The 57671-nt window shown below is 55.4% G+C and carries 48 protein-coding genes (1 of these 48 only partly in view); 25 read left to right on the top strand and 23 right to left on the bottom strand.

The features are described 5' to 3' along the window. Positions 1-48 precede the first annotated feature (48 nt). From cdaR to dgt, 3 genes are all read right to left on the bottom strand, one after another. Complete coding sequence (gene cdaR / locus SP99_RS03865; protein ID WP_025756814.1) at positions 49-1206, bottom strand: DNA-binding transcriptional regulator CdaR; 1158 nt, start codon at positions 1204-1206, stop codon at positions 49-51. A gap of 146 nt (positions 1207-1352) precedes the next feature. After that, positions 1353-2789 (bottom strand): serine endoprotease DegP, encoded by a 1437-nt coding sequence (gene degP, locus SP99_RS03860; protein ID WP_025756813.1) that lies wholly within the window; start codon positions 2787-2789, stop codon positions 1353-1355. Positions 2790-2920: 131 nt separating this feature from the next. Next, the gene (gene dgt / locus SP99_RS03855) at positions 2921-4435 is read right to left on the bottom strand and encodes a dGTPase (protein WP_047957782.1); all 1515 of its coding nucleotides are present in this window, start codon (positions 4433-4435) and stop codon (positions 2921-2923) included. 82 nt (positions 4436-4517) lie between these two features. Between dgt and mtnN the strand changes: the two genes are divergently transcribed. The 3 genes from mtnN to SP99_RS03840 are packed head-to-tail and all read left to right on the top strand — an operon-like array spanning position 4518 to position 6648. After that, entirely contained in the window at positions 4518-5216 is a 699-nt protein-coding gene (mtnN, locus tag SP99_RS03850; RefSeq protein ID WP_025756811.1) for a 5'-methylthioadenosine/S-adenosylhomocysteine nucleosidase, read from the top strand. Continuing rightward, a complete protein-coding gene (gene btuF, locus SP99_RS03845; protein ID WP_047957781.1) occupies positions 5209-6009 on the top strand; it encodes a vitamin B12 ABC transporter substrate-binding protein BtuF in 801 nt (266 codons plus the stop codon). Before mtnN ends, btuF begins: the two co-directional genes overlap by 8 nt. Positions 6010-6030: 21 nt before the next feature. Continuing rightward, positions 6031-6648: a TRIC cation channel family protein gene (locus SP99_RS03840; protein WP_025756809.1), complete on the top strand. Its 618-nt coding sequence runs from the start codon at positions 6031-6033 to the stop codon at positions 6646-6648. Between the two features lie 93 nt (positions 6649-6741). Here the strand turns inward: SP99_RS03840 and erpA are convergent, their stop codons facing one another. After that, positions 6742-7086: an iron-sulfur cluster insertion protein ErpA gene (gene erpA / locus SP99_RS03835; RefSeq protein ID WP_008501923.1), complete on the bottom strand. Its 345-nt coding sequence runs from the start codon at positions 7084-7086 to the stop codon at positions 6742-6744. An 85-nt stretch (positions 7087-7171) separates the two neighbouring features. Then, positions 7172-8572 (bottom strand): H(+)/Cl(-) exchange transporter ClcA, encoded by a 1401-nt coding sequence (gene clcA, locus SP99_RS03830; RefSeq protein WP_047957780.1) that lies wholly within the window; start codon positions 8570-8572, stop codon positions 7172-7174. Positions 8573-8750: 178 nt separating this feature from the next. Between clcA and hemL the strand changes: the two genes are divergently transcribed. Beyond that, entirely contained in the window at positions 8751-10031 is a 1281-nt protein-coding gene (gene hemL, locus SP99_RS03825; protein ID WP_047957779.1) for a glutamate-1-semialdehyde 2,1-aminomutase, read from the top strand. 93 nt (positions 10032-10124) lie between these two features. Here hemL and fhuB read toward each other — a convergent pair whose 3' ends face one another. The 6 genes from fhuB to hrpB form a co-directional block, all read right to left on the bottom strand. Next, positions 10125-12107 carry a Fe(3+)-hydroxamate ABC transporter permease FhuB gene (gene fhuB, locus SP99_RS03820; RefSeq protein ID WP_047957778.1) on the bottom strand — a complete coding sequence of 661 codons (1983 nt, stop codon included), beginning with the start codon at positions 12105-12107 and terminating at the stop codon, positions 10125-10127. Beyond that, positions 12104-12994, bottom strand: a complete 891-nt coding sequence (gene fhuD, locus SP99_RS03815) for a Fe(3+)-hydroxamate ABC transporter substrate-binding protein FhuD (protein ID WP_047957777.1) — start codon at positions 12992-12994, stop codon at positions 12104-12106. The genes fhuB and fhuD overlap by 4 nt, the downstream gene beginning before the upstream one ends. Continuing rightward, positions 12994-13791 carry a Fe3+-hydroxamate ABC transporter ATP-binding protein FhuC gene (gene fhuC, locus SP99_RS03810; protein WP_047957776.1) on the bottom strand — a complete coding sequence of 266 codons (798 nt, stop codon included), beginning with the start codon at positions 13789-13791 and terminating at the stop codon, positions 12994-12996. The genes fhuD and fhuC overlap by 1 nt, the downstream gene beginning before the upstream one ends. Before the next feature lie 50 nt (positions 13792-13841). Then, complete coding sequence (fhuA, locus tag SP99_RS03805) at positions 13842-16091, bottom strand: ferrichrome porin FhuA (RefSeq protein ID WP_025756803.1); 2250 nt, start codon at positions 16089-16091, stop codon at positions 13842-13844. Positions 16092-16322: 231 nt separating this feature from the next. Further along, the gene (mrcB, locus tag SP99_RS03800) at positions 16323-18848 is read right to left on the bottom strand and encodes a bifunctional glycosyl transferase/transpeptidase (RefSeq protein ID WP_025756802.1); all 2526 of its coding nucleotides are present in this window, start codon (positions 18846-18848) and stop codon (positions 16323-16325) included. 203 nt (positions 18849-19051) lie between these two features. Further along, positions 19052-21481, bottom strand: coding sequence for an ATP-dependent helicase HrpB (hrpB, locus tag SP99_RS03795; protein WP_047957775.1), 2430 nt, complete (start codon positions 21479-21481; stop codon positions 19052-19054). A gap of 73 nt (positions 21482-21554) precedes the next feature. On the opposite strand from hrpB, the gene thpR reads away from it, so the two are divergent. From thpR to panD, 9 genes are all read left to right on the top strand, one after another. Beyond that, a complete protein-coding gene (thpR, locus tag SP99_RS03790; RefSeq protein WP_047957774.1) occupies positions 21555-22109 on the top strand; it encodes an RNA 2',3'-cyclic phosphodiesterase in 555 nt (184 codons plus the stop codon). Then, positions 22099-22803 carry a DNA/RNA nuclease SfsA gene (gene sfsA / locus SP99_RS03785; RefSeq protein WP_025756800.1) on the top strand — a complete coding sequence of 235 codons (705 nt, stop codon included), beginning with the start codon at positions 22099-22101 and terminating at the stop codon, positions 22801-22803. Before thpR ends, sfsA begins: the two co-directional genes overlap by 11 nt. Before the next feature lie 176 nt (positions 22804-22979). Beyond that, on the top strand, positions 22980-23435 hold the full coding sequence (dksA, locus tag SP99_RS03780) for an RNA polymerase-binding protein DksA (protein WP_001155232.1): 456 nt from the start codon (positions 22980-22982) through the stop codon (positions 23433-23435). Between the two features lie 59 nt (positions 23436-23494). Continuing rightward, positions 23495-24385, top strand: a complete 891-nt coding sequence (gene gluQRS, locus SP99_RS03775) for a tRNA glutamyl-Q(34) synthetase GluQRS (RefSeq protein WP_047957773.1) — start codon at positions 23495-23497, stop codon at positions 24383-24385. A gap of 42 nt (positions 24386-24427) precedes the next feature. Continuing rightward, the gene (gene pcnB, locus SP99_RS03770) at positions 24428-25825 is read left to right on the top strand and encodes a polynucleotide adenylyltransferase PcnB (RefSeq protein WP_195759419.1); all 1398 of its coding nucleotides are present in this window, start codon (positions 24428-24430) and stop codon (positions 25823-25825) included. Then, positions 25822-26301: a 2-amino-4-hydroxy-6-hydroxymethyldihydropteridine diphosphokinase gene (folK, locus tag SP99_RS03765; RefSeq protein WP_025756797.1), complete on the top strand. Its 480-nt coding sequence runs from the start codon at positions 25822-25824 to the stop codon at positions 26299-26301. The genes pcnB and folK overlap by 4 nt, the downstream gene beginning before the upstream one ends. Before the next feature lie 110 nt (positions 26302-26411). Then, positions 26412-27203 carry a 3-methyl-2-oxobutanoate hydroxymethyltransferase gene (gene panB, locus SP99_RS03760; RefSeq protein WP_025756796.1) on the top strand — a complete coding sequence of 264 codons (792 nt, stop codon included), beginning with the start codon at positions 26412-26414 and terminating at the stop codon, positions 27201-27203. 11 nt (positions 27204-27214) lie between these two features. Then, positions 27215-28066: a pantoate--beta-alanine ligase gene (panC, locus tag SP99_RS03755; RefSeq protein WP_025756795.1), complete on the top strand. Its 852-nt coding sequence runs from the start codon at positions 27215-27217 to the stop codon at positions 28064-28066. A gap of 32 nt (positions 28067-28098) precedes the next feature. Further along, a complete protein-coding gene (gene panD / locus SP99_RS03750) occupies positions 28099-28479 on the top strand; it encodes an aspartate 1-decarboxylase (protein ID WP_003856284.1) in 381 nt (126 codons plus the stop codon). Position 28480: 1 nt separating this feature from the next. Here the strand turns inward: panD and SP99_RS03745 are convergent, their stop codons facing one another. Next, complete coding sequence (locus SP99_RS03745) at positions 28481-29725, bottom strand: polysaccharide deacetylase family protein (RefSeq protein ID WP_047957771.1); 1245 nt, start codon at positions 29723-29725, stop codon at positions 28481-28483. 323 nt (positions 29726-30048) lie between these two features. On the opposite strand from SP99_RS03745, the gene SP99_RS03740 reads away from it, so the two are divergent. The 5 genes from SP99_RS03740 to SP99_RS03720 all read left to right on the top strand — a co-directional run bounded on the left by SP99_RS03740 (position 30049) and on the right by SP99_RS03720 (position 35748). After that, the gene (locus SP99_RS03740; protein WP_047957770.1) at positions 30049-30786 is read left to right on the top strand and encodes a fimbrial chaperone; all 738 of its coding nucleotides are present in this window, start codon (positions 30049-30051) and stop codon (positions 30784-30786) included. A 35-nt stretch (positions 30787-30821) separates the two neighbouring features. Further along, entirely contained in the window at positions 30822-33398 is a 2577-nt protein-coding gene (locus SP99_RS03735) for an outer membrane usher protein (RefSeq protein ID WP_047957769.1), read from the top strand. Between the two features lie 2 nt (positions 33399-33400). After that, on the top strand, positions 33401-33997 hold the full coding sequence (locus SP99_RS03730) for a fimbrial protein (protein WP_053060136.1): 597 nt from the start codon (positions 33401-33403) through the stop codon (positions 33995-33997). 23 nt (positions 33998-34020) lie between these two features. Next, positions 34021-34575, top strand: a complete 555-nt coding sequence (locus SP99_RS03725; RefSeq protein ID WP_047957768.1) for a fimbrial protein — start codon at positions 34021-34023, stop codon at positions 34573-34575. A gap of 66 nt (positions 34576-34641) precedes the next feature. Next, a complete protein-coding gene (locus SP99_RS03720; protein WP_053060135.1) occupies positions 34642-35748 on the top strand; it encodes a fimbrial protein in 1107 nt (368 codons plus the stop codon). An 8-nt stretch (positions 35749-35756) separates the two neighbouring features. On the opposite strand, the gene SP99_RS03715 is transcribed toward SP99_RS03720, so the two are convergent. The 3 genes from SP99_RS03715 to SP99_RS03705 all read right to left on the bottom strand — a co-directional run bounded on the left by SP99_RS03715 (position 35757) and on the right by SP99_RS03705 (position 37996). Next, positions 35757-36197: a PTS sugar transporter subunit IIA gene (locus SP99_RS03715; RefSeq protein ID WP_025756789.1), complete on the bottom strand. Its 441-nt coding sequence runs from the start codon at positions 36195-36197 to the stop codon at positions 35757-35759. A 105-nt stretch (positions 36198-36302) separates the two neighbouring features. Beyond that, entirely contained in the window at positions 36303-37073 is a 771-nt protein-coding gene (locus SP99_RS03710; RefSeq protein WP_047957767.1) for an ABC transporter permease, read from the bottom strand. After that, entirely contained in the window at positions 37070-37996 is a 927-nt protein-coding gene (locus SP99_RS03705; RefSeq protein WP_045285856.1) for an ABC transporter ATP-binding protein, read from the bottom strand. Before SP99_RS03705 ends, SP99_RS03710 begins: the two co-directional genes overlap by 4 nt. Positions 37997-38103: 107 nt before the next feature. Here SP99_RS03705 and can point away from each other — a divergent pair, with 107 nt between their 5' ends. After that, a complete protein-coding gene (gene can / locus SP99_RS03700) occupies positions 38104-38766 on the top strand; it encodes a carbonate dehydratase (protein WP_013095615.1) in 663 nt (220 codons plus the stop codon). A gap of 50 nt (positions 38767-38816) precedes the next feature. On the opposite strand, the gene hpt is transcribed toward can, so the two are convergent. Next, complete coding sequence (gene hpt, locus SP99_RS03695) at positions 38817-39353, bottom strand: hypoxanthine phosphoribosyltransferase (RefSeq protein ID WP_025756787.1); 537 nt, start codon at positions 39351-39353, stop codon at positions 38817-38819. A gap of 208 nt (positions 39354-39561) precedes the next feature. On the opposite strand from hpt, the gene SP99_RS03690 reads away from it, so the two are divergent. Then, the gene (locus SP99_RS03690) at positions 39562-41952 is read left to right on the top strand and encodes a glucose/quinate/shikimate family membrane-bound PQQ-dependent dehydrogenase (protein WP_047957766.1); all 2391 of its coding nucleotides are present in this window, start codon (positions 39562-39564) and stop codon (positions 41950-41952) included. Positions 41953-42042: 90 nt separating this feature from the next. On the opposite strand, the gene cueO is transcribed toward SP99_RS03690, so the two are convergent. Then, positions 42043-43611 (bottom strand): multicopper oxidase CueO, encoded by a 1569-nt coding sequence (cueO, locus tag SP99_RS03685; protein WP_047957765.1) that lies wholly within the window; start codon positions 43609-43611, stop codon positions 42043-42045. 145 nt (positions 43612-43756) lie between these two features. Between cueO and SP99_RS03680 the strand changes: the two genes are divergently transcribed. From SP99_RS03680 to speD, 3 genes are all read left to right on the top strand, one after another. Then, entirely contained in the window at positions 43757-44104 is a 348-nt protein-coding gene (locus SP99_RS03680; protein ID WP_025756784.1) for a YacC family pilotin-like protein, read from the top strand. 115 nt (positions 44105-44219) lie between these two features. Beyond that, the gene (gene speE / locus SP99_RS03675; protein ID WP_025756783.1) at positions 44220-45089 is read left to right on the top strand and encodes a polyamine aminopropyltransferase; all 870 of its coding nucleotides are present in this window, start codon (positions 44220-44222) and stop codon (positions 45087-45089) included. Beyond that, positions 45090-45884: an adenosylmethionine decarboxylase gene (speD, locus tag SP99_RS03670; protein ID WP_025756782.1), complete on the top strand. Its 795-nt coding sequence runs from the start codon at positions 45090-45092 to the stop codon at positions 45882-45884. Positions 45885-45915: 31 nt separating this feature from the next. Here the strand turns inward: speD and yacL are convergent, their stop codons facing one another. Together yacL and acnB are read right to left on the bottom strand one after the other, a co-directional pair. Beyond that, complete coding sequence (gene yacL / locus SP99_RS03665; RefSeq protein WP_014830673.1) at positions 45916-46278, bottom strand: protein YacL; 363 nt, start codon at positions 46276-46278, stop codon at positions 45916-45918. Positions 46279-46468: 190 nt separating this feature from the next. Further along, positions 46469-49066, bottom strand: coding sequence for a bifunctional aconitate hydratase 2/2-methylisocitrate dehydratase (acnB, locus tag SP99_RS03660; RefSeq protein ID WP_053060134.1), 2598 nt, complete (start codon positions 49064-49066; stop codon positions 46469-46471). An 818-nt stretch (positions 49067-49884) separates the two neighbouring features. Here acnB and SP99_RS03655 point away from each other — a divergent pair. Both SP99_RS03655 and SP99_RS03650 read left to right on the top strand, forming a co-directional pair. Further along, entirely contained in the window at positions 49885-51444 is a 1560-nt protein-coding gene (locus tag SP99_RS03655) for a DUF3300 domain-containing protein (RefSeq protein WP_047957763.1), read from the top strand. 10 nt (positions 51445-51454) lie between these two features. Continuing rightward, on the top strand, positions 51455-52246 hold the full coding sequence (locus tag SP99_RS03650) for a DUF2950 domain-containing protein (RefSeq protein ID WP_047957762.1): 792 nt from the start codon (positions 51455-51457) through the stop codon (positions 52244-52246). Between the two features lie 63 nt (positions 52247-52309). On the opposite strand, the gene traT is transcribed toward SP99_RS03650, so the two are convergent. The 4 genes from traT to aceE all read right to left on the bottom strand — a co-directional run. Continuing rightward, a complete protein-coding gene (gene traT / locus SP99_RS03645) occupies positions 52310-53041 on the bottom strand; it encodes a conjugal transfer complement resistance protein TraT (RefSeq protein WP_025756777.1) in 732 nt (243 codons plus the stop codon). 195 nt (positions 53042-53236) lie between these two features. After that, complete coding sequence (gene lpdA, locus SP99_RS03640; protein WP_003856313.1) at positions 53237-54661, bottom strand: dihydrolipoyl dehydrogenase; 1425 nt, start codon at positions 54659-54661, stop codon at positions 53237-53239. Positions 54662-54836: 175 nt separating this feature from the next. Beyond that, positions 54837-56732 (bottom strand): pyruvate dehydrogenase complex dihydrolipoyllysine-residue acetyltransferase, encoded by a 1896-nt coding sequence (aceF, locus tag SP99_RS03635; RefSeq protein WP_025756776.1) that lies wholly within the window; start codon positions 56730-56732, stop codon positions 54837-54839. 14 nt (positions 56733-56746) lie between these two features. Beyond that, positions 56747-57671: the end of a pyruvate dehydrogenase (acetyl-transferring), homodimeric type gene (gene aceE / locus SP99_RS03630; RefSeq protein WP_025756775.1), read on the bottom strand. The gene runs 1739 nt beyond the window's last position; only the last 925 of its 2664 coding nucleotides appear in the window; its start codon lies off the right edge, out of view — the gene reads right to left on this strand; its stop codon occupies positions 56747-56749.

Below are 57671 nucleotides of genomic sequence, written 5' to 3'. Positions count from 1 at the left end.
ACCATCATGAAGGCCGGGTAAGGCGAAGCCGCCACCCGGCAAAAAGCATCATCGCTGTTCATCCAGCTGCAACGCCACATACAACAGCAACCTGTCGTCGAAATTCCCCAGATCTAACCCCGTCAGTTCCGAAATCCGGTTGAGCCGATACTCCAGGGTATTGCGGTGAATAAACAGCGCCTTCGACGTTGCCAGCGGCTGCACGTTATGGCGAAACCACGCCTGTAGCGTCCGGCGCAGCAGACCGTTATTGTCCATCGCTTTCAGGCGTGCCAACGGGCGCGCCAGCTCGTTGGCCTGCCAGCCGCCACGCAGGCTGTCGAGCAACACCGGCAACATCAAATCCTGATAGAAGTAACTACGGCTTTCCGGCATTCGCTGTTTGCCCACCATCATGGTGGTGCGTGCAGTCCGCCACGAGCGGGCGATACTGCCCGGCCCGGTAAAGTAATTTCCCAGTGCAACGCGAAAACGCAGGTGACCATTCTCCTGCATACGCGCAATCAGCTGCTCCACACGACGGCGATGATCTTCCGCATCCCAGCGACCAAACTGATTAAGCGCCGGTTTGAGCACCACCATTTCCGTCAGAGAAACAATCGCCACCAGATTATTGCGTTCCGGCGTCGCCAGCGCATTTTGCAGCTGCTGCAGCTCCGCCATCGCGCTATCCACGCCAAGCTGGCCGCTATCCACCTCAATCACCGCCACCACGCGTGGCTGGTTCAGATCGATCCCCAGACGCTGCGCCCACTCACTGAGTGCAGGCGTATGCTCTTCCGCCTGAATTAGATTCATCACCAGCTCTTCGCGCAGGCGGCTGTCCTGCGCCAGCAGGTGCATCAGGCGCGACTGCTCCAGCATCATTTCAGCCGTCATACAGACCAGCTCGCCATATTTTCGCAGAGACTCCGGTTCCCCGGTCAGGCCAATAACGCCAACAATTTCCCCTTCCAGGCGCAGCGGTAAATTAATACCCTGACGAACACCGTGAAGATGTTTCGCTACCGCATCGTCGATATCCACGACCCGCCCCTGGGAAAGCACCAGCAGCGCACCTTCGTGCAATTCCCCAATCCGTTCACGATCGCCGCTACCTATAATGCGCCCACGGGCATCCATTACGTTGATATTGGTATCGATGATGCGCATGGTGCGCGCCACAATATCCTGCGCCATTTTGGTATCAAGATGCCAGCCAGCCATGTAACCCTCCTGTGAGCAGAGCTCAAGCATAGGGGAGTTCCGTTACGGTCGCATTGTGCAGATGCACAAAGCCGGGGAGAGAAGTATGGACTTGTGGAAAGGGTCACAGAAAAGAGAAAGCCCCTGCGTACAGGGGCTTAAGAGGATTACTGCATCAGCAGGTAAATAGAGGTGTCACCACGCTGGATATTGAGCGCCAGCACGGAAGGCTTGCTGTCGAGAATTTTGCGCAGTTCCGCGATGTTTTTCACCGGCTGCTGGTTAGCGCCCATGATCACATCTCCTTTCTTCAGGCCGATACGGGCTGCAGGTGAATTCGCTTTTACGTTATTCACTACCACGCCTTTATCTGCCCCTTTGTTGCTCATCTCTGCGCCTTCAATACCGCTGAAGATGGTGCTTGAATCAACCTGATTCTGGCTGCTCTGCTGCAGCTCCAGGCTCACGTTAACCGCCTTGCCGTCGCGCAACAGGCCGAGGGTGACTTTACTGCCAATTGGCATGGAACCCACTTCCGCACGCAGGGCGGCAAAGCTGCTGATCGGTTTACCGTTCAGGGAGGTGATCACATCCCCCGCTTTAATGCCCGCTTTTGCGGCAGAGGAGTTCGGCATCACCTGGCTGACGAATGCCCCGCGCTGGGCGTCAACCTTCATCGCCTTCGCCAGTTCGGAGTTCAACTCCGTACCGAGGATACCCAGCTCACCGCGTTTCACCTGGCCATACTGCACCATCTGCGCGGTCAGGTTTTTCACCATGTTACTTGGGATCGCAAAGCCGATACCGATGTTGCCGCCGTCCGGTGCCAGGATCGCGGTATTGATACCGATCAGTTCACCGTTCAGGTTCACCAGCGCGCCGCCGGAGTTACCGCGGTTGATCGCCGCATCCGTCTGGATGAAGTTTTCATAGTTTTCGGCATTAAGGCCACTGCGCCCCAGGGCAGAGACGATACCGGAGGTCACCGTTTCACCCAGACCGAACGGGTTACCGATCGCGACGGTATAGTCGCCCACGCGCAGCGCGTCGGAGTCGGCAATCTTAATCGCCGTCAGGTTTTTCGGATCCTGAATCTGGATCAGCGCGATGTCAGAGCGCGGATCTTTACCGACCACTTTAGCGTCGAATTTACGACCATCGCTGAGCTGAACTTTAATGCTGTTAGCGTTATCAACAACGTGGTTGTTGGTCACGACGTAGCCTTTCGCTGCATCAATAATGACCCCAGAGCCAAGCGCCATGAATTTCTGTTGCTGGCCGCCGCCCTGGCTGTCATCCCCCGCGCCACCGCCCTGACAGAACGGAGAGCTCTGGAAAGGTGAACCGTCCTGGCAGAACGGCGAGTTGTCGCCAAAGAACTGCTGGAAGTTACGCGGCATGCGCGGCGTATTGACGGTCGTGCTACCCTCAACGTTAATACTCACCACCGATGGCATCACTTTTTCGAGCATCGGTGCCAGGCTTGGCATCTGCTGCGCGGTTGCTGCCGACGACGCGGTCTCGGCTGCAGTAGCAGTCAGAGGAGACAGCGCTAAACCTAAACTCAGAGCCAGTGCACTCATTGCTAATGTGGTTTTTTTCATGTTTCTCAATCTCGATTTACAGGTAACGCAAAATTGCTGTGTAACTCAGATTCATTTTATACCGCTTAGTTCCGGCGATAAGTTTATGGAAAAGGTAAAAATTTATTGGCCGTCTTTACAAAACTCCGGGGTTATTCCACCGCCATGAGCTTGCGGTATTCATCCCAGGCATACAGGTCGGTCATGCCGCTGATATAGTCCTGGATAAGACGGCAGCGATAATAATATTCCATCACCGGCCATTGAGGAGAATGGCGATCCAGCTTGCTCATCGCTTCGACATACGCCAGACGATGACGGGTAGAGAGTTTCTGATAAAGTCGCGATTCGATAGGTATTCGGCGCACGCGCTCGTGTTCCACCAACTCACTGAACTCGTCGACCGACAGCTGAAGCAACGGGGAATAAATTTCCAGTAACCCACTGATTACCCGGTAACCCTGCAGCTCTAACTGTTCAACATCCGGATGGCTGAACACATGCCGCATCGCCACATGTTTATAAAGTTCGAGCAGTTGACTGAAACTACTGTCATCCTCCAGCAGCGCATGATTGAATTCCCCGTCGAAAATCAGCGGTAAATTATCAATAAAGCGCGACGCCGCATACGGCACCAGTTTATTTAATGTATTGACCCGCAAATACATAAAGAATTGATCTTCCGTACTACGGCTTAATGTATTTGAGCGTGATTTTTCCCAGGCATTTTCGACAACCTGCGCAAACAGCGACCCTTTTTCATGGGTCCCCCACGCCGCATAAAGATGCTGATAAAGTTCCTCGACGCTGAAGATTCTTTTCTCAACGGCGTCTTCCAGATCGGCCACGCAATAGGAAATATCATCTGCGGCTTCCATAATCCAGGTCAATGGAAAGCGGCCGTTTGGCGTCAATGAGAGTTCTTTACGCAGCCGTTCAATATAGGCCTCTTCAGAAAGGTAATAGCCCGGTTTTTTCATTAAATAGCTGTGGGACGCAGGCGTCTCCCCCATCCACCAGGCGGGGCGGGTATATTTCAGGATGCAACCGACCTGGGCCCAGGTCAGGTTCATACGCATCAGTGAATGGACCAGCCGGATGCCCTGGGCATTACCCTCGAAATGACAGAGATCCTGCCGCACTTTACGCCGCAGATCGTTTAACCCCTCTTCACCTTCACGCAGGCGGAGATCGCGTACGATGCAGCGGTCATCGCTAAGAGGCTGACTGACCGCATCCGAGGGGTACAGCCGTTGTTTAAACCAGTCATTAATTGCCGCCTCACCAAAGTGACCGAAAGGCGGGTTGCCGATGTCATGCATCAGACAGGCCATCTCAACGATGCTCTCGAAAGGTCCCGTCAGTTCGTCCAGACCATAGGTTTCCAGCAAACGCTGTTCTTTCAGGCGGCTCAACACCTCTTTGGCAATATAGCGCCCCACCTGCTGCACTTCCATGGAGTGGGTCAGGCGCGTGCGCACCGCAGCGTTACGCTCAAGCGGAAACACCTGGGTCTTTTGCTGCAGACGACGGATGGCGGGCGAGTTGATGATCCGTCCGCGATCGCTTTCGAAGATACGCAGGATCTCATGTTCGCTCTTGTCGCCCTGCGGCGAACGGAAACGTCGGTGCCAGTTAATTTTGGTGCGAAAATCGATTGGTGACATGTGCTCCCCCGCCTGAGAATGCGTTTCCCCTTAACCGCATGATAGACTATGCATCTTAACAAGGCACATCGCGAGTAAATCTATGAAAATCGGCATTATTGGTGCAATGGAAGAAGAAGTTACGCTGCTGCGTGACAAAATTGAGAACCGTCAGACACTCTCTCTGGGGGGTTGTGAGATCTACACCGGCCAGCTGAACGGTGTTGACGTGGCTCTGCTGAAATCAGGCATCGGTAAAGTGGCTGCTGCACTGGGTGCAACCCTGCTGCTTGAGCGCTGCAAGCCGGACGTGATCGTTAATACCGGCTCTGCAGGCGGCCTGGCGCCGACGCTGAAAGTGGGTGATATCGTGGTCTCCGACGAAGCGCGTTACCACGATGCAGACGTGACCGCCTTCGGCTACGAGTACGGCCAGCTCCCGGGCTGTCCGGCAGGATTCAAGGCTGACGACAAACTGATTGCCGCGGCAGAAACCTGCATTGCGGAGCTCAATCTCAACGCGGTACGCGGCCTGATTGTCAGCGGCGATGCGTTTATCAATGGCTCCGTGGGTCTGGCGAAAATTCGCCATAACTTCCCGCAGGCGGTGGCCGTTGAGATGGAAGCGACCGCGATCGCTCACGTTTGCCATAACTTCAGCGTGCCGTTCGTGGTGGTTCGCGCCATCTCAGACGTGGCTGACCAGCAGTCCCACATCAGCTTCGACGAGTTCCTGACCGTTGCGGCAAAACAGTCCACCGTGATGGTGGAACGTCTGGTGCAGACTCTGGCACGTGGCTAAACATAGCATCAGGGCGCTGGCCGCCCTGCTTCTTTTCGCACCGCTGTGGCTCTATGCGGTACCGCGTGTGATTACGCTCTCCCCCGCGAACACTGAACTGGCGTTTGCCGCCGGCATTACCCCCGTTGGTGTGAGCAGCTTTTCCGATTATCCCCCGCAGGCTGCGGGCATTGAACAGGTGGCGACCTGGCAAGGGATGAACCTTGAGCGCATCGTGGCGCTTAAACCGGATCTCGTGCTGGCCTGGCGCGGCGGCAATGCCGAGCGGCAGGTCAACCAGCTGACCTCGCTTGGCATCAGGGTGATGTGGGTTGACGCGGTGAGCATTGAACAAGTCGCGCAGGCGCTACGCGCCCTGGCTCCCTATAGCCCTACCCCCAAAAAGGCGGAAGACGCCGCCAGACAGATGCTCAGCGCCTATGCCGCGCTGAAAGCCCGCTACGACACGCCCGTGAAAAAGCGCATCTTCCTGCAGTTTGGCAGCCAGCCGCTGTTCACCACCGGAAAGGGATCGATTCAGAACCAGGTACTGGAAGTCTGTGGTGGTGAGAATATTTTTGCGGCCAGCCGCGTACCGTGGCCCCAGGTAAGCCGTGAACAGGTTCTGGCGCGCCAGCCACAGGCTATCGTCGTGGTCGGAAATGCGAGCGAGATTCCTAAAATTGAACAATTCTGGCAAAGGCAGCTGAAAATTCCGGTGATCCCGCTCAACAGCGACTGGTTTGAACGCGCCAGCCCGCGTATTATCCTCGCCGCAAAACAGCTCTGTGCCGCGCTGGCAGAGAGTCACTAACATTCGTTCGAGGATTTAACGATGCTCGTTTATTGGCTGGATATTCTTGGCACAGCCGTTTTTGCTATCTCCGGCGTCCTGCTCGCCGGAAAACTACGCATGGATCCGTTTGGCGTGCTGGTGCTGGGCGTGGTCACCGCCGTGGGAGGTGGGACTATCCGTGATATGGCGCTGGCAAATGGCCCGGTATTTTGGGTAAAAGATCCGACCGATCTGGTGGTGGCGATGGTCACCTGCCTGTTAACCATTGTGCTGGTTCGCCAGCCTCGCCGATTACCGAAATGGATACTGCCGGTACTGGATGCGGTGGGCCTGGCCGTGTTTGTCGGGATCGGCGTAAACAAGGCGTTTAATGCGGGCACCGGCCCGATGGTGGCGATCTGCATGGGCGTTTTAACCGGCGTGGGCGGCGGGATCATCCGCGACATTCTGGCGCGTGAAGTACCGATGATCCTGCGTACTGAAATATACGCAACGGCCTGTATTGCGGGCGGGATTGTTCATGCGACCGCGTACTACACCTTTGCGATCCCACTGGAAAATGCAGCGATGCTGGGAATGGTCGTGACGCTGGTGATACGTTTAGCGGCGATACGCTGGCATCTGAAGCTGCCGACGTTTGCGCTGGATGACAGGTAAACGCAAAACGGTAACCGCAAGGTTACCGTTTTTAGTCTTTCCTCCCTCTACCTGTGGGAGAGGGCCGGGGTGAGGGCATCAGCCCGCACCCTCTTAAATACTGAACGAAGAACCACACCCGCAGGTGCTTGTCGCATTCGGGTTGGTCACCACAAAGCGCGAACCTTCCAGACCTTCGGTATAATCCACCGAACCGCCCACCAGATATTGCAGGCTCATCGGGTCAACCACCAGTGCGACACCCTGCTTCTCGATAGTCATATCGCCATCGTTGACCTGATCGTCAAAGGTAAAACCATACTGGAAGCCGCTGCAGCCGCCACCGGTAATATAGACACGCAGTTTCAGATCCGGATTGTCTTCGTCGGCAATCAGGGTTTTCACTTTGTTGGCTGCTGCTTCGGTAAATTCCAGCGGCACAGCTACATCATCACTCATCTTATGCTCCCATGAATACTGCTACTGCTATTGGGTAAAATTCACCCAATTCTTTGTGTCATTATCTAATACCCTGGTAATTCATTCAAGTATTCTGCGTTGCGGCCCGTTCAGCCTCTTGCTTTGCCAGGGTACGCGCAAGAAGGGTGGAGTATAGCGGTTTTCCACCCAGGAATTGGGCTAATAGTGTCGCGCCGAGACAGGTAATGATCATTGGCAAAATGAGCTGGTAATTGTCCGTCATCTCCAGCACCAGCACGATCCCGGTCAACGGCGCACGCAGGGACGCCGCCAGCAGCGCCCCCATTCCGGCAATCGCAAAGGTGCCGGCTTCCAGATGGTATGCCGGAAAACCGGCCTCGGCCGCCATGCCAAAGGCAGTGCCGAGCAGCGTTCCCAGCGCCAGCATCGGGGCGAATATCCCGCCGGGCGCACCGGAGGAAAAACAGAGCACCGTGGTGATGACACGGGAGATAAACATAAACAGCAGCAGGCCCACGCTGAAGTTCCCCGCAGCCGCAATCGGGATCAGCCCGAACCCGCCGCCGGCGGCGTTCGGTTCAATAAAGCCGAGCACCCCGCACATCCCACCCAGCAGGCCGCCCATGAGAACCCATTTGGTTGTATTCCCACCATGAATACGCTGGAACATATCCTGAGCGCGTAAAATAAAGATATTAAACAGCGGGCCCACCACACCAAAAATCATGCCGAGGATCAGGTAAAGCCACAGCGTATTCACCGGCGCATTGGTCAGTTTCCCCACTTCTATCACCGGGCTTTCGCCATTAAAAATGCGAAAAACAATGCTCGACATAATGACGCCGGTAAAGACCGCTTTTATGGAGATCAGGTTGTAGCGGAACTGGGCGCGCATCTCTTCAATGATGAACAAAATCCCCGCCAGCGGCGCGTTGAACGCGGCTGAAAGCCCCGCTGCCGCACCGGTGGCCAGCAGCGTATGGCGCGCTTCCGCGCTGCGCATCCGAAACAGGTCCCCCACCATACGCCCGACATTCCCGCCCAGCTGTACGGTCGGTCCCTCACGTCCCAGCACCATCCCCGCACCGAGGGTTCCCATACCACCGATAAATTTCACCGGGATCACCCGCCACCAGCGCACCGGGCGTAACTCCTCCAGCGCACCTTCAATTTCCGGGATGCCAGAGCCCCCCGCCTCCTGCGCAAATTTGCGCACCAAAAAATAGCCCACCATGGCAAACAGCGCAGAGAGCCCGAATGCCCCAGCCCAGACCAGCCAGGGGTTGTCGGCGAAACCGGCTACGGTGCCCACTCGCCAGTTGAGGACGGCATTCACCGTTTTTTCAAACGCCACACCAACCAGACCCGCGAGGATACCCACCACGGCAGCGGCGAGCAGGATTGCCAGCGGCGTTTTATCGCGATTAATCAGCCGCCGGATGCTGATACGGTGTTGGGCACGTCTGAACTGCTGTTCTTCGAAAGTGGGGATATCTGCTTTCATTACCGTTTCTTTTTCGTCATACAAATAGCCGCAGGGATTTTACCAGAGTGCGTCGCGTCTTCCCGTGAAAAATACTTAACAATTGTTTAGCCGTGAAAACGGGCAAAAATTTCATTACCTTCCGCGGATCACTTAGAATAGTGTGCTTAATCATTTTATACGAACCAGGAACGACGCCATGAGCAAGTCTGAAAACCTCTACAGTGCAGCCCGCGAGCTTATTCCGGGTGGCGTGAACTCACCTGTGCGCGCCTTTACCGGCGTGGGCGGTACGCCGCTGTTTATCGAACGTGCTGACGGCGCGTATCTGTATGATGTCGATGGCAAAGCCTATATCGATTATGTCGGCTCCTGGGGCCCGATGGTGCTGGGCCACAACCACCCGGCTATCCGTAACGCGGTGATCGAAGCCGCACAGCGCGGCCTGAGCTTCGGTGCGCCAACCGAGATGGAAGTGAAAATGGCGGAGCTGGTCACCGAGCTGGTGCCCACCATGGACATGGTGCGTATGGTGAACTCCGGTACCGAAGCGACCATGAGCGCCATCCGCCTGGCGCGTGGCTTCACTGGCCGCGATAAGATCGTCAAATTTGAAGGCTGTTACCATGGTCATGCGGACTGCCTGCTGGTGAAAGCGGGCTCCGGCGCGCTGACCCTCGGCCAGCCAAACTCTCCTGGCGTACCGGCAGATTTCGCCAAACATACTCTGACCTGCACCTACAACGATCTGGCTTCCGTTCGCGCGGCGTTCGAGCAGTATCCGCAGGAGATCGCCTGCATTATCGTTGAGCCTGTTGCGGGTAACATGAACTGCATCCCACCGCAGCCTGATTTCCTGCCTGGCCTGCGTGCCCTGTGCGATGAATTTGGCGCCCTGCTGATCATCGACGAAGTGATGACCGGCTTCCGCGTGGCGCTGGCGGGTGCCCAGTCTTATTATGGCGTTGAGCCAGACCTGACCTGTCTTGGCAAAATCATCGGCGGCGGCATGCCGGTCGGGGCATTTGGTGGGCGTAAGGATGTCATGGAAGCCCTGGCACCAACCGGCCCGGTCTACCAGGCAGGCACGCTCTCCGGTAACCCGATTGCGATGGCGGCAGGTTTTGCCTGCCTGAGCGAAGTGGCTCAACCGGGGGTTCATGAAACCCTGACTGAGCTGACCACGCAGCTGGCAAACGGACTGCTTGACGCGGCAGAGGAAGCCGGTATTCCGCTGGTTGTGAACCACGTGGGCGGCATGTTCGGGATTTTCTTCACCGATGCGAAAACCGTGACCTGCTATCAGGACGTGGTGAAATGCGACGTCGAACGCTTCAAGCGCTTCTTCCACCTGATGCTGGAAGAAGGCGTCTACCTGGCGCCGTCAGCGTTCGAAGCGGGCTTTATGTCCGTGGCGCACAGCGAAGAAGATATCAATAACACCATCGACGCGGCGCGTAAGGTGTTTGCGAAGCTTTAAGATGTGCGGCTTGATGCCCTCACCCCAACCCTCTTCCACGGGGAGAGGGAGCAAACACTAAAACGGCAATCTAAGGATTGCCGTTTACTTTTATTACCGACTCTGCTTTCTCAACAGATAAATAAAATACGGCGCACCTATGAAGGTCGACAGCAGACCCGCCGGGATCTGATACGGGAACAGCACCATTCTTCCGCACCAGTCCGCAAACACCAGCATGACCCCACCCGTGAGGGCTGACATCACAATATGCGGCATCGTCCGGCGGAATCCCATCATTCTCGCAATATGCGGCGCCATTAATCCCACAAAACTCAGCGGTCCGATCGTCATGGTTGCCGTCGCCGTCAGGCACGCCGCCAGCAGCAGCAGAGCAACACGCGCTGGCGTCAGCGCCATGCCCACCGCACGCGCGGTTTCACCGCCGAGCGGCAGAATAGTCATCCAGCGACGGCACAGCGGCACCATCGCCAGCAGCACGATCATCACGATCCCGGACCAGACAACCTGGCTGCCGGTAGCACCGTACGTTGAGCCGGAAATCCAGGTCAGGATCTTCGCCATACGCGGGTCACCGCTCGCCTGCAGCATCATCAGCAGCATCGTAAACGCGGTGCTGAGCGCCATCCCGGCCAGCAACATTCGGTGCGGAGAAAATCCGCCGCGACCGGCAGCAATGAGGATAATCATCAGCGTGGCCGCCGCACCGAGACTACCGGCAGGCATCAGCCAGGCAAACGCATTGCCCGGCACAAAGAACAGCATCAGCACCACGCCAAAGGCGGCGCCAGAGCTGATCCCGAGCACTTCCGGGCTCGCCATCGGGTTGCCGGTCAGACGCTGAATGATGCACCCCGCTACCGCCAGCATCACCCCGGCGATCAGCGCAGCGAAGATACGCGGCCAGCGCCACTGCAGCAATTCGTTAAGCAACTCGCCCGTTGCCCAGTGCCAGCCCGCCGCATCGCGCCCGAAAGCGAGCGCAGTAAACGAGGCGATAACCAGCACCGCCAGACCGGCAAGGCTAAACCACAGCACCGACTGACGTTCAGCAGAGACTTTATCGCCCGCATCCATCGCCGGCGCGCTCATGCTGCGCAGACGCGGCAGCAGCCAGAGCAGAAGCGGCGCACCGATAAGCGCCGTGACCGACCCGGTAGAGACTTCCCGCCACACCCGCGCCAGCCAGTGAATCAACTGATCGGAAAGCCAGAGGATCAGCGCCCCAATCAGCGAGGCCAGCAGCAGACGCGCCAGCAAACGACGCGCCCCGAGCATTTTCGCCAGCAGCGGGGCAAACAGGCCGATAAACCCGATGATGCCAACCGCGTTCACCAGCAGGGCACTCAATACAATCGCCAGCGTCAATGCAGCCAGGCGCGCCAGCGACAGCGCCAGCCCCAGATTACGCGCCACACCATCATCCAGTCCCATCAGCGTGAGTGGACGCAGGAGCAACAGCGTCAGTACGGTGCCGCCGGCCAGCTGTGGCCACAGGCGCTGCACGACGCTCCAGTCGGTCTGGGTGAGCGTGCCGGTACTCCACAAGAACATGCTTTGCAGCCGATCGTGGTGGAACAGCACCAGCAGCTGGTTAATCGCCCCGCAATAGAGGCTTACCACCAGCCCGGCCAGAATCAGCGTCACGGGGGAGAGGCGTTTGCCCCAGGCCACGCCAAAGACCAGCGCCCCCACCACGCACGCCCCCGCGAGTGCGGCAAACTGCGAAGCCAGCGCCCCTGGCAGGGACCACAGCGTGATGACCGTGATCCCAAGCTGTGCGCCGGTCGCGACGCCGAGCGTCGTGGGCTCCGCCAGTGGATTACGTAAAACCTGCTGGAACAGAACGCCCACCAGCCCCAAACCGGCACCCACCAGGAGCGAGATCGCCAGACGCGGCAGCAGACTGTAGTGGAACAGCATCTGCTGAATGTTATCGATATCCGGAGCGGCCAGCGCGCCGCTCCACTGTCCACGCGGCAGCGCCGCCGAGAGGTTGAACCAGGTTAACCCCAGCGCGGCGAGGAAAAGTACGGCCAAAAGCAACGCCGGGAAGCGGGCGATACGCTTGCTCATGCTTTACCTCCCAGCGCGTTATCCAGCACCCGGGCAAAGTGCATGGCTGACAGCGTCGCGCCGTAGAACCAGACCGCCGGAGCGCGCTGGAAGCGCTGCTCACGCACAAACGGCATCGCCTGCCACAGCGGTGTCGCCATCAGCGTCTGCATGTCACGTTCGTTCCCGTGGTCAAAACAGAGCACATCCACATCACGAAACGCCGCCAGGCGGTCGATACCCACGGCAGTGCTGCCCCAGAACGTCATCTCCCCTTCCCAGGCATTACGGATGCCAAAACTGTCGAGCACTTCCTGGAACAGGCAGTTTTTACCAAAGACCAGCATATGGCGGGCATCCAGCAGCGTCACCATCAGCAGCGGGCGATCGCCCCGGTGCACAAAACGCGGTTTTAACGTAGCTATCAGATCATCAAATTCCTGAAGATGCTGTTTGGCCTCGGCCTCGCGGTTGAGGAAATGCGCCATCTCGTTAATCGAGTTTTTCGCCACGCTCAACGGTTTTTTACCATCGCTGAATGCGAATCCGCGTCCTGGCGCAATGCGTGCCATTACCTCTTCTGATGGACCGTAGCCCGCCGACCAGAACAGGAATGACGGTTTCATCTGGGTGAGCAGCTCAAGGTTTGGTTCGGTACGCAGGCCGACGTCGATCACTGAGTCCGGCAGTTTCGGCTCATTCACCCACAGGGTGTAATTGGGAATATCCGCCACGCCGTAGGGCGTAACGCCGAGCGCCATCATCAGCTCGACCGGCAGCCACTCCAGGGCCACAATACGGTGCGGATCGACGGCGGCAGCGCGCGCCGGCGTCATTTTTAACAGCAGCGGTGAGAGCGCCATCGCCGTCAGCAGGCGGCGGCGGCTGATAAGTATGTTATTCAGCATCAGTATACAAAGCTCACCGGCGCAGCCCCGGCAGGGTGAGGCAGAATCCCCATCGGAATACCGTAAATGCGTTCCAGCGTTTCACTGCGCATCAGCTCGGACGGCAAGCCCTGTGCAATCATCTCGCCACCACGTAGCGCGACAAGGTAGTCACAATAACGCGCGGCCATATTGATGTCATGCAGGACCGCAATCACCGTCAGACCCCGCTGCTGACTTAAGCGATGCACCAGCGCCAGCACATCGACCTGGTGGGCAATATCCAGCGCGGAGGTCGGCTCGTCGAGCAGCAGGCAGCGGCTGTCCTGCGCCACCAGCATCGCAATCCATGCGCGCTGACGCTCTCCGCCGGAGAGGCTATCCACCAGCCGGTGCGCCAGCGGTTTTAGTCCCACCAGCGCAATCGCCTCTTCCACTTTCTCCCTGTCGGCGACGCCGAAGCGCCCCAGCGCGCCATGCCAGGGATAACGCCCAATGGCCACCAGCTCGCGTACCGTCATCCCTTCCGCCTGCGGCAGCTGCTGCGGCAGATAGGCCACTTTACGCGCGAAGGCTTTACTGCTCCAGCTCTCCAGCGGTTGGTTGTCCAGCAGAATGTCGCCTTCTGAAGGCGGCTGATGACGGCCCAGCATTTTGAGCAGTGTGGATTTACCGGAGCCGTTGTGACCAATCAGACCCGTGACTTTTCCAGCCGGAAACGTCAGAGAGAGCGGATGCAGCAGCGTGCGTCCGGGTACGCGAAAGGAGAGATGGTTGAGCGTAAAGGTGGTGTCGGGTTGCGTTTGATTATCCTGCATATCAGCCAACTTAAATAAAAAGGGCACGGCGAACCGTGCCCAAAGAGCGGTTAGAAGCGGAAGGTCGCGGTGGCAACAACCTGACGTTCAGCACCCCAGAAGCAACCGTAGGTGTTGAAGCAGCTGGCAACGTACTCACGATCGAACAGGTTATTCACGTGCAGCGCCACGTTCGAACCGGCCATACCAACGCGAGCCAGATCGTATCGGACCAGCGCATCGACGACGGTATAGCTGCCCACTTTGAAGGAGTTCGCCGCATCGCCATAGCTTGAACCGGTATAACGCACGCCGGTACCCAACGTCAGGCCGGAAAGCGCGCCATCAAAGAGGGTGTAATCACCCCACAACGATGCCATATGTTTTGGAACCTGTGCAGGCGTGTTGCCTTTGTAATTGGTATCGGTGGTGTATTCCGCATCGGTGTAGGTATAGGAGCCGACAACGTTAACGCTCGCAGACAGTGCAGCTTTCGCTTCCAGCTCTACGCCACGGGCACGGATTTCACCGCCCTCAACCGAGAAGATGGAGCCCGCCGGGTCCGCCATCAGGTTGTTGGTTTTGGTTAACTGGTACAACGCACCGGTGACGACAATCGGACGATCGTCCGGAACGTATTTCACGCCCGCTTCGTACTGCTTGCCTTTAGACGGAGAGAACAGTTTACCCTGAGCATCAGTCTGCGAAGCCGGTTCAAACGATTCGCTGTAGCTAAAGTACGGGGTTACACCGTTATCAAACAGGTAGTTAACACCGCCACGCCAGGTAAACTGGGTGTCATCACGTTTGGACGTGGTATTGAACACACGGTTATAGGACTCCTGATCAGCCCAGTCATAACGGCCGCCCAACGTGACCAGCACTTTATCCCACTGCGCCTGATCCTGAACATAAAGACCAGTCTGCTTCTGGCGGTTCAGGACCTGGTAAGGACCTGAGTTAGCCGGATCTTTTGCACCGAAATCAAAATCGCTGTTCACAGGATGATAAAGATCCAGCAGCGGAACCGAGTCGTCATAACCGAACCAGGAGTTGATGTCATTCCGCATGCGCATAAAGTCAACGCCGGTCAGCAGAATGTGATCCACCTCGCCAGTAGCGAATTTGCTTTGCAGCTGGGTATCAACGGTGAAGTTCTGCAGTTTTTCATTATCGACAACGTATTTACGCGCCAGATAATGCCCTTTATCAGCAGGGGACAGCGCCGCACACTGTTTGTTGCCTGCATTCGCCGGATCGGTGCAGACGCCATAACCGTAAACACTGTTTTGCGAGGTTTTATTCTCGGCAAAGCGCAGGTTCTGGCGCACGGTAAAGGTATCGTTGAATTCGTGGTCGAAGCTATATCCCACCATTTTCTGGTTACGGGAATAGGTATTGTTCTTCGCGCCTTCGTTGAAGTCAGTCGGCAGACGATCGCCGTTTGGCAACGGATCGACCGTCCCCTCTTTCGGTAACCAGCCGTAGTAACCCGTTTCAGGCTCGTTCTGGAAATAAGAGAGGAACGTAAAGGTCGTCTTCTCATCAGGACGCCAGGAGAAAGATGGCGCGATGGCATAACGCTGCTCTTCTGCACGCTCCTGCTGAGCGTTATTAGAGCGCGCTACACCCGTTAAGCGATAAGAGTAAACGCCGTCGTCGTCGATGGCATCACTAAAATCAAACCCGGTCTGGAACAGGCTATCCGTACCTACTTTGAACTGGATCTCTTTCAGCGGCTCGGTGGTTGGGCGCTTACTTACCATATTCAGCAAGCCACCAGGGCTGCTTTTGCCATACAGAACGGAAACCGGACCGCGCATGATCTCGGCGCGCTCCAGCATATAAGGATCGATCACCGCGTCGTTATAGAAGTTCCCCTGCATTTTCATGCCATCGAGGTAGTTATTTTGTGTCTGACCATCGGCCGCAAAGCCACGGATAATCAAATAGTCATAGGTGTTGGATGCACCACGGGTGCCTACCGCAACGCCTGGCGTGTAACTCAGAGCTTCTTTAACCGAGCGCGGCTGATGCAGCGCCATCTCTTCAGCTGTTACTACAGAAATTGACTGCGGTACCTTTTGGATGGGGGTATCCGTTTTGGTCCCGGTCGCGGATTGTCTCGCTGCGATGGTTGCAGCCGGACCCCAGGCACTCTCCTGTGCCGCTGGTGCTGCGGTTACCGTAATGGTTTCTTCTTTTTTAGGGGTTTCGGCAGCATGTGTATAAGCCGACATGCCGGCAACCGCTGTGGCTACAACGACCGCGATTTTACGCAGCGACGTGTTAATTGGCTGAGCAGTATTGGAAAGCGCCATGGTGTATCTCTGATGGAAAAGTGAATGATAACGTAAACGAGAATTATTATTATGACCGCAGCATAATAGGCGAAACGTTGGCTGCAAAGCAAGCAGTACGCGGCCCTACGAGAATTAAGGGTTTAAGAAATAACCAGGAGAAAACGAAGGGTTAATCAGTATTAAAAAGAGGGTTAAAAAAATGGGGAGAATGGGTAAAAAAATCCCCCCTTGCGGGGGGACCTGAGGCGATTAGTTACCGCCGAACATATCTTTAATCCAGCCTGCGACACCGTCGCTGTCTTTCTTCTCATTCTGCTGCTGCGGCTGTTGCTGCTGCGGCTGCTGTGGCTGAGAAGACTGCTCAAACGGGTTACCGGTTGGCTGTTCTGGCTGGCTTTGCTGGCACAGCGAGTCCGGGTTTGTGGTCCAGACTGGCAGCGTGCGCATCCCGCCGCCGCAGACGAAGTTACCGGAGCTGTCCACGCCCATATCGACGATGTCTTCCGGCGCAACCAGGTTCAGCGGAACCGGAGACTGATTAGCCAGATAGCGCTGGTAAATCGACATCGCCCCGCTCGCACCGTACAGCTTGGTCGGCTGGTTATTATCGCGACCTACCCAGGTGATCACCACTTCACGCCCGTCAATACCGGCGAACCAGGTATCAACGTTGTTGTTGGTGGTCCCGGTTTTACCCGCCAGATGCAGACCCGGATACTTCGCCCCCAGCTGACGCCCGGTGCCACGCTGCACAACCTGCTGCATCGTCCACAGCGTCATATAGGCAGCCTGAGCAGGAACGGCACGCTCCGCCTGCGGGAAGCTCTGATACAGTACGGAGCCATCCTCGGCAATCACCGAACGCAGCGCTGACAGCGGTGCACGGTTACCGCCGCTGGCAATGGTCTGGAACGCCTGCGCCACTTCGATCGGCGTCAGGTTAAGCGCACCGAGAATCATCGCAGGCACCGGGTGCAGCTGATCTTTCGACACGCCGAGTTTCTGCCAGGTGTCGACAATGGCCGGCAGGCCCAGCGACATCCCCAGATTGACCGTTGGCACGTTCATGGAGCGCGTTAACGCATCCACCAGCATCACCTGGCCGCTGAACTGTTTATCATCGTTCTGCGGTGACCAGACCTGGCCGTTAGGCTGACGCAGGGAGATCGGCGCATCCGCAATCCAGGTATTCAGGCGATACTGATTTGGCTGACTCAGAGCAGTAAGATAGGTCGCCGGTTTTGCCAGAGAACCGATCGAACGACGCGCCTGCATGGCACGGTTGTAACCCGCAAACTGCGGCTCAGCCCCGCCCACCATCGCGCGAACTTCACCGCTGTTACGGTCAACCACCACCATCGCGGTTTCAAGATCGGAGAGCTTACGCTGTTTCTTCAGTGCCGGAATGCCTTCCACCGCCGCTTTTTCTGCCGCATCCTGCGCCACGGAGTCGAAGGTGGTGAAGATCTTCACGCCGGAAAGATCTTTCACTTTATCACCCAGCTTGCTCTGCAGCTCCTGACGCACCAGCTGCATAAACGCCGGCTGAGGCGAGATCACCCCACCGCGCGGCTGAACGCCCAGCGGACGCGCGCTCAGCATGTCGTACAGCTCCTGGTCAATCACCTGCTGTTGTTGCAGCAGACGCAGTACCAGGTTACGACGTTCCAGCGCCAGTTTCGGGTTACGCCAAGGGTTGTAGATGGACGCCCCTTTCACCATGCCCACCAGCAGCGCCTGCTGGTCAAGACTTAGCTCTTCGACCGGACGACCAAAGTAATACAGACTCGCCAGCGGGAAGCCGCGGATTTCGTTATCGCCGCTCTGACCGAGGTACACCTCGTTCATGTACAGCTCAAGGATACGATCCTTGCTGTAGCGCGCATCCATCAGCACGGCCATGTACGCTTCGTTAGCTTTACGCCAGTAAGAGCGTTCGCTGGAGAGGAACAGGTTCTTCACCAGCTGCTGAGTAAGGGTACTTGCCCCCTGCACGGTACGCCCCGCAGTGAGGTTAGCCAGAACCGCACGGCCAATCGAGTAGAGGCTGATGCCATCGTGCTCGTAGAAGTGACGGTCTTCGGTTGCCAGCAGGGTGTCCACCAGCAGATCCGGGAAGCCGTTACGCGCCACAAACAGACGCTGTTCGCCGTTTGCTGATGAGAGCATGGTGATCAGACGGGGATCGAGACGGAAGAAACCGAACTGACGGTTGTTATCCATGTTCTCAATGGTATCCAGACGATCGCCGTCAAAGGTCAGACGCGCGCGCACCTGCCCCTCTTTGCTGTCCGGGAAGTCAAACGGACGGCGGATCATCTCAATGCTGTTTGCCTGCACGGTAAATTCGCCAGGCCGCGTCATTTTCGATACCTGGCGATACTGCGTGGCTTCCAGCAGTTTGACCATCTCGTTCTTACTGATGGACATATCCGGCTCAAGGTTCACCATACGACCATACACCGCCGCAGGTAACTGCCAGACTTTACCGTCGATACGGCTGCGGATCTTCTGATCCAGATACACGCCGTAGATCGCCATCAGCACAACAAAAACAATAAACAGCTTCAGCAGCAGCCAGAACCAGCCGCGTTTGCCCCGAGGCTTACGCCCTTTGCCTTTTCCTTTGCGCGGCATCGGTTCTTCATCCTCATAATCGTCTTCATAGTCATCGTCATAGTCCTCATCTCTGAGGCGACGACGGCTTACCTTTTCTTTCGCCGGACGCGTTGGTCTTCCCTTACGTCCTATTGGCTCGCGGTCATTCCCCGCCATGCTTTTTCTCCGCAACTTTCAGGCGCAAAGGCCCGATTCTCTTTTCTTCCACCGGTCTGTGAAAGAAGAAATCTCTCAAAATAAACAGCAAGACTTTCTTATCAAGAAAGTCTTTAGTGTTTGCTCCCTCTCCCTGTGGGAGAGGGCCGGGGTGAGGGCATCAGGCCGCGCTGTCCAGGCCGCACGCCCCTCTTTCCCCTGCATCACGAATACTTCTTCGTCCGCCGCGTCGGCGCCGTATTCGCCGGATCGTCAGGCCATACGTGTTTAGGGTAGCGCCCCTTCATCTCTTTTTGCACTTCACGGTAGCTCCCCGCCCAGAACGCCCCCAGATCGCGGGTGATCTGCAGCGGACGATGCGCGGGCGACAACAGCTCAAGCACCACCGGAACACGCCCTTCGGCGATGGACGGCGTGGTCGCCTCCCCAAACATCTCCTGCATCCGTACCGCCAGCGCCGGCGGATTATCCTCGTGATAACGAATGGCAATCCGGCTGCCGGTCGGGACAGTGTAATGCCCTGGCAGTTCACTATCCAGACGTTGACGTAACGACCAGTCGAGTAAATTCTGTAACGCGACCTTAACATCAAGCGCTTTCAGCGCCCGAAGCGAGTGTACGCCGTTCATTTGCGGCAGTAGCCAGGTTTCCAGCGATGCAAGTAACGTGTCATCATCCACCGCCGGCCAGGCATATTCTGGCAGCCAGCGCGCGGCGCAGTGCAGACGAATACGGTACTGTTCAGCCTCCGGTGTCCAGTTCAGAACACCTAATCCTTTTTCCCGAATGCCGTTCAGCATCGCCAGATGCAGTTCCTCTTCCGACGGCTTCGCCAGCGGCTTCGTCCCGAGAGTCAGTTTACCTATCTGAGTGCGACGAAATGCCTTCAGCGTGCCCTGCGCATCATCCCACTCTACGATGTCGGACTGCTGGAGCAGCTGCGGGCACGCGCGGGTCAGGGTGTCAATATCCACGGCTATCGCCTGCAAAATCCGCGCATCCGGGGAGTGGCTTCCCTGCAGCAACAGCGGTGCGATCAGCCACTCATGGCGCGTCAGGGCGTCATCGCTGTCCAGCATCGCGCCCATACCGTTTGCCAGCTGGTAGCGACCATCCAGCCCACGCCGACGGGCAATCCGGTCCGGAAACGCCTGCGCCAGAAGCCGTGGGATACTCTCACTGTCTGGCACGCCGCCGCGGCTGTTAAGCCGCTTACACAGCTGCTGCGCCCGCTGCTGCCAGTTTCCCTGATTGCGCGAAAAGGCCTGGGCCAGATCGCTGCTGCCTCCGCGTGGCGGCTCCTCAAGGATAGCGGACAGTTTCGCAGCCGTAGCGATTTCATCATCCCCCTTTGCCGCCACCAGCATGGCGGCCAGCCGGGGCTCGTTCCCCAGCGCGGCCATTTTTTGCCCGCGGGAGGACAACCGCTCACCGTCCAGGGCGCCAAGCTGAGTCAGTAAAGCCCGCGCAGCGGCAAGGTTGACGGCTGGCAGAGGATTAAGCCAGTTCAGCTGGGCGGGGTCCGGGCAGCCCCATTGCAGCAGTTCCATCACCAGTCCGGACAGATCGCTTTGTAAAATTTCCGGCGTACTTTGTTGTGCCGCGCGTTCAGCCTGCTCCGCGCTGGTCAAATGCAGGCAGATACCCGGCTCAAGACGTCCCGCACGGCCCGCGCGCTGTACCATCGACGCCTGGCTAATACGCTGCGTCAGAAGCTTAGTCAGCCCGGTACGCGGGTCAAAACTGGCCACTCTCTCCTGGGCGCTGTCCACCACCAGGCGAATCCCTTCAATGGTCAAACTGGTTTCAGCAATATTGGTCGCCAGCACCACCTTACGCTGTCCCGCAGGCGCGGGCAGGATCGCTTTACGCTGTTCGGCCAGCGACAGCGCACCGTAGAGCGGGCACAGCAGGACATCGCTGCTTACGCGGGAGGTCAGCTGTTCCTGCACACGCTGGATCTCGCCCACGCCGGGTAAGAACAGCAGCAGCGAGCCGGGTTCCTGACGCAGCAGCTCTGCGGTTGCGATGGCCACGGCCTCATCAAAACGCTGATGCACTGGCAGCGGCTGGTAGCGCCGCTCGACCGGGAATGCGCGTCCCTCCGAGCTAATGACCGGCGCGTGCGGCAACGCCTGCTGCAGCCGCTCATTATCCAGCGTCGCCGACATGATGAGCAGCCGAAGATCGTCGCGCAGCCCCTGCTGCACGTCCAGCAACAGCGCCAGGGCCAGATCCGCCTGCAGGCTGCGCTCGTGGAATTCATCCAGGATCACCAGCCCGACGCCGGTCAGCTCCGGATCGTTTTGCAGCATGCGGGTGAGGATCCCTTCGGTCACCACCTCAAGCCGCGTGGACGGCCCCACGCAGGTTTCGGCGCGCATGCGGTACCCCACCGTCTCCCCCGGTTTTTCGTCCAGCAGTTCCGCCAGGCGCTGCGCCACGTTGCGTGCGGCCAGCCTGCGCGGCTCCAGCAGGATAATTTTCCCGCAGATGTTCCCGTCTTTCAGGATCTGTAGCGGCAGCCAGGTGGACTTCCCCGCGCCCGTAGGGGCATTTAGCAAAACCTGCGGGGCATGGTGTAAGGCAGCGAGAAGCTCAGGAAGGACGACGGCGACCGGCAATGAGGACACGAACAGCTCCAGAGGGTTAACATTAGTCGGCGTACATTGTAGCATCGGCGCATATCATTACCGAGTCCCCCTTATGCCTGAGTCGAAACGGCTGTTTTTTGTCATTGAATTACCCGCCCCCCTTCAGCGTCAAATTGTACGCTGGCGCGCTGAACACTTCCCGCCGGAAGCAGGCCGCCCTGTCGCAGCGGCTAACCTGCACCTGACGCTGGCCTTTCTGGGGGACGTCAGCGCCGAAAAACAGCGGGCATTAGCCGCCATGGCCGGGCGTATTACCCAGCCGGCATTTACGCTGCACCTCGACGACGCGGGTCAGTGGCTGCGTTCGCGCGTGCTCTGGCTGGGGACGCGCCAGCCGCCGCGCGGGTTATTGCAACTGGCGAATATGCTGCGCGCACAGGCGGCGCGCAGCGGCTGTTATCAGAGTCCGCAGCCGTTTCATCCGCATATCACCTTGCTGCGCGATGCCGGCCAGGCCGTTGCCATCCCGCCGCCGGGTTTTCACTGGGCTTTTCCGGTCAATGAATTCGTGCTTTACGAATCCGTCTTTGCACAGGGGCGCACCCGCTATACGCCGCTCCAGCGCTGGACGCTGGGCAACACCGAAAGGAATTCTGATGAAGTTTAGTCCTCCCCTGCAGCATGCCACGCTTGTCCAGCGCTACAAACGCTTCCTTGCCGACGTGATTACGCCAGAAGGCGTAGCGCTCACCCTGCATTGCCCCAATACGGGTGCCATGACGGGGTGCGCGACGCCGGGTGACACGGTCTGGTATTCCACGTCAGAAAATACGAAACGCAAATATGCCCATACCTGGGAAATGACTGAAACGCAAAATGGGGCATTTATTTGTGTGAATACCCTGCGCGCCAATCAGCTGGTAAAGGAAGCGCTGACTCTGGGAACCCTTCCCGAACTGGTGGGTTATGGCACGCATAAAAGCGAAGTGAAGTATGGCGATGAAAGCAGCAGAATTGACTTCATGTTACAGGCGGAAGACAGGCCTGAGTGCTATATTGAAGTAAAATCAGTGACGTTAGCGGAACAGGAAAATGGCTACTTCCCGGATGCAGTAACGCTACGTGGCCAGAAGCATCTGCGAGAGCTAATGAGTGTTGCGGCGGCGGGCAAACGCGCCGTGTTGCTGTTTGCGGTATTGCATTCAGCCATTGAACGGTTCTCCCCTGCCCGCCATATTGATCCTAAATACGCGCAATTGTTGAATGAGGCACAAAAGCAGGGGGTAGAGGTTTTAGCTTATAAAGCGGAACTTTCTGCCGATAATATGACTCTGAGATCCTCTCTTCCCATTGTCTTATAAGGGATTAGGCGATTGATGATTAAGTGTTCTGGCCGCGTGCGCAAATACGCTTTTCCTCACAGGCTTGTCAAGTGTTACGTTTAGATAATTGCCATACGGAAAAGCATCTGCTATTTATAGCGACCTGATTTTTCCCCCAACACGGGGATCGATAGTGCGTGTTAAGGAGAAGCAACATGCAAGAAGGGCAAAACCGTAAAACATCGTCCCTGAGTATTCTCGCCATCGCTGGGGTGGAGCCGTATCAAGAGAAGCCGGGCGAAGAGTATATGAACGAAGCCCAGCTGTCGCACTTCAAGCGTATTCTTGAAGCATGGCGTAATCAACTCAGGGATGAAGTCGATCGCACCGTTACTCATATGCAGGATGAAGCTGCTAACTTCCCGGATCCGGTAGACCGTGCCGCTCAGGAAGAAGAGTTCAGCCTCGAACTGCGTAACCGTGACCGCGAACGCAAACTGATCAAAAAGATCGAGAAAACGCTGAAAAAAGTCGAAGACGAAGATTTTGGCTACTGCGAATCCTGCGGTGTTGAAATTGGTATTCGTCGCCTGGAAGCGCGTCCAACCGCCGATCTGTGCATCGACTGTAAAACGCTGGCCGAAATCCGCGAAAAACAGATGGCCGGTTAATACCAGCGCTGTTTACACACTCCAAAGGCGGGAGTCTCTCCCGCCTTGTTACTGTTGATATGTCTGAATCACACTATATTGGGCGCTTCGCGCCATCTCCCTCCGGTGAATTACACTTCGGCTCATTAATTGCCGCGCTCGGCAGCTACCTGCAGGCTCGCGCCAGCCAGGGAAAATGGCTCGTTCGCATTGAAGATATTGACCCCCCGCGTGAAGTTCCCGGTGCAGCAGAAACCATTCTGCGTCAGCTGGAACATTACGGTCTTCACTGGGATGACGAGGTTCTCTGGCAGTCAACACGTCACGACGCTTATCGCGAACGTCTGGCCTGGCTAAGCGCTCAGGGGCTTTCCTATAACTGCACCTGCACCCGCGCGCGTATCCAGAGCGTGGGAGGCGTCTATGACGGCCACTGCCGCACGCGTAATCTTCCTCCAGAGAATGCCGCCGTGCGCATCAGGCAGCGCGCCCCGGTGACGCGGTTTAACGATTTACTCTCCGGCGAGATCTTCGCCGATGCGCGTCTTGCCGCTGAGGATTTTATTATTCACCGTCGTGATGGCCTTTTTGCCTATAACCTGGCCGTGGTGGTGGACGATCATTTTCAGGGCATAACGGAAATTGTGCGCGGGGCGGACCTGGTCGAGCCTACCGTGCGACAAATCTCGCTTTATCACCAGTTTGGCTGGACGGCGCCGGATTACATTCATCTGCCTCTGGCGGTCAACGAGCAGGGCTGTAAGCTGTCAAAGCAGAATCACGCCCCTGCCCTGCCAGACGGCGATCCGCGGCCTGTTTTGATCGACGCGCTGCGATTTCTCAACCAGAATGTAACCAACGAATGGCAGGATCTGCGTATTGACGAACTGCTGAAAATGGCCATCACCAACTGGACGCTCAGGGATGTGCCAAAAATCCAGCATTCTCAAATGCGTTGCGCTGAGCTATGATTAGCCGCTTTTTTCATAACAAAACACACTACGAGGTGTACCATTTTTACCCGAGTCGCTAATTTTTGCCGTAAAGTGCTAAGCCGCGAAGAGAGCATGGCGAACGATGCTATTGCGCAGCCACACATGTCGGTTATTCCGCGTGAGCAGCACACTATTTCCCGCAAAGATATCAGTGAAAATGCCCTCAAGGTGCTCTATCGTCTGAATAAAGCGGGCTACGAGGCCTATCTCGTCGGCGGTGGAGTACGTGATTTACTGCTGGGCAAAAAACCGAAAGATTTCGACGTGACGACCAGCGCCACGCCTGAGCAGGTGCGCAAATTATTCCGTAACTGCCGTCTTGTCGGTCGCCGTTTCCGTCTGGCTCACGTGATGTTTGGGCCAGAGATCATCGAAGTGGCGACCTTCCGCGGGCACCATGAAGCGGGCGCGTCCGATCGCACCACGTCACAGCGTGGCCAGAATGGCATGCTGCTGCGCGATAATATCTTTGGCTCTATCGAAGAAGATGCCCAGCGTCGCGACTTCACCATCAACAGCCTTTATTACAGCGTGGCAGATTTCACCGTGCGCGATTACGTCGGCGGCATGCAGGACCTGCAAGAAGGTCTGATCCGTCTGATTGGCACGCCGGAAACGCGCTATCGTGAAGATCCCGTGCGTATGCTGCGCGCCGTGCGCTTCGCCGCCAAGCTGAATATGCGCATCAGCCCGGAAACGGCCGAGCCTATTCCGCGTCTGGCGACGCTGATCAATGACGTGCCGCCAGCCCGCCTGTTTGAAGAGGCGCTGAAGCTGCTGCAGGCCGGTTACGGCTTTGAAACCTATAATCTGCTGCGTGAATACAACCTGTTCCAGCCGCTGTTCCCGACCATTACCCGCTACTTCACCGAAAACGGTGATAGCCCAATGGAGCGGATGATTGCCCAGGTGCTGAAGAATACCGACACCCGTATCCGCAATGACATGCGCGTGAACCCGGCGTTCCTGTTCGCGGCGATGTTCTGGTATCCGCTGCTGGAAACGGCCCAGCGTATTACCCAGGAGAGCGGTCTCGCCTATTACGATGCTTTCGCGCTGGCCGCAAACGACGTGCTGGACGAGGGCTGCCGTACGCTGGCTATTCCGAAACGTATTACCACCCTGGTGCGCGATATCTGGCAGCTTCAGCTGCGTATGTCCCGTCGTCAGGGCAAACGCGCCTGGAAGCTGATGGAGCATCCTAAGTTCCGCGCGGCGTTTGATCTGCTGTCACTGCGTGCTGAAGTGGAACGCAATCAGGAGCTGCAGCGTCTGGCACAGTGGTGGGCCGAGTTCCAGGTCTCCGCGCCGCCGGAGCAGAAAGATATGCTCACCGGCCTTGATGAAGAGCCGGCCCCGCGTCGCCGCCACCGTCGTCCGCGCAAACGCGCCCCGCGTCGCGAAGGCACGGCATGACCCTCGCGTATATCGCTATCGGCAGCAATTTAGCCTCTCCGCTGGAGCAGGTGAATGCTGCCGTTCAGGCGCTGGGGGAGATCCCGCAAAGCAGGATCGTGGCGGTCTCCTCTTTCTACCGCACGCCACCGCTGGGACCGCAGGATCAGCCGGATTACCTGAACGCCGCCGTGGTACTGGAAACCGCTCTGGACGCCGAAACGTTGCTGGATAACACTCAGCGCATCGAGCTGCAGCAGGGTCGTGTACGCAAAGCCGAACGCTGGGGACCGCGCACGCTGGATCTCGACATTATGCTGTTTGGTCATGACGTCATTAATACCGACCGCCTCACCGTTCCGCATTACGATATGAAAAATCGCGGGTTTATGCTCTGGCCGCTGTTTGAAGTCGCGCCCGATCTCACCTTCCCCGACGGCATCCCGCTCAGGGACATTCTGGACAACCTCCACGCGGAAAGACCCGCTCGCTGGTAAGCCTGTTAGCCACAAAATAAATGTGGCTAATCGACGACCTAAAATCATTGTTCCCCCGAATGTTACTGTTAGAATGCGCAAAGATTCGCTTTGGGCTATCAGGAAACAGTATGAAACCAACCACCATCTCCTTACTGCAGAAATGCAAACAGGAAAAAAAACGCTTCGCCACCATCACCGCGTATGACTACAGCTTCGCCAAACTGTTTGCCGAAGAAGGTATCAACGTCATGCTGGTCGGAGATTCGTTAGGGATGACGGTACAAGGACATGATTCCACCCTTCCGGTGACGGTTGAGGATATTGCTTACCATACCCGCGCCGTGCGTCGTGGCGCACCGGCCTGCCTGCTGCTTTCCGACCTGCCGTTTATGGCCTACGCCACACCAGAGCAGGCATTCGACAATGCGGCAACGGTCATGCGTGCCGGGGCGAATATGGTCAAAATTGAAGGCGGCGCCTGGCTGGTGGAGACGGTGAAAATGCTCACCGAGCGCGCCGTGCCGGTGTGCGGTCATCTTGGCCTGACGCCGCAATCCGTGAATATCTTTGGCGGGTATAAGGTACAAGGCCGTGGCGATGCGGCCCAGACGCTGTTTGAGGATGCCCTGGCGCTGGAAGCCGCAGGCGCGCAGCTGTTGGTTCTGGAGTGCGTGCCGGTTGAACTGGCGAAACGCATCACCGACGCGCTGTCGATTCCGGTGATTGGTATTGGCGCGGGCAACGTGACCGATGGTCAGATCCTGGTGATGCATGACGCCTTTGGCATCACCGGTGGGCATATCCCGAAATTTGCCAAAAATTTCCTCGCGGAAGCGGGCGACATGCGCGCCGCGGTCAGGCAGTATATTGCCGACGTTGAATCCGGTGTTTACCCGGGTGAAGAACACAGTTTCCATTAAGGAGTCTCGTTGTGCTAATCATTGAAACCCTGCCGCTGCTTCGCCAGCATATCCGTCGCGCGCGTCAGGAAGGTAAACGTATTGCACTGGTCCCGACCATGGGCAACCTGCATGATGGCCATATGAAGCTGGTCGACGAAGCGAGAGCCCGTGCAGATATCGTGGTGGTCAGTATCTTCGTTAACCCAATGCAGTTTGACCGGGCCGACGACCTGGCACGCTATCCGCGCACCCTGCAGGAAGACTGCGAGAAGCTGAAAAAACGCCATGCGGACATCGTCTTCGCGCCGGCACCGGCGGATGTATATCCACAGGGTACGGAAGAGGCAACCTACGTTGACGTACCGGGTATCTCCACCATGCTCGAAGGCGCAAGCCGCCCGGGCCATTTCCGTGGCGTATCGACCATCGTCAGCAAGCTGTTCAACCTGGTGCAGCCTGACGTTGCCTGCTTTGGTGAGAAAGATTTCCAGCAGCTGGCGCTCATTCGCAAGATGGTGGCCGACATGGGCTATGATATCGAGATCGTGGGCGTGCCGATTGTGCGTGCTAAAGACGGTCTGGCGCTCAGCTCCCGTAACGGCTACCTGACCGCAGAGCAGCGTAAGATCGCCCCGGGATTAAGCAAAGTCATGAACACCATGGCGGAGCAGCTTCTGGCGAAAGAGTTAACCGCCGAAGAGATTATTGCTCTGGCTGAACAGGCGCTGAACGACAAAGGCTTCCGCGCTGACGATATTCAAATCCGCGATGCCGACACGCTTCTGGCGCTTGCAGAGACCAGCAAACGCGCGGTCATTCTGGTGGCGGCATGGCTTGGCCAGGCCCGTCTCATCGACAACAAAGTGGTTGAACTGGCGTAGTTTTTCTACCCGGAAAATGAAAGGTAAACGTAATGATTCGCAAAATGCTGCAAGGTAAGCTTCACCGTGTGAAAGTCACCCAGGCCGACCTGCACTATGAAGGCTCCTGCGCGATCGATCAGGATTTTCTCGACGCGGCGGGTATTCTCGAAAACGAAGCCATTGATATCTGGAACGTGAACAACGGCAAGCGTTTCTCTACCTATGCCATTGCCGCCGAGCGCGGGTCAAAGATCATCTCCGTGAACGGCGCGGCTGCGCACTGCGCGGACGTGGGCGACATTGTGATCATCGCCAGCTTCGTGATGATGTCTGACGAAGAAGCGCGCCGCTGGCAGCCGAAAGTGGCCTACTTCGAAGGCGACAACGAGATGAAACGCACCGCGAAAGCGATCCCGGTTCAGGTTGCCTGATTTACCCCTGCGGCTGATTGCTGATCAGCCGCGACATCGTCTCCAGCGAATCCGTTCTTAAGATATAGAGGCGTTTCAGTAAGAACGGATTATCCCCCGGCTTGACCTTCCCTTTCATCGTTGTCACCGCCAGGTGAAAACCGGCGTCATTTGCTGCTTTAATCGCTTTCGTGTCGTAACTCCCAAACGGATAGGAGAGATACAACACTCGCGGGTTGAACTGCGCCAGCCCCCGGCGCGAACGTTCAAAATCGAAGAGGATCACGTGATAGCTGCGGCTGAGTAAAATCGGATGTTTGTTACCATCGACGCGGTGCAGAAAGTGCGTATGGGACTGAATATCAAACACGTCCTGGATACCCTTCAGCTCCTGAACGCTCATAAACTGCAGCGATTTAGGATCCCACTTCTGCGGATGGCGCTTAATGCGTGACGAAATGATAAACGCCGTGGCGTTAAAGCCGTACTCTTTCAGAACCGGATACGCATAGCGGCTCACCGATTTCAGACCGTCGTCAAAGGTGATCACCACCGATTTGGCAGGCAGATTCAGTTTGTTACGCACATATCCTTCCAGCTGATACATCGTCAGGGTGGTGTATCCCTGATCGCGCAGCCAGGCCATCTGGTTGTTAAAGGCACGTACGCTGGTCGTGGTAGAGGTATGTCGAAAACGGGTGTTCTCTTCATCACGCAGAATATGATGGTAGGTCAGAACCGGGATCCCATTATCTTCCTGTGCATCCAGGTTACTGACCCACGCCAGGCGGTTGCCGATGCGGATCTGATACCAGGTCTGATTCAGACGGTCTTTCAGCTTGTTCAGTATCGGATAGCGAAGGTTGGCGCTTAATGTGCCGAACGGCGCACTCCCGCTGGAAGGCGCATTAAACACCGGCGTGTCTTTCCAGGTGATAAGGTTCTGGTTGCTCAGGGGTTTATTCAGATCGCCGAGGCTATCCTCGACGCGCTGTTTCCCCTGAACCGGCTCAAGGTGCCCCTTGTCGATAAAGCCAGTCCCAAAACCGAAGCGAAATTCGTAGTAATCTGCAGCGGCAGGAACCACGCCCAGTATCTGTCCCGCACGCACGTTGCCAACGTTAACAACCGCGTTTCCAACCTGTGCCCAGATCGCCGCGTCTTCCGTGGTTTGCATGTATTGTGCTACTGCCTTTTGGTCGCTGAGCAGGCTGGCGGACGCGCTACAGGAAAACATCATCAGGACCAGGACAAATCGAATAAACATGAACCCTATAAGCCTTCAACATTCATCTTTCACCATTGTAACATAATGGTTCTCATAACTCTGCTTTAATGTCCCTCTGGCTAAGCTCTTTCTTAAAACGAGAATAAAAAAAACCTCTAAATCACTTTTATTCCATTTCTCCGGTACTGCAAACAAAAACAACCCGCTGTATTTACTCGCAAAAAACAGATGCTCTCAAATTATTTAGTCAAACTTAACAGGCACCTAAGAAAAACGAAATCCAATAACAAAACACGTGCCATTAGTATAATTAGCAGCAAAACAATTGATGTAATAAATATGTAGAACTGAGGCGGGATTTTATGTCAGGTATCAAACTTAACGTTGTAAATGCGTCAGCACTATTATTGGCTGGTCTTATTTCCTTTCATGCTTGTGCCGACATTATCATTTCCGGGACGCGTATCGTTTATCCTTCCACGGCAAAAGATGTGACGGTCAACCTGCAGAACAAAGGCAATAAACCTTTACTGGTTCAGTCGTGGCTGGATGACGGACGCGATAACGTTAATCCCCAGCAGCTAAAACTCCCTTTTATTGTTACTCCTCCCGTCACGCGTGTGGATGCACATAAAGGCCAGGCGATTCGCATTACCTGGCTGGGCCAAAATATGCCTCAGGACCGAGAGTCACTCTACTGGTTTAATGTTCTGGAAGTCCCACCCAAAGCGCAAGGGGCGGATAAGAAAAACCTTTTGCAGGTGGCTTTCCGTACCCGCATTAAATTATTTTTCCGCCCGGAGGGATTAAAAGGTACAGCGGCAGAAGCCGTAAAAAATCTTAAGTGGTCTCTGAACGCTGCTGCAGGTAGCAGCGTCGTGACAGCAAAAAATGACTCACCTTTTAATATTTCGATTGCCAGTGCAGAACTGAGCGCCGGAGGGAAAAGGTATTCTATTGAGAGCCATTCGGTTAAACCGTTCTCCAGTGAAAATATGAAAATCAAGGGTACCCTGAACGGGACCTCCGGCATGCTTAATTTTGTATCCATTAATGATTTTGGCGGTTCTGAAAATCATCAAATCGCCATTGCGCGTTAATCAATACATATTACAGACAAGCCTGACCGTGAAATATGTCATTCCGATACGCATTATTCTCTCTTCTGCTGTGTGCCGCCCTGAATGCACACGCAGAAGAACATGCTGCATCGTCTGTTACCGGAGGCGAAAATAATGATATTGAGTTTAACGATCAGTTTTTATTTACTACTGACGGGAATATTGATGTCCATCGTTTTTCCCGAGGTAATCCTGTTACGCCCGGTATTCATCGCGTAACGCTTGTTGTTAACGGCATAACAAAAGCGGTGACGGATGTTCAATTTACCGATAACGGTACCGCCCGTGCCACACCCTGTATTCCCCTCAAAATACTAAAGCAGATGGATGTAGATATTTCTCATCTCAAAATCGACGATAACGACGATACGTGTCTGGATATCGCCACGTTATATCCAGGTTCGACGGTTGATTTTGACACCACAAGCCAGGCGCTGAACGTCAGCCTGCCGCAACTGTTTCTGCTGAAACACGCGGCGGGCTATATCGACCCGTCACTTTGGGACGAGGGTATTCCCGCGGGGTTGCTGTCTTACGATATGAATGCCTGGCATAACCAGGGCCAGCAGTCGCAGCGCGACAGCGCCTATGCCGGGCTTCACTATGGTGTTAACTACGGTCCGTGGCGGTTGCGCTCAAACGGAAGCCTGAACTGGGATCAGCAGAGCGGTACCCGCTACGATAACCAGGATATTTATTTGCAAAGGGATATTACGCCGCTCAAGGCGCAGATGGTGATGGGCGATTCCTGGACACGTGGGGATGCCTTCGATGCCATCCATCTTCGGGGTGGCCGTCTGTTTAACGATGACCGAATGCTACCTGGCGGAATGTCCAGCTACGCTCCTGTGATCCGCGGTACGGCTAACACCAATGCCAAAATCACCGTCACCCAGAGCGGGAATAAAATCTACGAAACCACCGTTCCCCCAGGGGCATTTGAGATTAACGATCTGAATGCCACCGGTTATGGACAAGACCTCACCGTGACCATAGAAGAGGCTGACGGTAGCCAACACGCTTTTACCGTTCCCTTCTCCTCGGTCACACAGATGTTACGGCCAGGCTATGCCCGCTGGGAGGCCGGGGTGGGTGAGTTGCAGGATGAGGCTTTGCATCGTTCACCCAGACTGGCGTTTGGCACACTATATTATGGCCTCAATAACCTTTTTACCGGTTATACCGGGCTGCAAGATACCGATATGGGTTTTTCTGCAGTTCTGGCTGGCATCGCCATGAACACGCCTCTGGGGGCGTTTGCCTTTGATGTGACCCGCTCTTCAGCACAGATTGATACGATTCCGGCAATGAAAGGCCAGAGCTACCGTCTCTCCTGGAACAAGACCGTTGACCAGACGGATACGTCCCTGAATGTCGCAGCGCTGCGCTTTTCAACGCAGGACTATCTCAGCCTGGATGACGCCGCCCAGTTGCAGGATCACATTCAGTATGATGGCCAGAGTGCGGACGAAGCAAAACAAAACCTTCAGCAAATGAAGAACCAGTTACAAATTAACCTGAACCAACCGCTGGACATAAATAAACAGAACTATGGTTCTCTTTATATTAACGGCAGCTGGCAAAGCTGGTGGAACGGGAATAACCAGACGGCCAGTTATGCAATGGGCTACAGCAACAATTTTCGTTATGGCAGTTATAACGTGTCTCTGCAACGGACCTATGATGCATTTGGCGAAGCAGATAACAGTCTCTATTTAAATTTCAGCATACCGTTTGACTCGTTCTTAAAAAATAAAAACAGTCTCGCCGGTTTTAACAACGTGAATATGGGAATGAGCTCAGACCTGAGACATTCACATAACCTCAATATGACGGCTAACGGTGCTTCGCAAGACAGTCGCTATAACTACAGTGTGACGACGAGTTACAGCCAAAGCACCGTTGAAAATTTAAGTCAGGTGAGCGCCTATGGCAGCTATAACAGCGACTATGGCCCTCTTAGCCTTTCCGCGTCGTCAGATTCACAAAACAGCCAACAGTACTCTGCCAGCTACAGTGGCGGAGCGATTATTCACGGTGGCGGAGTCACCTTCACGCCCGGCAGCATTGGTGAAAATGACGCGCTGGCGCTCATTAAGGCCAGTGGCGCAAAGGGAGCCCATGTGAGCAACAGCCGTGGCGAAATCAGTGACTCAGGGTATGTCGTCATGCCTTATCTCTCTGCATACCGCGAAAATCGGATCACCCTGGATACCAGTACCTTAACGGAGGATGTCGCCGTTGAAAATAACAGCACCGTGGAGGTACCGCGTAATGGCGCGGTGGTGATGGTTGATTTTAAAACGAATGAGGGTCGCTCGGCGGTGCTCGAATTGATGCGTTCAGATAGCGGGTTTATTCCGCTGGGCGCAGACGTCATGAATGAAAAGGGAGACATCATTGGAAGCGTAGGCCAGGCAGGGCAAGCATATGTCAGGGGGGTAAATGAAACAGGAATATTAACCGTAGTATGGGGAGCAGGAACGGATGAAACCTGCTCAGTAAATTATCATTTTGGTACTGATGAACAGAAGGTGGGTTTAACCACCATCCTCCATAACCAAACATGCATTATGCAAAGGAAACATTAAATATGGAAAATAACGTAACTGCTATTGATAAAACGCGATTTCTCGTCCATACCGCGCTGGTTGCCGTTTTATTTTCGGCGTCGTGCGGCGTCAGAGCAGCAGAGAATCTCGACCTGACCTTCAGCGCAAATATCCGGGAAACAACCTGTGATATTAAAATTGATGGGGGAACAGGTGATGGCACAAATAATACCATTACGATTGGCGCTAACGGGAATACCCGTGTAGATACGATTGCAACGGGAGAAGCAAAAGAAAACTTCAAACTGGTGATCACCGAGTGCCCTTCCAGTCTGGTTTCGTTAAAGACGGAAGTGGCAGGTACCGCTTCAGGTAGCGTCAACACCGCTATCGCGAACGGCATCGACTCATCAGCAGGAGGAGCCGCCAACACGGGGCTGTCTATTGCGCGTGTCTCTGCTCCGGATGCCCCTTTTGTCATCAATTCGACAGATGACAGTAAACGGCTGGTATGGACACCAGCAGAAATCAGCGCAAAAGAAGTTGGGCTGGTGGCCACGATGGTAGAAACCGTTGCCAATCAGGCCACAACGGGCTCATTTCGAGCCATTGCGACGTTTAACTTCAGTTACGAATAACGGTACAGGGAAAGGAGCGAGTAATGCGTAAACATCTGACGGCTTTAACAATGGCGATTTGCGGTGGACTGTTGTCCTTCGCCTCACAGGCACAGATCAGCGGTACATCCAGCCTGACGGCAACATTTGAAACCAATGTTGTGCCAGGCACCTGTACCGCAGAAATTCAGGATTCCGCAGGCAATGCATCGACAGAAATTAATTTTGGCGATGTGTTCAAGTCCGATCTGACGGCGAAAAGCCGTATCGAAGCCTTTAAACTGAATTTCAGCAACTGTTCGGGGGTGAAAAGCGCCACCGTGCAGGCCACCCCGGGCGCAGGCACAAGCTGTTCTACCGGATCCAGCGACAAATTTGGTTCAACACACGGAACGGCTTTCGAAGTCTGGAAAGGTCTTGCCGATACCGGCACCGTTCTCAATTGCACCACCCAACCCACCCAAAACGTGACGATCAGTTCGGGTTCCGGTTCGCTGGATATGAATGCGCGTATTGTTATTGCCGATGGAAAAACCATTGCCGATGTTACGCCTGGTGCGGTGACATCCCTGGTAACGTTCATGGTGACCTATCAGTGAAACCAGAGAGGAATTGTCCGGACGGATGCCGGCAGTTCCTTTCTTTTTCTGCGTAGATTTCAACTTATGATAAAAAAGAGTGCTTTCAATGCTCTGGTGATGCTTCTGGTATTTGCCGCCTTTGGAATGCTGTGCCGCCCGGCATTGGCCGATCAAAGCTGTTATATCGAAAGCAATAACGCGGGCACGTATACCACCGGAAGCTCATCGCTTCTTAACCTCTCGACAAATAAAGTTTCCACGCCAACGAGCCTGGATGTGACATCCACATATGTGATCCAGTTTATTACCAGCAACCCAATAGGCTGTAAAAACTGGAACCCCTACGACAATACCGTCCACTTTACGAATGCCGCAGGGAATTTGCTCGATACGCAATACACCACGCCAGAGGGCAACGCCCTGCTTAAAACCACGGTGCCGGGCATTGACTACACTGTCGAGTTAATGTGTTACGTATCAGATGGTTGCGGTTCATCGCATCCAACGGTTGATCTCTATCTGAAGGGAGGAAATGGCACGGATAATACGGTGCCATCACAAAGCAGTGGGGCTCCCTATGCTGATGCCGACAGCCAATGGAAGCTCAAATTTACGCTCTGGATCACGCCACAATTTAAACCGCAGAAAGGTATCAATACCGGAAACTCACTCGCCGGTACGATTGCCTATTTCCAAATTGGAACCAGCAGTCAGCCTAAAATTATCTTCAGTGCCACAACCAGCACGCTGAAATTTACGGTCCCGGCAAGCAGTTGCTCATTTGGTGTCGCGCAGGGTGATACCGTCTCGGGTAATAACGTTGCGCTGGGTGATTACTGGATAGATGATATTAAAAACAACAACACGCCGGTTATTCCCTTCTCAATCTCGCTTGCAAGCTGTTATACCCCCAAGCTCAAGGTGAAGATGACATCGGCCTTTGTTTCTCCGGATCACAGCATGTTAGGGCTGAGTAGCGGGAGCGCGGCAGGGGTCGCCGTCAGGATCATTAACACGGATACTGCCAGCGTGATGATCCCAAACAGTGAAACCAGTACCGATATTGATCGCAGCAGTGACTGGTCATCACTGGAGAATCTTCACTTTTCAGCCCAACTGTTATCCGATGGCGGGGCTATTAAAGCGGGCGATTTTAATGCAGCAGCCACCTTTTTGATGGATTATGAATAGCAAAAAGTTCAGTGGTTGTCGCGTTCGTGAAACAGGACAAAGGGCGGATTTTTTTGCTGCTGATGCCATAAACTGGTCACGCCGGGTTCGCCCTGCGCCACGATGGCATCACGAAATTCTGCGCTGCTCAATGACTCTCGCCGGGGATACATTAACTCGAGTAAGGCGAGATTAATTCCCGAGATAACCTCACAGCAGTCGTGTTTGTGGCTCAACAGGGCCGCTGCGCGATATGGCGCCGCGCCTGATTTATCGGTAAGAAAAATAACGCCGTCACCGGTGTCCGTTTCATGCAGGGCATCGCACATCATTCGGCTGAGCATGTTGGTGCTCAAACCGCGCCAGTAATTGACGGCCCGACATTGCACCAGCGGACCAAACCTGGCTTCAAGCTTGTCCAGCATATCCTGCGCGTGTTCATCGTGGCAGGTGATAACCCATCCCAGCATAACTCTCTCCTTAGCAGGCAAGTAGTTTAGCGGAGTGAAGGTTAGCTTTCGGTGATAACTGTCAAAGAAAAGCGCCCGGCAAACAGAATGTCGCCGGGCGGAAGATTAGCTGCGCAGACCGCGCCCGCGCTGGATCAGATACCAGCACAGCAGGTAGAAGGCGATGATGAACACAACCAGCACCGCCACCGTGGTAAACAGCGGCACATCGGTGATCCCGAGGAAGCCAAAGCGGAAACCGCTGATCATGTAGACAATCGGGTTCAGGTGCGACAGCGCCTGCCAGAATGGCGGCAGCAGCGTCAGGGAATAGAACACCCCGCCCAGATAGGTCAGCGGCGTCAGCACAAAGGTCGGGATTAGGCTGATATCGTCAAACGTTTTGGCAAACACCGCGTTGAGCAGACCGGCCAGCGAGAAGAGGATCGCCGTCAGCAGCAGCGTCAGGGCCACAAACAGCCAGGAGTGCACCTGGAACGGCACGAAGAACAGCGAAATGGCCGTCACCAGGATCCCGACACACAAACCGCGCGCCACGCCGCCACCGACGTAACCCGCAATGATCACATGCGTTGGCACCGGTGCCACCAGCAGTTCCTCAATATTGCGCTGGAACTTGGCGCTAAAGAACGATGACGCCACGTTAGTATAGGCGTTGGTGATCACCGCCATCATGATCAGGCCCGGCACGATAAACTGCATATAGGTAAAGCCGTGCATTTCACCAATACGGGAACCAATCAGGTTACCGAAGATGATGAAATAGAGGGTCATGGTGATCACCGGCGGCACCAGGGTTTGCACCCAGATGCGCATAAAGCGGTTAATCTCTTTCGCCCAGATACTTTTCAGCGCGACCCAGTAAAGATGCGTCATGCCTTGTCTCCTTGTTTATCCTGCACCAGAGAGACAAACAGCTCTTCCAGTCGGTTCGCTTTGTTACGCATACTTAAAACCTGAATGCCCTGCGCGCTCAGCTGCGAGAACACGCTGTTAATTCCCTGCTCGCGCAAGACTTCCACTTCCAGCGTCGAGGTATCCACCAGACGATACTGGTACCCTTCAAGCTTCGGTAGCGGGCTTTTTGCCGCCAGATCGAGAATGAAGGTCTCTGATTTGAGCTTAGAGAGCAGATTCTTCATCGAGGTATTTTCCACCAGCTCGCCGTGCTGAATGATGCCGATGTTGCGGCACAGCATTTCCGCCTCTTCAAGATAGTGGGTGGTCAGAATAATGGTGGTGCCTTTGTCGTTGAGGTCTTTCAGAAAGCCCCACATGGAACGACGCAGTTCGATATCCACGCCCGCAGTCGGTTCATCGAGAATAAGCAGTTTTGGCTCGTGCATCAGCGCACGGGCAATCATCAGGCGGCGCTTCATCCCGCCGGACAGCATACGCGCACGTTCGTTACGCTTTTCCCACAGATCGAGCTGTTTGAGGTATTTTTCACTGCGTGCTAACGCCTCTTTTCGCTCAACGCCATAATAACCCGCCTGGTTGACGACGATTTGCTGCACCGTCTCAAACGGGTTGAAGTTGAACTCCTGCGGGACCAGCCCGAGCTGGCGCTTGGCGTTCACCACATCTTTTTGCAGATCGTAGCCAAAGACGCTCACCCTGCCGGACGTTTTATTCACCAGCGAGCTGATGATACCAATGGTGGTCGATTTCCCCGCCCCGTTTGGCCCCAGAAGCGCGTAGAAATCCCCCGCCTCTACTTTCAGATCTATCCCGCGTAGCGCCTGAACGCCGCCCGGATAGGTTTTTTTAAGCTGCTCAAGCTCCAGTGCAATCGCCATGAAATAAACTTACCTTAGGTTCTGACACACGTTGTGTGGTTTCATTAAAAGTCGGGTTACCCTATAGTAGCGCAACGCAATTACTCGGTTACAGGTCGCTAACCTCCATGAACAACATAGATACACTCATCAGCAACAATGCACTATGGTCAAAAATGCTGGTGGAGGAAGACCCCGGATTTTTTGGAAAGCTCGCGCAAGCGCAGAACCCACGCTTTCTCTGGATTGGATGTTCCGACAGCCGGGTGCCGGCAGAGCGCCTGACAGGTCTTGAGCCCGGTGAACTGTTTGTTCACCGCAACGTCGCCAACCTGGTGATTCATACCGATCTCAACTGTCTTTCTGTTGTGCAGTACGCCGTTGATGTTCTGGAAGTTGAGCACATCATCATTTGCGGCCACTACGGCTGCGGCGGCGTGCAGGCGGCGGTCGAAAATCCGGAGCTGGGGCTCATTGATAACTGGCTGCTTCACATCCGTGATATCTGGTTCAAACATAGCTCACTGCTGGGTGAAATGCCGCAGGAACGTCGTATGGATACCCTTTGCGAACTCAACGTGATGGAGCAGGTGTATAACCTGGGCCACTCGACGATCATGCAATCAGCATGGAAGCGCGGGCAGAAGGTCTCTATCCACGGCTGGGCATACGGCATTCACGATGGTCTACTGCGTAACCTGGAAGTCACCGCCACCAACCGCGAAACGCTGGAGCAGCGTTACCGTTCAGGAATTGCCAACCTCAAGCTTAAGCATGTGAACCATAAATAAAGCTGGGGGGGGTTTCTCCCTCTCCCACAGGGAGAGGGCAGAGGCCGCAATTACTCGTCCAGCAATACCACTTTCCCAACATACGGCAGATGACGATAACGCTGCGCATAGTCGATGCCGTAACCGACAACGAACTCATCCGGAATAGAGAAACCCACAAACTCGACCGGCACCTGCACCTCACGGCGGTCTGGTTTATCCAGCAGGGTGCAGATAGCCAGCGATTTTGGCTCACGCAGGCCAAGGATCTCGCGCACTTTTGAGAGCGTATTGCCGGAGTCGATGATGTCTTCGACGATCAACACATCTTTGCCACGAATATCTTCATCCAGATCTTTCAGGATTTTCACATCACGGGTTGTGGACATGCCGCTGCCGTAGCTGGAGGCGGTCATAAAATCGACTTCGTGCGGCACCTGCACTTCACGGCACAGGTCTGCCATGAACATGAAAGAGCCACGCAACAGACCGACCAGCACCATTTCGCTGCCGCTGTCCTTGTAATGTTCGGTGATTTGACGACCCAGTTCGGCGATACGCGCTTTGATCTCGGCTTCCGGGATCATCACTTCAACAGTATGTTTCATATTACTAACCACATGATTTTGATGAAAATCTCTCAATGCGAATACAGGGTATTCCGGCATCGATACGCAAGCCAGCCATTATACCAGTAAATGGCTACGCCTGGCGCATGAGTTATAAAAAGCAAATATTGTGATTCCGATCACACTTGTTAATACCTATAATTAGTTGCTAGCAAATTATTAACAAAAACTGACGAGTACACTTTCTATGGCTGAAACAAACTCTAAACAGCCGCGTCTACTGGTGACACTAACAGCGTTATTCGCCGCCTTCTGCGGCCTGTACCTGTTAATCGGTGGCGTCTGGCTGGTCGCGATCGGCGGCTCCTGGTACTACCCGATTGCGGGCCTGGTTATGCTTGGCGTAACCGTCCTGCTCTGGCGTAGAAAACAATCCGCACTGTGGCTTTACGCCGCATTACTCCTCGCAACCATGATCTGGGGCGTCTGGGAAGTCGGCTTCGACTTCTGGGCACTGACGCCGCGCAGCGACATTCTGGTGTTCTTCGGTATCTGGCTGATCCTGCCGTTCGTCTGGCGTCGCCTGATTGTGCCGTCCAGTGGTGCCGTTGCGGCGCTGGTGGTAGCCCTGTTAATCAGCGGCGGCATTCTGACCTGGGCCGGCTTTAACGACCCGCAGGAGATCAACGGGACGCTGAATGCAGAATCCACGCCTGCGGCGGCGATCTCGCAGGTCGCTGACGGTGACTGGCCAGCCTACGGGCGTAATCAGGAAGGCCAGCGTTACTCCCCGCTGAAGCAGATCAACGCTGACAACGTTAAAAACCTGAAAGAAGCCTGGGTATTCCGTACCGGCGATCTGAAGATGCCGAACGATCCGGGTGAACTGACCAACGAAGTCACGCCGATTAAAGTGGGCAACATGCTTTATCTGTGTACGGCGCACCAGCGTCTGTTCGCGCTCGACGCGGCCACCGGTAAAGAGAAATGGCACTTCGATCCGCAGCTGAACTCTAATCCATCCTTCCAGCACGTCACCTGCCGTGGCGTTTCTTACCACGAAGCGCGTGCGGATAATGCGAGCCCAGAGGTTATTGCCGACTGTCCTCGCCGCATTATGCTGCCGGTGAACGATGGTCGCCTGTTCGCGATTAACGCCGAAACGGGCAAGCTGTGCGAAACTTTTGCCAACAAAGGTATCCTCAATCTGCAGACCAACATGCCGGACACCACGCAGGGTCTGTATGAACCGACTTCACCGCCCATCATCACCGATAAAACCATCGTGATTGCGGGTTCGGTTACGGATAACTTCTCCACCCGCGAAACCTCTGGCGTTATTCGTGGTTTCGACGTGAACACCGGTAAACTGCTGTGGGCCTTCGATCCGGGCGCGAAAGATCCAAACGCGATCCCGTCGGATGAACACACCTTTACCTTTAACTCGCCGAACTCCTGGGCACCGGCCGCGTATGACGCGAAGCTGGATCTGGTCTACCTGCCTATGGGTGTGACCACGCCGGATATCTGGGGCGGAAATCGCACACCGGAGCAGGAGCGTTATGCCAGCTCCATCGTGGCGCTGAACGCGACCACCGGTAAACTGGCCTGGAGCTATCAGACTGTTCACCACGACCTGTGGGACATGGACATGCCGTCCCAGCCGACGCTGGCGGACATTACCGTTAACGGTAAAACCGTGCCGGTAATTTATGCTCCGGCGAAAACCGGTAACATCTTCGTGCTGGACCGTCGTAACGGCGAGCTGGTCGTCCCTGCGCCGGAAAAACCGGTTCCGCAGGGTGCAGCAAAAGGCGACTACGTCACCAGGACGCAGCCGTTCTCTGACCTGAGCTTCCGTCCGAAGAAAGACCTCAGCGGAGCAGACATGTGGGGTGCCACCATGTTTGACCAGCTGGTGTGCCGCGTGATGTTCCATCAGCTGCGCTATGAAGGTATCTTCACACCGCCGTCTGAGCAGGGCACGCTGGTCTTCCCGGGTAACCTGGGGATGTTCGAATGGGGCGGGATCTCCGTTGACCCGAACCGTCAGGTGGCAATTGCCAACCCAATGGCGCTGCCGTTTGTCTCTAAGCTGATCCCGCGCGGTCCTGGTAACCCGATGGAGCAGCCGAAAGACGCTAAAGGCAGCGGTACCGAAGCCGGTATTCAGCCGCAGTACGGCGTGCCGTTTGGCGTGACGCTGAATCCGTTCCTGTCTCCGTTTGGTCTGCCGTGTAAACAGCCTGCCTGGGGTTATATCTCCGGTCTGGATCTGAAAACCAACGAGATCGTGTGGAAAAAACGTATTGGTACCCCGCAGGACAGCATGCCGTTCCCGATGCCGGTTCCGGTGCCGTTCAATATGGGTATGCCAATGCTGGGTGGCCCAATCTCTACCGCCGGTAACGTGCTGTTCATCGCGGCAACCGCAGATAACTACCTGCGCGCGTACAACATGACCAACGGTGAGAAATTGTGGCAAGGCCGTCTGCCAGCCGGTGGACAAGCGACGCCGATGACCTATGAAGTGAATGGCAAGCAGTACGTTGTCATCTCCGCGGGCGGTCACGGTTCGTTTGGCACGAAGATGGGCGACTATATTGTCGCGTATGCGTTGCCGGACGATGCCAAATAAATGCAAAACGGCAACGAAAGTTGCCGTTTTAGTGTTTGTTCCCTCTCCCCGTGGGAGAGGGTCAGGGTGAGGGCATCAGGCCGCACCGCTTTATACGGTGAACCCCAGCATCATCCCCGTATCCTCATGCTCCAGCAGATGACAGTGCGCCATGTAGGCAAACTCTTTCGGTGCATCGTGGTCAAACTTCACCAGCACCTCACTGACGCCGCCTTCCACTCGCACCGTATCCTTCCAGCCCGCGCGATGCGCATCCGGCGCTTTGCCGTTCTCAGAGAGAATGCGGAACTGGGTACCGTGGATATGGAACGGATGCAGCATCATGTCCCCTTCACCTGAAATCACCCAGCGCTCAAACTGCCCTTTTGCGGCAGCAAACATTGGCGTGTTCATGTCAAACGCTTTGCCGTTGATCTTATTAGCGTTGTGGAAATCAAAGCCATGGTCACCGTGGTTCATGTTCCCCATACCGCCCATTTTGCCGTGGTCCATATTCATGTGGCCCATCATCTGTCCGTGATGCATTCCCGCCATCGCCTGATTACCGTATTTCTTCATCAGGGCCTGCATACCCATCATGTCGAGCATCGGGTCCATGGCGAGCTGAAGCTTCCGCTGGGTTAATCCTTCGAGGGACGGTAGCGCCGGGAGCGTAGTCAGGGTATCCGGCAGCGTACCGGAGGCCGTCACCTGCAGCGGCTGAATACGCAGCACCGGATGCGCCTTGTCGAAGGGCGCGACCGCCATTCCCATCTGGCTAACCGGCAGCGTCACCAGGTCAAACGCTTTGCCGTCGCTGATATCCACCAGCACTTCAAAACGTTCCCCCATCAGCATCGATAATTCATTGACCTTCACCGGCTCAGGCAGCAGTCCCCCGTCGCTGGCTACCACGTACAAAGGGCGTTTATCGCTGGTGGCGAAATTGAGTGAGCGTGCGTTACACCCGTTGAGCAGGCGCAGGCGCAGCCAGCCTTTCGGTGCGGCGTGCTGAGGGTAAATCGCACCGTTGGTCAGCAGCGTATCGCCAAACCAGCCGACCGCCGCGCTCATGACGTCAAGCCTGTAGTCAATTTCCCCGTCAGCGGTGAACTTCTTGTCCTGCACAATCACCGGCACGTCGTCGATGCCCCACTGTTCAGGCAGGCGCAGCAGACGGCTTTCGTCGTCTTCAATCAGCACCAGCCCCGCCAGCCCCATCGCTACCTGATGGCCGGTTTTGCCATGCTGGTGCGGGTGAAACCAACAGGTTGCGGCGCGCTGTTCCGGCGTAAAGGTGACGCTGCGCTTGCCGCCCGCCTTGATGACTCCCTGCGGCCCGCCGTCCACCTCGCCCGGCACTTCCAGCCCGTGCCAGTGCAGTGTCGTCTCTTCGGCGAGCGTGTTGTGGATATCTACCGTCACCGCCTGCCCTTTTCGTAACCGAAGCGCCGGACCGAGCAGATTACCGTTATAACCCCACGTGGTGGCGCTGTGTGCGCCGAACGTCGTTTTACCGGCCTGAACAACAAGCTGGATACGGCTACGGGCGTCAGCGGTCAGTAAGTCGGGAATGGGCAAGGCAGGTCTGTCAGCCGCAAAAACCGCGCGACTCCAGAGAGGTAAGGCGCTGGCCGCTCCCAGCGCGATGGAATATTTCAAAAAATCACGACGTTGCATGTTCATTTCCTTATTTCCAGCAGGCGATCTTTTGAGCATAAACCCTCCCCTTACCGGAAGGTCAAGTAAAGCGGCAATAATAAAGATCGTCGCACTGGCATCAAGTATGCTAACGTTAATTTTCCGTGAAGCAGTGGTAGAAGCAATGAAGACGTTTTTCAGGACAATTTTGTTCAGTAGCCTGATGGCAATGTGTGCGAACAGCTATGCGCTAAGTGAAAATGAAGCGGAAGATATGGCCGACTTAACGGCGGTTTTTGTATTCCTGAAAAATGATTGTGGCTACCAGAATTTACCCAACGGCCAGATTCGCCGCGCACTGGTCTTTTTTGCCCAACAGAACCAGTGGGATCTCAGCAACTACGACAGCTTCGACATGAAGGCGCTCGGTGAAGACAGCTACCGTGACTTAAGCGGTATCGGCATCCCCACTGCAAAAAAATGCAAAGCGCTGGCTCGCGATTCACTCAGCCTGCTCGCCTACGTGAAATAACCTTTCCGACGCCCCTTGTTGAACCTATAGCCGTGCAACCGCGGTTATAGTTAGCTATCATGTTTCGCTCATTTTTTGTGAGTGTAACGGATGTTAACAAAGGAGGAGTCCGCGTATGGCCGACCACACGTTGTGGCATGAAACACTGCATGACCAGTTTGGTCAGTACTTTGCCGTTGATAACGTGCTTTATCATGAAAAAACCGATCATCAGGATCTGATCATCTTCGAAAATGCCGCCTTTGGCCGCGTCATGGCGCTGGACGGCGTGGTGCAAACCACCGAACGCGATGAGTTTATCTATCATGAGATGATGACCCACGTCCCGCTTCTGGCGCACGGGCACGCAAAACACGTGCTGATTATCGGCGGTGGCGACGGCGCAATGCTGCGCGAAGTTTCCCGTCATCAGTCCATTGAAACCATCACCATGGTGGAGATCGATGCGGGCGTGGTCTCTTTCTGCCGTCAGTATCTGCCCAACCACAATGCCGGTAGCTACGACGATCCGCGTTTCAGGCTGGTGATTGACGATGGCGTCAACTTCGTTAACCAGACAACCCAGACGTTTGACGTCATTATCTCCGACTGTACCGACCCGATCGGTCCTGGCGCGTCGCTGTTTACCTCCTCCTTCTACGAAGGCTGCAAGCGTTGCCTGAACCCAGGCGGGATCTTCGTGGCGCAAAATGGCGTCTGCTTCCTGCAGCAGGATGAAGCGCTCGACAGCCATCGTAAGCTGAGCACCTATTTCGGCGATGTCAGCTTCTATCAGGCCGCTATTCCAACCTACTACGGTGGGATCATGACCTTTGCCTGGGCCACGGATAACGATGTCCTGCGCCATCTCTCCACTGAAATTATCCAGGCACGCTTCCATCAGGCGGCGCTCACGTGCCGTTATTACAATCCGGCGGTCCATACCGCAGCCTTTGCCTTGCCGCAGTACCTGCAAGATGCACTGTCCTCCCAGGGGGTGAACTAATTGAAAAAGCTTAAACTGCATGGCTTTAACAACCTGACCAAAAGCCTGAGTTTTTGTATTTACGATATCTGCTATGCCAAAACAGCGGAAGAGCGCGATGGTTACATCGCCTATATCGATGAACTCTACAACGCCAACCGTCTGACAGAGATCCTGACAGAAACCTGTTCGATCATCGGCGCAAACATCCTGAATATCGCCCGACAGGATTATGAACCCCAGGGCGCCAGCGTGACCATACTGGTCAGTGAAGAGCCGGTCGATCCGAAGCTCATCGACAAAACTGAACATCCGGGCCCGCTGCCGGAAGTGGTTGTGGCCCACCTTGATAAAAGCCACATCTGCGTACATACCTACCCGGAAAGTCATCCGGAAGGTGGGCTGTGCACGTTCCGCGCCGATATCGAAGTGTCGACCTGCGGCGTGATTTCCCCGCTAAACGCGCTGAACTATTTAATCCACCAGCTGGAATCGGATATCGTCACGATTGATTATCGCGTGCGTGGTTTTACCCGTGATATCAACGGGATGAAGCATTTCATCGACCATGAAATTAACTCCATTCAGAACTTTATGTCCGACGACATGAAATCGCTGTACGACATGGTGGACGTGAACGTCTATCAGGAAAACATCTTCCACACCAAGATGTTGCTGAAGGAGTTCGACCTGAAGCATTACATGTTCCATACCCGGCCAGAAGATTTGAGCGAAGAGGAGCGCAAGGTCATCACAGACCTGCTCTGGAAAGAGATGCGCGAAATCTACTACGGCCGCAATATTCCGGCCGTGTAAAACGCACGAGGAGCAAGGACGCTCCGGTAAGCTATTTCTGTTTCATAAACGCCCGGTACGCCGCCACAACCTGCAGAAAGTCCTCTACGCCGCACAGCGACAGGCTCTCTTCGTCGTAGTAGCTCATCCCCTCTTCCATCTCATCACCCGAAAATTCAAGCTGGTTGGCGCGCACCATCACCTCTTCGCCATCCATCCACAGCGTGTATTCATGTCCGGCACGTTGCCAGGAGCGTTCACTGCCTTTCACCGTATTTGCCGCCTGTTCAACTTCATCAAGCAGGGCGAGATTCTCTTTCACCTCTTCGTTAAACCAGTGTCCTACGGCTTCGTGGCCCATCGACATACGCACTTTCACCACCCCAGTGATGTCGCGCAGAAATTCGTAATCCATAGTGTTTTCCTCTGCAAAGCCATTACGGTAATTATCGCAGCAGAGAGGAAGAAAAAAAGCGTGAGAGGTGGGAGGAATGAAAATAAAAAGGTGAGAGCAAGGCCCTGCGGCCTAATGCCCTCACCCCGTCCCTCTCCCACGGGAGAGGGTGCAAATACTAAAAACCGTCTCGCAGAGACGGTTTTGCTGTTTATACCGCCGTCTGGAAGATAACCCCGTCAGCTTTCTCGGTGTATTGAGAGAGCTGGTCGAAGTTCAGATAGCGATAGGTATCCACCGCAGTCTTATCCACCTGAGCAACAAAGGTCTGGTACTCTTCCGGCGTTGGCAGTTTGCCAATCAGCGCCGCAACCGCCGCCAGCTCTGCTGATGCCAGGTAAACGTTCGCACCGGTGCCTAAACGGTTCGGGAAGTTACGGGTCGAGGTGGAGACCACCGTCGCACCGTCGGCTACGCGCGCCTGGTTACCCATACACAGGGAACAGCCAGGAATTTCGATGCGCGCACCGCTCTTACCAAACACGCTGTAGTAACCCTCTTCGGTCAGCTGAGCCGCGTCCATACGGGTTGGCGGCGCCACCCACAGACGGGTTGGCAACTGGCCTTTATGGGTATCCAGCAGTTTACCGGCAGCACGGAAGTGACCGATGTTGGTCATACAGGATCCGATGAACACTTCGTCGATCTTCTCGCCCTGAACTTCAGAGAGCGGACGCGCGTCGTCCGGATCGTTTGGCGCACACAGGATAGGCTCTTTGATATCCGCCAGATCGATGTCGATCACCGCCGCGTACTCAGCGTCAGCATCGGCTTCCAGCAGCTGCGGATCGGCCAGCCATTTTTCCATGCCCTGGATACGACGCTCCAGCGTACGACGGTCGCCGTAGCCTTCTGCAATCATCCACTTCAGCAGCACGATGTTCGAGTTCAGATACTCGATAATCGGCTCTTTGTTCAGCTTGATGGTACAACCCGCAGCGGAACGCTCAGCGGACGCATCGGTCAGCTCGAATGCCTGCTCAACTTTCAGATCCGGCAGACCTTCAATCTCCAGAATGCGGCCAGAGAAGATGTTTTTCTTACCTTTCTTCTCAACGGTCAGCAGGCCCTGTTTAATCGCATACAGCGGGATCGCGTGAACCAGGTCGCGCAGGGTGATACCCGGCTGCATTTTGCCTTTGAAACGCACGAGTACGGATTCAGGCATATCCAGCGGCATCACGCCGGTCGCCGCCGCGAACGCCACCAGACCAGAGCCCGCCGGGAAGGAGATACCAATTGGGAAACGGGTATGGGAGTCACCGCCGGTACCCACAGTATCCGGCAGCAGCATACGGTTCAGCCAGGAGTGGATCACGCCGTCGCCCGGACGCAGGGAAACGCCGCCACGGTTCATGATGAAGTCTGGCAGCGTGTGGTGCGTGGTCACGTCAACCGGTTTCGGATATGCCGCGGTGTGACAGAAGGACTGCATCACCAGGTCAGACGAGAAGCCCAGGCACGCCAGGTCTTTCAGCTCGTCACGGGTCATTGGGCCAGTGGTGTCCTGAGAACCGACGGAGGTCATCTTAGGTTCGCAGTAAGCGCCCGGACGAATGCCAGCGACGCCGCACGCGCGGCCCACCATTTTCTGCGCCAGCGAGTAACCGCGATTGCTTTCCGCGACGTCTTTCGCGCGACGGAAAACGTCTGAGTGCGGCAGACCCAGCGCTTCACGCGCTTTGGTCGTCAGGCCACGGCCGATGATCAGTGGAATACGGCCACCGGCGCGCACTTCATCGATCAGCACGTCGGTTTTCAGCGCAAAGCTCGCCAGCAGTTCGTTAGTTTCGTGGTTACGCACTTCCCCTTTGTACGGGTAAACGTCAATCACGTCGCCCATATTCAGGTTAGAAACATCCACTTCGATCGGCAGTGCGCCAGCATCTTCCATGGTGTTGAAGAAGATCGGGGCAATCTTACCACCCAGGCACAGACCGCCACCGCGTTTGTTCGGCACATGCGGAATGTCGTCACCCATAAACCACAGCACGGAGTTGGTCGCAGATTTACGGGAAGAACCGGTCCCCACAACATCACCCACGTAGGCCAGCGGGAAACCTTTTTTCTGTAAGGCTTCGATCTGTTTGATCGGACCGACAACGCCAGGCTGATCCGGTTCGATACCTTCACGGGCGTTTTTCAGCATCGCCAGAGCGTGCAGAGGGATATCCGGGCGAGACCACGCATCCGGCGCCGGTGAGAGGTCATCGGTGTTGGTTTCACCGGTGACTTTGAAAACAGTGACGGTAATTTTTTCAGCCAGAGCAGGACGGTTCAGGAACCATTCGGCATCAGCCCAGGACTGCATGACCTGCTTCGCATAGACGTTGCCTGCTTTGGCTTTTTCTTCCACATCGTAGAAGTTATCGAACATCAGCAGCGTGGAAGAGAGCGCTTTAGCGGCAATCGGAGCCAGCTTGTCGTTATCCAGCGCGTCAATCAACGGATGAATGTTGTAACCACCCTGCATGGTGCCGAGCAGTTCAATGGCTTTTTCAGGAGTAACCAGTGGGGAGGTGGCTTCGCCTTTGGCGATAGCAGCAAGGAATCCGGCTTTTACGTAGGCAGCTTCATCTACGCCAGGCGGTACGCGGTTGATCAACAGATCTAACAGGAATTCTTCTTCGCCCTTAGGCGGGTTCTTCAGCAGCTCGACGAGCGCGGCCATTTGGGTTGCATCTAACGGTTTGGGTACAATTCCCTCGGCGGCACGTTCTGCTACGTGCTTACGGTATTCTTCTAGCACGACGGTTCTCCTCGCTCTCATTGTCATATGCGGCGGGCGTTCTCTTCACGCTCCTGTGAGACAGCAGTTTGTAGGGTAAATGCCCGATACCGCGTCGGGCAGCATAGCAGGATTTCTGCACAGTGTTAATCCGTTTACAAAAAAGCAACATTAAAAAGTTTGCTGAATCGTTAAGCATGGTGTAGCGGAGAGATGAGGCGAATTTTGGATACAAAAAAACCGCCTCACAGCGGTTAATTTGTTGCCTTGCGGTGGTAGCACACCGGGCTGGCAGATTTGCGGCAATACACTCGACACTAATATTGCTCTTCAGTAAGAAAATCTGCAAGTCCCTTCCTGGCGTTTACGAGCCGCCATCCAGTTTCGGATGAAAAAGGATGCAACTGCATTTCCCCGCTTCTCAGCGCTTACCTACTGTAATACTGTTGCACCCGGCCTGCTTCGCTGGTGTAGCAACCAGTCACCGGGCCCGGGAGCAGTTCCGTAACCTACGCGGCAATACACTTATTTGCCTGGTTCTGCCTTTCCCGGTGGGGAATGAACCCGCGTAGCCTTTACAGGAACGCACGCAATGGAGATGCGAATCACTGCGCTGATCGTTGCGCTCGGTTTACTGCTGGCCGCTCGCAAGAGCGGCCTTCTGAATTCCCTGCTGTTTTTCCCGCATCGCATATAATTGTGTAATAAATACTCACACTCTTTATCCGGACGTACCGGACGCTTCCCAATAAAAGTCAAAACAGTAAAAGACGGGTGAATAATACTCACGCCAACCGTAACGCCTCACGGCACAGCGCTGGTCTCGTTGGAGTCATTTTATGAAGTTGCCCTTTAAACCACATCTGCTTGTCCTTCTCTGCAGTGCCGGGCTGCTTGCCGCCTCAGGCGTCATGTTTGTCAAAAGCCGTGCAACGGAACCCGTTGCGCCAGCCCCCGTCGCACAACAACCGACTGCACCGGCTACGCCTGCCGCAGCACAACCCGCCCCTGTCGTCGCGCCAACGTATTCTGCCGCGCAGATCGATCAGTGGGTTGCTCCCATCGCGCTCTACCCGGACGCCCTGCTGTCACAAATTTTAATGGCCTCGACTTACCCGGCCAACGTGATCCAGGCGGCCCAGTGGTCAAAAGATAACCCTAAAATGGAAGGGGACGCCGCGATTCAGGCCGTCGCCAGCCAGCCATGGGATCCCAGCGTAAAATCGCTGGTCGCCTTCCCTCAGCTTATGTCGCTAATGGGAGAAAACCCGCCGTGGGTTCAAAATTTAGGTGATGCGTTCCTCGCGCAACCGAAAGATGTGATGGATTCCGTTCAGCGCCTGCGCGCGCTGGCACAGAAGACCGGCGCCCTGCAATCGACGCCTCAGCAGACGGTCACCACCGTGACAAAACCGGCACCGGAGAAAACCAGCACCGCCGGGTCAACCACAACCACCGCGTCTGCACCCGCCCCAACGGTGATCAAAATTGAATCCGCCGACCCGCAGGTCGTTTACGTTCCCACCTATAACCCCAATACGGTTTACGGGACCTGGCCAAACACCGCCTATCCACCAACTTATCTCCCTCCGTCACCCGGTGAGCAGTTTGGTAACAGCTTCGTCAACGGCTTAGGTTTCAGCCTGGGTGTCGCCACAACCTATGCCATTTTCAGCAGCATTGACTGGGATGATGACGATGACTGGGATCATCACCATGACGACTGGGATAATCACGGCGGCTATAACCGCAACGGTGATAACAACATCAATATTAACGTTGAGAACTTCAATAAAATCAGCGGACAGCGCCTGACGGACGCCAACCGTACCTGGCAGCATAACCCGGCTTATCGGGAAGGTGTGCCCTACCCCACGAATCAGCTCAACTCGCGATTCCACTCCACCAGCACGGCAACCGGGTTAAGTTCAACACAGCAAAAACCGGTTAACCGCGACAGCCAGCGTCAGGCGGCCCTGAGCCAAATGGAGAAATCAACGGGTAAAACCTTCCCCCAAACGGCGCGTCCCGCCACGAAAGATATGCAACGTCAGGCCTCAAGCGAACAGCTGAAGCAGATTTCGCAACGCAATAACTACCGTGGCTACGACACCAACCCGCAGACGGTGAAGCGCGCCACCACGCAGCAGCGAGAAAACCGTCAGGCTGCAACCCAGAGACAAGAGAAACGAGTCTCACAACCTGCGCAGCAGCGCACGCTTCAGCAGCGAAACAGCCAGCCCCGGGCCAACGCGCTGAGCGGAAACGACAGCCGCTCCGCGAACTGGCAGGCGCAGCAGCAACGTGGTGCGCAAAGCAGACAACTCGCCGCCCGCCAGCAGCAGACGCGTCAGGCATCTGCTGGACGTGCTGAACGCCGTGAAATTCGACATCGCTAAGGGAACCGACATGAAAAGTAAACTTCTCAGTGGACTGGTGCTGTTCATGCTTTCCGCTTCGGCGATGGCGCAGCAAGCCTTCACCACGCCCGACCAGGCGACCGATGCGCTGGCAAAAGCCATTAGCGAGCATAACGAGCGCGCGATGAGCAATCTGCTTGGCGAGAACTGGCGCGATTTTCTGCCCCCGGAAGGCGTTGACCCGGATGCCGTCGATCGTTTCCTGCGCGACTGGAAAGTGCGTCATAACACCGTTGTCGAAGGGGATACGGCGCATCTTGTCGTTGGCGACAGCGGCTGGCAGCTTCCTATTCCGGTGATTAAAACCAGCGCTGGCTGGCAATTCGATATCAAAGAAGGTGCTGAAGAGATCCTGACCCGCGAAATCGGACGTAACGAGCTCGCCGCCATTGAAGCGTTACATGCCTACGTTGATGCGCAGCAAAGCTACTTTGCGATGAACCAAACCTACGCGCAGAAAATTGTGAGTTCGGAAGGGAAAAAAGACGGTTTGTACTGGCCCGCGTCACCCGGGGAAGCCCCCAGCCCGCTCGGCCCGGCATTTAGCCCGAAAGAACCGGGTACCGGCTATCACGGCTACCGTTTCCGGATCCTGCCGGAGAACAACGGTTTCGCGATGGTGGCCTGGCCGGTCAGCTATGGCCAGACGGGCGTAATGAGCTTTGTGATAAACCAGGACGACAAGGTTTACCAGGCCGATCTCGGTAGCGATTCGGCGCAGAAAGCCCAGGCGATCACCTCATATAACCCGGATAAAACCTGGCAGCCCGTCGCGCCCTGAATGCCGCCAACGGGCTGAGTGTTATAAGCCGGGTATGGCAGCGCTGCCACCCGGCTTTTTAACTTACAGAATATTGGCGACCGATTTCGCCAGCTGCGCTTCGAGAACCGGTTTCGCTTCCTCGAACTTCAGATTGACTTTGTTAGCGTTCGATACCACGCGGGTCTGATACTTCGCGCGATCGCCCTGCTCGCTGCTGGTCTGCAGTTTCACGCCAGACGTCCCCTGACGCAGCGCCGCGATGTTATCGGTAGTAACTTTCGCTTTGCTACGCTCAGAGATCTGCAGGTCGGTTACCATGGTGTAGTTCACATCTTCCACCATCGCATCGGCAGCCATGCCGATCAGACCAGCCGCCAGACCTACGCCCAGCGCCGCCCCCGAAGAATTACTGTTATAGGCAGTGATACCGGCACCCAGTGCAGCGCCAACGGCGGCACCTTCGTAACCGGTTTTCAAATAGCCCTGGGCTTCGCGCAGGTCCATTTTGTCCGCTTTAAGGACGTTAGCCTGCACCCAGTAGTAGGCGCTGTCAGGCGAGGACGTGACTTTGTACCCTTTGGCGCTCAGATCGTTTGCCAGCAGCGTCTGCAGGTTGCTCATGTCTTTATCAGAGGTATTTTTGACCTGAATGTAGACCGTCTTCTCACTGGATGGCTCAAGCCAGATGGTTTCACTCATCTGCGTTTTTACTTCCAGGTTGCGCTTCTTCACCGCCGTCGTCATCGCGCCGCACCCGGTCAGCGTCATCACTGCCGCTAATAAGCCAATCCCCATCACTTTCTTCAAAGACATGTTATTTCCTTTTTGCGTGTAATCAAAAATCCAGATCGTTAACCGTGCGGCCAGTAGCTACACAATGGTGAAAAAAGTATCGGCAGACAGACGCAAATTTTTAGGGGAAATAACAATAAGTTACCTACCATAACGGGTAGTTTTCAGGCAAAAAAAACGCCTCCAGAGGAGGCGTCAGGCAATCACGGAAGAAACTTACTTCTTCTTCGCTTTTGCGTTTGGCAGGTCGGTAATGCTGCCTTCGAACACTTCTGCCGCCAGGCCAACGGACTCGTGCAGAGTCGGGTGAGCGTGGATGGTCAGCGCGATGTCTTCCGCGTCACAGCCCATTTCGATAGCCAGACCGATTTCACCCAGCAGCTCGCCGCCGTTGGTACCGACAATCGCACCACCGATAACGCGGTGAGTCTCTTTGTCGAAGATCAGTTTGGTCATACCGTCTGCGCAGTCGGACGCGATAGCACGGCCAGAAGCTGCCCACGGGAAGGTAGCCGTTTCGTAGCTGATGCCTTTCTCTTTCGCTTCTTTCTCAGTCAGACCCACCCATGCAACTTCTGGCTCGGTGTAAGCGATAGATGGGATCACTTTCGGATCGAAGTAGTGTTTCATGCCTGCGATAACTTCAGCGGCAACGTGACCTTCGTGAACACCTTTGTGCGCCAGCATTGGCTGACCGACGATATCGCCGATAGCGAAGATGTGCGGCACGTTAGTGCGCAGCTGTTTGTCAACGCGGATGAAGCCACGGTCGTCCACTTCCACGCCAGCTTTGCCCGCGTCGAGGTTTTTACCGTTCGGCACACGGCCGATAGCCACCAGCACGGCGTCGTAACGCTGTGGTTCGGATGGGGCTTTTTTGCCTTCCATGGAAACGTAAATACCGTCTTCTTTCGCTTCAACGGCAGTCACTTTGGTTTCCAGCATCAGGTTGAATTTCTTGCTGATGCGTTTGGTGAAGACTTTAACGATGTCTTTGTCTGCAGCCGGGATAACCTGGTCGAACATTTCAACCACGTCGATCTCTGAACCCAGCGCATGGTATACGGTACCCATTTCCAGACCGATGATACCGCCGCCCATAACCAGCAGGCGTTTTGGAACGGTTTTCAGTTCCAGTGCATCGGTGGAATCCCACACGCGTGGATCTTCATGTGGAATGAATGGCAGTTCGATTGGGCGAGAGCCTGCCGCGATGATCGCGTTGTCGAAGTTGATCACGGTTTTGCCGTTTTCGCCTTCAACTTCCAGGGTGTTCGCACCGGTGAATTTACCCAGACCGTTAACCACTTTCACTTTACGGCCTTTGGCCATACCCGCCAGACCGCCGGTCAGCTGAGTGATAACTTTCTCTTTCCAGGTACGAATCTTGTCGATATCGGTTTTCGGCTCGCCGAAGACGATACCGTGTTCAGCCAGTGCTTTGGCTTCTTCGATAACTTTCGCTACGTGCAGCAGCGCTTTAGAAGGGATACAGCCGACGTTCAGACAAACACCGCCGAGGGTGCTGTAACGTTCTACGATGACGGTTTCCAGACCTAAATCCGCTGCGCGGAATGCTGCGGAGTAACCTGCTGGGCCTGCCCCAAGTACTACGACCTGAGTTTTGATTTCTGTGCTCATCATGACCTCTTAATTTATACCCGTCGTCCACCGGGTCGTTCTATCCGCCCGTATTTTACAAAATTGTTAACAATTTTGAAACAACAAACGGCTCACGAATTATCGCTTACACCAATAACCTCATAAACCCCATGAGATTATCAGAAAAAAGCCGGCCGACCGGCCGGCTTTTCGATTACATCACCAGGCGGCGAATGTCGCTCAGCATGTTGTTGATGATGGTGATGAAACGCGCACCATCAGCACCGTCGATCACGCGGTGGTCGAAGGACAGAGAGATTGGCATCATCAGACGCGGCACGAACTCTTTGCCATTCCACACCGGCTCCATCGCGGACTTGGACACACCGAGGATCGCCACTTCCGGCGCATTAACAATCGGTGCGAAGTGGGTCGTGCCCAGGCCGCCGATGCTGGAGATAGTGAAGCAGCCGCCCTGCATTTCGCCGGCAGTCAGCTTACCATCACGCGCTTTTTTGGAGATGGTGGTCAGTTCACGGGACAGCTCAGTAATGCTCTTCTTGTTCACGTCTTTGAAGACCGGAACAACCAGACCATTTGGCGTATCAACCGCAACACCGATGTTGATGTATTTCTTCAGCGTCAGCTTCTGGCCGTCTTCGGACAGAGAGCTGTTGAAGCGTGGCATCTGCTCAAGGGCAGCGGCAACGGCTTTCATGATGAAGACCACTGGGGTGAATTTCACGTCCAGTTTACGCTTCTCAGCTTCAGCGTTCTGCTGTTTACGGAACGCTTCCAGATCGGTGATATCGGTTTTGTCGAAGTGCGTAACGTGCGGGATCATCACCCAGTTACGGCTCAGGTTCGCACCAGAAATTTTCTGGATACGGCCCAGTTCCACTTCTTCGATTTCGCCGAACTTGCTGAAGTCCACTTTCGGCCATGGCAGCATGCCCGGGATACCGCCGCCAGCGGCTGCAGCAGGTGCAGCTTCGGCGCGTTTCACCGCGTCCTTCACATAGGCCTGAACGTCTTCGCGCAGGATACGACCTTTACGGCCGGTCCCTTTCACTTTCGCCAGGTTCACACCGAACTCGCGCGCCAGGCGACGAATCAGCGGGGTCGCGTGGACGTAAGCATCATTTTCAGCGAACTCAGATTTTTCAGCTTTAGCAGCAGGGGCAGCGGCAGGTTTAGCAGCCTGAGCCGGCGCAGCGGCAGGTGCCGGAGCAGCCGCGGCAGCCGGAGCTGCGGCAGGCGCAGCGCCTTCCACTTCGAAGACCATGATCAGAGAGCCGGTAGACACTTTGTCGCCGGTGCTGATCTTGATCTCTTTAACGGTACCCGCGAACGGCGCAGGCACTTCCATAGACGCTTTGTCGCCTTCTACGGTGATCAGTGACTGTTCAGCGGCAACTTTGTCGCCCACTTTCACCATCACTTCGGTCACTTCAACTTCGTCACCGCCGATGTCCGGTACGTTAACGTCTTTCACGCCGCCGGCAGCAGCAGGTGCAGCGGCCGGAGCCGGAGCAGCTGCCTGAGCAGGCGCGGCGGCAGGTGCAGCACCTGCCACTTCGAAGATCATGATCAGGGAGCCGGTAGACACTTTGTCGCCGGTGTTGATCTTGATCTCTTTAACGGTACCCGCGAATGGCGCTGGCACTTCCATAGAGGCTTTGTCGCCTTCTACGGTGATCAGAGACTGCTCAGCCGCTACGGTATCGCCCACTTTCACCAGGATCTCAGTGACTTCAACTTCGTCACCGCCGATGTCAGGCACGTTCACTTCTTTTGCTGCTGCGGCAGCTGCTGGAGCAGCGGCGGCCGGAGCGGCTTTCTTCTCTTCCTGCGCAGGTGCAGCAGCTGCTGCACCGTCGGCGGAATCGAAAATCATGATCAGTTTGCCGGTCTCGGTTTTATCGCCAACAGAGACTTTGATCTCTTTAACGATGCCAGCCTGAGGAGACGGGACTTCCATAGAGGCTTTGTCGCCTTCTACGGTGATCAGCGACTGTTCAGCTTCAACTTTGTCGCCTACTTTGACCAGGATCTCGGTGATTTCAACTTCATCAGCCCCGATGTCCGGTACATTGATTTCGATAGCCATTATTCTTTTACCTCTTACGCCAGACGCGGGTTAACTTTTTCTGCATCGATGTTGAATTTGGTGATTGCGTCCGCAACCACTTTCTTATCGATTTCGCCACGTTTAGCCAGTTCGCCCAGTGCTGCTACAACCACGTAAGAAGCATCAACTTCGAAGTGGTGACGCAGGTTTTCACGGCTGTCAGAACGACCGAAGCCGTCAGTACCCAGAACGCGATAATCATCAGCTGGAACGTAAGTACGAACCTGCTCAGCGAACAGTTTCATATAGTCAGTAGACGCCACCGCTGGCGCGTCGTTCATCACCTGAGCGATGTACGGAACGCGTGGAGTTTCCAGTGGGTGCAGCATGTTCCAGCGCTCACAATCCTGGCCATCACGCGCCAGTTCAGTGAAGGAGGTCACGCTGTACACGTCGGAACCTACACCGTAGTCCTTCGCCAGGATCTGTGCAGCTTCACGTACGTGACGCAGGATAGAACCGGAGCCCAGCAGCTGAACTTTACCTTTGCTACCTTCGAGGGTTTCGAGTTTGTAGATACCTTTACGGATACCTTCCTCGGCACCTGCTGGCATTGCCGGCATGTGGTAGTTTTCGTTCAGGGTGGTGATGTAGTAGTAAATGTTCTCTTGCGCTTCACCGTACATGCGATGCAGACCGTCATGCATGATGACTGCCACTTCGTACGCGTAAGCCGGGTCGTAAGAGATACAGTTAGGGATAGTCAGAGACTGAATGTGGCTGTGGCCATCTTCGTGCTGCAGACCTTCACCGTTCAGGGTCGTACGACCGGAAGTTCCACCAATCAGGAAGCCGCGAGCCTGCTGGTCGCCTGCCTGCCAGCACAGGTCACCGATACGCTGGAACCCGAACATGGAGTAGTAGATGTAGAACGGGATCATCGGCAGGTTGTTGGTGCTGTAAGAGGTCGCAGCAGCC

It is taken from the genome of Enterobacter sp. BIDMC92 (assembly GCF_001030225.1).
GTDB lineage: Bacteria > Pseudomonadota > Gammaproteobacteria > Enterobacterales > Enterobacteriaceae > Enterobacter > Enterobacter sichuanensis.
This window is presented reverse-complemented; position numbering and strand designations above follow the sequence as displayed.

Coding starts and splice junctions, on each gene's coding strand:
- cdaR (WP_025756814.1), bottom strand. CDS start 1,206: ATGGCTGGCTGGCATCTTGATACCAAAATGGCGCAGGATATTGTGGCG.
- degP (WP_025756813.1), bottom strand. CDS start 2,789: ATGAAAAAAACCACATTAGCAATGAGTGCACTGGCTCTGAGTTTAGGT.
- dgt (WP_047957782.1), bottom strand. CDS start 4,435: ATGTCACCAATCGATTTTCGCACCAAAATTAACTGGCACCGACGTTTC.
- mtnN (WP_025756811.1), top strand. CDS start 4,518: ATGAAAATCGGCATTATTGGTGCAATGGAAGAAGAAGTTACGCTGCTG.
- SP99_RS03840 (WP_025756809.1), top strand. CDS start 6,031: ATGCTCGTTTATTGGCTGGATATTCTTGGCACAGCCGTTTTTGCTATC.
- erpA (WP_008501923.1), bottom strand. CDS start 7,086: ATGAGTGATGATGTAGCTGTGCCGCTGGAATTTACCGAAGCAGCAGCC.
- clcA (WP_047957780.1), bottom strand. CDS start 8,572: ATGAAAGCAGATATCCCCACTTTCGAAGAACAGCAGTTCAGACGTGCC.
- hemL (WP_047957779.1), top strand. CDS start 8,751: ATGAGCAAGTCTGAAAACCTCTACAGTGCAGCCCGCGAGCTTATTCCG.
- fhuB (WP_047957778.1), bottom strand. CDS start 12,107: ATGAGCAAGCGTATCGCCCGCTTCCCGGCGTTGCTTTTGGCCGTACTT.
- fhuD (WP_047957777.1), bottom strand. CDS start 12,994: ATGCTGAATAACATACTTATCAGCCGCCGCCGCCTGCTGACGGCGATG.
- fhuC (WP_047957776.1), bottom strand. CDS start 13,791: ATGCAGGATAATCAAACGCAACCCGACACCACCTTTACGCTCAACCAT.
- fhuA (WP_025756803.1), bottom strand. CDS start 16,091: ATGGCGCTTTCCAATACTGCTCAGCCAATTAACACGTCGCTGCGTAAA.
- mrcB (WP_025756802.1), bottom strand. CDS start 18,848: ATGGCGGGGAATGACCGCGAGCCAATAGGACGTAAGGGAAGACCAACG.
- thpR (WP_047957774.1), top strand. CDS start 21,555: ATGCCTGAGTCGAAACGGCTGTTTTTTGTCATTGAATTACCCGCCCCC.
- sfsA (WP_025756800.1), top strand. CDS start 22,099: ATGAAGTTTAGTCCTCCCCTGCAGCATGCCACGCTTGTCCAGCGCTAC.
- dksA (WP_001155232.1), top strand. CDS start 22,980: ATGCAAGAAGGGCAAAACCGTAAAACATCGTCCCTGAGTATTCTCGCC.
- gluQRS (WP_047957773.1), top strand. CDS start 23,495: ATGTCTGAATCACACTATATTGGGCGCTTCGCGCCATCTCCCTCCGGT.
- folK (WP_025756797.1), top strand. CDS start 25,822: ATGACCCTCGCGTATATCGCTATCGGCAGCAATTTAGCCTCTCCGCTG.
- panB (WP_025756796.1), top strand. CDS start 26,412: ATGAAACCAACCACCATCTCCTTACTGCAGAAATGCAAACAGGAAAAA.
- panD (WP_003856284.1), top strand. CDS start 28,099: ATGATTCGCAAAATGCTGCAAGGTAAGCTTCACCGTGTGAAAGTCACC.
- SP99_RS03745 (WP_047957771.1), bottom strand. CDS start 29,725: ATGTTTATTCGATTTGTCCTGGTCCTGATGATGTTTTCCTGTAGCGCG.
- SP99_RS03740 (WP_047957770.1), top strand. CDS start 30,049: ATGTCAGGTATCAAACTTAACGTTGTAAATGCGTCAGCACTATTATTG.
- SP99_RS03735 (WP_047957769.1), top strand. CDS start 30,822: ATGTCATTCCGATACGCATTATTCTCTCTTCTGCTGTGTGCCGCCCTG.
- SP99_RS03730 (WP_053060136.1), top strand. CDS start 33,401: ATGGAAAATAACGTAACTGCTATTGATAAAACGCGATTTCTCGTCCAT.
- SP99_RS03725 (WP_047957768.1), top strand. CDS start 34,021: ATGCGTAAACATCTGACGGCTTTAACAATGGCGATTTGCGGTGGACTG.
- SP99_RS03720 (WP_053060135.1), top strand. CDS start 34,642: ATGATAAAAAAGAGTGCTTTCAATGCTCTGGTGATGCTTCTGGTATTT.
- SP99_RS03715 (WP_025756789.1), bottom strand. CDS start 36,197: ATGCTGGGATGGGTTATCACCTGCCACGATGAACACGCGCAGGATATG.
- SP99_RS03710 (WP_047957767.1), bottom strand. CDS start 37,073: ATGACGCATCTTTACTGGGTCGCGCTGAAAAGTATCTGGGCGAAAGAG.
- SP99_RS03705 (WP_045285856.1), bottom strand. CDS start 37,996: ATGGCGATTGCACTGGAGCTTGAGCAGCTTAAAAAAACCTATCCGGGC.
- can (WP_013095615.1), top strand. CDS start 38,104: ATGAACAACATAGATACACTCATCAGCAACAATGCACTATGGTCAAAA.
- hpt (WP_025756787.1), bottom strand. CDS start 39,353: ATGAAACATACTGTTGAAGTGATGATCCCGGAAGCCGAGATCAAAGCG.
- SP99_RS03690 (WP_047957766.1), top strand. CDS start 39,562: ATGGCTGAAACAAACTCTAAACAGCCGCGTCTACTGGTGACACTAACA.
- cueO (WP_047957765.1), bottom strand. CDS start 43,611: ATGCAACGTCGTGATTTTTTGAAATATTCCATCGCGCTGGGAGCGGCC.
- SP99_RS03680 (WP_025756784.1), top strand. CDS start 43,757: ATGAAGACGTTTTTCAGGACAATTTTGTTCAGTAGCCTGATGGCAATG.
- speE (WP_025756783.1), top strand. CDS start 44,220: ATGGCCGACCACACGTTGTGGCATGAAACACTGCATGACCAGTTTGGT.
- yacL (WP_014830673.1), bottom strand. CDS start 46,278: ATGGATTACGAATTTCTGCGCGACATCACTGGGGTGGTGAAAGTGCGT.
- SP99_RS03655 (WP_047957763.1), top strand. CDS start 49,885: ATGAAGTTGCCCTTTAAACCACATCTGCTTGTCCTTCTCTGCAGTGCC.
- SP99_RS03650 (WP_047957762.1), top strand. CDS start 51,455: ATGAAAAGTAAACTTCTCAGTGGACTGGTGCTGTTCATGCTTTCCGCT.
- traT (WP_025756777.1), bottom strand. CDS start 53,041: ATGTCTTTGAAGAAAGTGATGGGGATTGGCTTATTAGCGGCAGTGATG.
- lpdA (WP_003856313.1), bottom strand. CDS start 54,661: ATGAGCACAGAAATCAAAACTCAGGTCGTAGTACTTGGGGCAGGCCCA.
- aceF (WP_025756776.1), bottom strand. CDS start 56,732: ATGGCTATCGAAATCAATGTACCGGACATCGGGGCTGATGAAGTTGAA.